This is a genomic window from Gordonia phosphorivorans, from assembly GCF_042432625.1.
Classification (GTDB): Bacteria; Actinomycetota; Actinomycetes; order Mycobacteriales; family Mycobacteriaceae; genus Gordonia; species Gordonia phosphorivorans.
In genome coordinates this window covers 109,386-166,582 of record NZ_JBHLWV010000016.1, presented here as the reverse complement: position 1 = coordinate 166,582, position 57,197 = coordinate 109,386, and the positions used below count along the sequence as shown (strand labels likewise).

52 protein-coding genes and 1 pseudogene (2 of these 53 cut by a window edge) are annotated in these 57,197 nt (G+C 69.7%); 32 read left to right on the top strand and 21 right to left on the bottom strand.

Annotated features, from left to right (window positions below; all coding sequences use genetic code 11):
• From ACFFJD_RS06890 to ACFFJD_RS06860, 7 genes are all read left to right on the top strand, one after another.
• Positions 1-853, top strand: partial view of an acyl-CoA dehydrogenase family protein gene (locus ACFFJD_RS06890; protein ID WP_382362479.1) — the 3' portion only. It extends 293 nt beyond the left edge of the window; 853 of the gene's 1,146 nt are visible here — the last part of the coding sequence; the start codon falls outside the window, past its left edge; the stop codon is at positions 851-853.
• A 106-nt stretch (positions 854-959) separates the two neighbouring features.
• Positions 960-1,703, top strand: a complete 744-nt coding sequence (locus tag ACFFJD_RS06885; RefSeq protein WP_382362477.1) for an SDR family NAD(P)-dependent oxidoreductase — start codon at positions 960-962, stop codon at positions 1,701-1,703.
• Positions 1,704-1,719: 16 nt separating this feature from the next.
• A complete protein-coding gene (locus tag ACFFJD_RS06880; protein WP_382362475.1) occupies positions 1,720-3,333 on the top strand; it encodes an AMP-binding protein in 1,614 nt (537 codons plus the stop codon).
• Positions 3,330-4,109 (top strand): enoyl-CoA hydratase/isomerase family protein, encoded by a 780-nt coding sequence (locus ACFFJD_RS06875; protein ID WP_382362473.1) that lies wholly within the window; start codon positions 3,330-3,332, stop codon positions 4,107-4,109. The genes ACFFJD_RS06880 and ACFFJD_RS06875 overlap by 4 nt, the downstream gene beginning before the upstream one ends.
• Positions 4,106-4,990, top strand: a complete 885-nt coding sequence (locus tag ACFFJD_RS06870) for a 3-hydroxyacyl-CoA dehydrogenase family protein (RefSeq protein ID WP_382362471.1) — start codon at positions 4,106-4,108, stop codon at positions 4,988-4,990. The genes ACFFJD_RS06875 and ACFFJD_RS06870 overlap by 4 nt, the downstream gene beginning before the upstream one ends.
• Entirely contained in the window at positions 4,990-6,144 is a 1,155-nt protein-coding gene (locus ACFFJD_RS06865; RefSeq protein ID WP_382362469.1) for an acyl-CoA dehydrogenase family protein, read from the top strand. Before ACFFJD_RS06870 ends, ACFFJD_RS06865 begins: the two co-directional genes overlap by 1 nt.
• A gap of 13 nt (positions 6,145-6,157) precedes the next feature.
• Positions 6,158-7,339, top strand: coding sequence for an acyl-CoA dehydrogenase family protein (locus tag ACFFJD_RS06860; protein ID WP_382362467.1), 1,182 nt, complete (start codon positions 6,158-6,160; stop codon positions 7,337-7,339).
• On the opposite strand, the gene ACFFJD_RS06855 is transcribed toward ACFFJD_RS06860, so the two are convergent.
• Genes ACFFJD_RS06855 through ACFFJD_RS06845 form a run of 3 tightly spaced genes read right to left on the bottom strand, consistent with a single transcriptional unit; the run spans position 7,330 to position 8,920 of the window.
• Complete coding sequence (locus tag ACFFJD_RS06855) at positions 7,330-7,950, bottom strand: helix-turn-helix transcriptional regulator (RefSeq protein ID WP_382362465.1); 621 nt, start codon at positions 7,948-7,950, stop codon at positions 7,330-7,332. The two genes, ACFFJD_RS06860 and ACFFJD_RS06855, sit on opposite strands and share 10 nt — an antisense overlap.
• A gap of 7 nt (positions 7,951-7,957) precedes the next feature.
• On the bottom strand, positions 7,958-8,305 hold the full coding sequence (gene fdxA, locus ACFFJD_RS06850) for a ferredoxin (RefSeq protein ID WP_382362463.1): 348 nt from the start codon (positions 8,303-8,305) through the stop codon (positions 7,958-7,960).
• Between the two features lie 33 nt (positions 8,306-8,338).
• Positions 8,339-8,920: a DUF2249 domain-containing protein gene (locus tag ACFFJD_RS06845; protein WP_382362461.1), complete on the bottom strand. Its 582-nt coding sequence runs from the start codon at positions 8,918-8,920 to the stop codon at positions 8,339-8,341.
• Between the two features lie 278 nt (positions 8,921-9,198).
• Between ACFFJD_RS06845 and ACFFJD_RS06840 the strand changes: the two genes are divergently transcribed.
• From ACFFJD_RS06840 to cysC, 3 genes are all read left to right on the top strand, one after another.
• Positions 9,199-10,599: an HNH endonuclease signature motif containing protein gene (locus ACFFJD_RS06840; RefSeq protein WP_382362459.1), complete on the top strand. Its 1,401-nt coding sequence runs from the start codon at positions 9,199-9,201 to the stop codon at positions 10,597-10,599.
• 263 nt (positions 10,600-10,862) lie between these two features.
• Positions 10,863-11,777 (top strand): sulfate adenylyltransferase subunit CysD, encoded by a 915-nt coding sequence (gene cysD, locus ACFFJD_RS06835; RefSeq protein ID WP_382362457.1) that lies wholly within the window; start codon positions 10,863-10,865, stop codon positions 11,775-11,777.
• The gene (cysC, locus tag ACFFJD_RS06830; protein ID WP_382362455.1) at positions 11,777-13,615 is read left to right on the top strand and encodes an adenylyl-sulfate kinase; all 1,839 of its coding nucleotides are present in this window, start codon (positions 11,777-11,779) and stop codon (positions 13,613-13,615) included. Before cysD ends, cysC begins: the two co-directional genes overlap by 1 nt.
• A 5-nt stretch (positions 13,616-13,620) precedes the next feature.
• Here cysC and ACFFJD_RS06825 read toward each other — a convergent pair whose 3' ends face one another.
• Positions 13,621-14,340 carry an NrtR DNA-binding winged helix domain-containing protein gene (locus ACFFJD_RS06825; protein ID WP_382362453.1) on the bottom strand — a complete coding sequence of 240 codons (720 nt, stop codon included), beginning with the start codon at positions 14,338-14,340 and terminating at the stop codon, positions 13,621-13,623.
• Between the two features lie 66 nt (positions 14,341-14,406).
• On the opposite strand from ACFFJD_RS06825, the gene ACFFJD_RS06820 reads away from it, so the two are divergent.
• The gene (locus tag ACFFJD_RS06820; protein ID WP_382362451.1) at positions 14,407-15,444 is read left to right on the top strand and encodes an ADP-ribosylglycohydrolase family protein; all 1,038 of its coding nucleotides are present in this window, start codon (positions 14,407-14,409) and stop codon (positions 15,442-15,444) included.
• Between the two features lie 110 nt (positions 15,445-15,554).
• On the opposite strand, the gene eccA is transcribed toward ACFFJD_RS06820, so the two are convergent.
• The gene (gene eccA, locus ACFFJD_RS06815) at positions 15,555-17,282 is read right to left on the bottom strand and encodes a type VII secretion AAA-ATPase EccA (RefSeq protein WP_382362449.1); all 1,728 of its coding nucleotides are present in this window, start codon (positions 17,280-17,282) and stop codon (positions 15,555-15,557) included.
• A 114-nt stretch (positions 17,283-17,396) separates the two neighbouring features.
• On the opposite strand from eccA, the gene purL reads away from it, so the two are divergent.
• The 4 genes and pseudogenes from purL to ACFFJD_RS06795 all read left to right on the top strand — a co-directional run bounded on the left by purL (position 17,397) and on the right by ACFFJD_RS06795 (position 21,336).
• Positions 17,397-19,676, top strand: coding sequence for a phosphoribosylformylglycinamidine synthase subunit PurL (gene purL / locus ACFFJD_RS06810; RefSeq protein WP_382362447.1), 2,280 nt, complete (start codon positions 17,397-17,399; stop codon positions 19,674-19,676).
• A gap of 305 nt (positions 19,677-19,981) precedes the next feature.
• Positions 19,982-20,329: pseudogene (locus tag ACFFJD_RS06805) on the top strand (CD225/dispanin family protein); the annotation flags it as partial.
• A gap of 1 nt (position 20,330) precedes the next feature.
• Complete coding sequence (locus ACFFJD_RS06800) at positions 20,331-20,789, top strand: DUF2752 domain-containing protein (RefSeq protein ID WP_382362445.1); 459 nt, start codon at positions 20,331-20,333, stop codon at positions 20,787-20,789.
• 1 nt (position 20,790) lies between these two features.
• Positions 20,791-21,336 carry a hypothetical protein gene (locus ACFFJD_RS06795; protein WP_382362443.1) on the top strand — a complete coding sequence of 182 codons (546 nt, stop codon included), beginning with the start codon at positions 20,791-20,793 and terminating at the stop codon, positions 21,334-21,336.
• Here the strand turns inward: ACFFJD_RS06795 and ACFFJD_RS06790 are convergent.
• A complete protein-coding gene (locus ACFFJD_RS06790; protein ID WP_382362441.1) occupies positions 21,324-22,193 on the bottom strand; it encodes a glycerophosphodiester phosphodiesterase in 870 nt (289 codons plus the stop codon). The genes ACFFJD_RS06795 and ACFFJD_RS06790 overlap by 13 nt on opposite strands.
• A 69-nt stretch (positions 22,194-22,262) precedes the next feature.
• Between ACFFJD_RS06790 and ACFFJD_RS06785 the strand changes: the two genes are divergently transcribed.
• Positions 22,263-23,339 (top strand): NAD(P)H-dependent amine dehydrogenase family protein, encoded by a 1,077-nt coding sequence (locus tag ACFFJD_RS06785; RefSeq protein WP_382362439.1) that lies wholly within the window; start codon positions 22,263-22,265, stop codon positions 23,337-23,339.
• Between the two features lie 8 nt (positions 23,340-23,347).
• Here ACFFJD_RS06785 and ACFFJD_RS06780 read toward each other — a convergent pair whose 3' ends face one another.
• Positions 23,348-24,859 (bottom strand): glutamate-cysteine ligase family protein, encoded by a 1,512-nt coding sequence (locus ACFFJD_RS06780; RefSeq protein WP_382362437.1) that lies wholly within the window; start codon positions 24,857-24,859, stop codon positions 23,348-23,350.
• A 25-nt stretch (positions 24,860-24,884) separates the two neighbouring features.
• The gene (locus ACFFJD_RS06775) at positions 24,885-25,742 is read right to left on the bottom strand and encodes a PHP domain-containing protein (RefSeq protein ID WP_345312102.1); all 858 of its coding nucleotides are present in this window, start codon (positions 25,740-25,742) and stop codon (positions 24,885-24,887) included.
• A 15-nt stretch (positions 25,743-25,757) separates the two neighbouring features.
• Here ACFFJD_RS06775 and ACFFJD_RS06770 point away from each other — a divergent pair, with 15 nt between their 5' ends.
• The 3 genes from ACFFJD_RS06770 to purM all read left to right on the top strand — a co-directional run bounded on the left by ACFFJD_RS06770 (position 25,758) and on the right by purM (position 28,994).
• Positions 25,758-26,165, top strand: a complete 408-nt coding sequence (locus ACFFJD_RS06770) for a sterol carrier family protein (protein ID WP_382362435.1) — start codon at positions 25,758-25,760, stop codon at positions 26,163-26,165.
• Positions 26,166-26,263: 98 nt separating this feature from the next.
• Positions 26,264-27,832 carry an amidophosphoribosyltransferase gene (gene purF / locus ACFFJD_RS06765; protein ID WP_382362433.1) on the top strand — a complete coding sequence of 523 codons (1,569 nt, stop codon included), beginning with the start codon at positions 26,264-26,266 and terminating at the stop codon, positions 27,830-27,832.
• A 67-nt stretch (positions 27,833-27,899) separates the two neighbouring features.
• Positions 27,900-28,994, top strand: coding sequence for a phosphoribosylformylglycinamidine cyclo-ligase (purM, locus tag ACFFJD_RS06760; RefSeq protein WP_382362431.1), 1,095 nt, complete (start codon positions 27,900-27,902; stop codon positions 28,992-28,994).
• 196 nt (positions 28,995-29,190) lie between these two features.
• Here purM and ACFFJD_RS06755 read toward each other — a convergent pair whose 3' ends face one another.
• Complete coding sequence (locus ACFFJD_RS06755; protein WP_382362429.1) at positions 29,191-29,358, bottom strand: DUF3073 domain-containing protein; 168 nt, start codon at positions 29,356-29,358, stop codon at positions 29,191-29,193.
• Positions 29,359-29,525: 167 nt separating this feature from the next.
• A complete protein-coding gene (gene ygfZ, locus ACFFJD_RS06750) occupies positions 29,526-30,695 on the bottom strand; it encodes a CAF17-like 4Fe-4S cluster assembly/insertion protein YgfZ (RefSeq protein WP_382362427.1) in 1,170 nt (389 codons plus the stop codon).
• 69 nt (positions 30,696-30,764) lie between these two features.
• Between ygfZ and ACFFJD_RS06745 the strand changes: the two genes are divergently transcribed.
• From ACFFJD_RS06745 to cydC, 5 genes are all read left to right on the top strand, one after another.
• Positions 30,765-31,625: an aminodeoxychorismate lyase gene (locus tag ACFFJD_RS06745; RefSeq protein ID WP_382362425.1), complete on the top strand. Its 861-nt coding sequence runs from the start codon at positions 30,765-30,767 to the stop codon at positions 31,623-31,625.
• 203 nt (positions 31,626-31,828) lie between these two features.
• Entirely contained in the window at positions 31,829-33,421 is a 1,593-nt protein-coding gene (locus ACFFJD_RS06740; RefSeq protein ID WP_382362423.1) for a cytochrome ubiquinol oxidase subunit I, read from the top strand.
• Between the two features lie 12 nt (positions 33,422-33,433).
• Positions 33,434-34,531, top strand: coding sequence for a cytochrome d ubiquinol oxidase subunit II (gene cydB, locus ACFFJD_RS06735; protein ID WP_382362421.1), 1,098 nt, complete (start codon positions 33,434-33,436; stop codon positions 34,529-34,531).
• Between the two features lie 9 nt (positions 34,532-34,540).
• On the top strand, positions 34,541-36,268 hold the full coding sequence (gene cydD / locus ACFFJD_RS06730; RefSeq protein WP_382362419.1) for a thiol reductant ABC exporter subunit CydD: 1,728 nt from the start codon (positions 34,541-34,543) through the stop codon (positions 36,266-36,268).
• A complete protein-coding gene (gene cydC, locus ACFFJD_RS06725; protein WP_382362417.1) occupies positions 36,258-37,967 on the top strand; it encodes a thiol reductant ABC exporter subunit CydC in 1,710 nt (569 codons plus the stop codon). Before cydD ends, cydC begins: the two co-directional genes overlap by 11 nt.
• Here the strand turns inward: cydC and ACFFJD_RS06720 are convergent.
• Positions 37,939-39,342: a cytochrome P450 gene (locus tag ACFFJD_RS06720; RefSeq protein WP_382362415.1), complete on the bottom strand. Its 1,404-nt coding sequence runs from the start codon at positions 39,340-39,342 to the stop codon at positions 37,939-37,941. The genes cydC and ACFFJD_RS06720 overlap by 29 nt on opposite strands.
• Before the next feature lie 200 nt (positions 39,343-39,542).
• Between ACFFJD_RS06720 and ACFFJD_RS06715 the strand changes: the two genes are divergently transcribed.
• Entirely contained in the window at positions 39,543-40,511 is a 969-nt protein-coding gene (locus ACFFJD_RS06715; protein ID WP_382362413.1) for an acyl-CoA thioesterase, read from the top strand.
• Positions 40,512-40,521: 10 nt separating this feature from the next.
• On the opposite strand, the gene ACFFJD_RS06710 is transcribed toward ACFFJD_RS06715, so the two are convergent.
• The 4 genes from ACFFJD_RS06710 to ACFFJD_RS06695 form a co-directional block, all read right to left on the bottom strand.
• On the bottom strand, positions 40,522-41,139 hold the full coding sequence (locus tag ACFFJD_RS06710; RefSeq protein WP_382362411.1) for a heme-binding beta-barrel domain-containing protein: 618 nt from the start codon (positions 41,137-41,139) through the stop codon (positions 40,522-40,524).
• A 282-nt stretch (positions 41,140-41,421) separates the two neighbouring features.
• The gene (locus ACFFJD_RS06705; protein WP_382362409.1) at positions 41,422-41,727 is read right to left on the bottom strand and encodes a DUF1416 domain-containing protein; all 306 of its coding nucleotides are present in this window, start codon (positions 41,725-41,727) and stop codon (positions 41,422-41,424) included.
• 17 nt (positions 41,728-41,744) lie between these two features.
• A complete protein-coding gene (locus ACFFJD_RS06700; protein WP_382362407.1) occupies positions 41,745-42,572 on the bottom strand; it encodes a sulfurtransferase in 828 nt (275 codons plus the stop codon).
• A gap of 155 nt (positions 42,573-42,727) precedes the next feature.
• Positions 42,728-43,609: an LmeA family phospholipid-binding protein gene (locus tag ACFFJD_RS06695; protein ID WP_382362405.1), complete on the bottom strand. Its 882-nt coding sequence runs from the start codon at positions 43,607-43,609 to the stop codon at positions 42,728-42,730.
• A gap of 91 nt (positions 43,610-43,700) precedes the next feature.
• On the opposite strand from ACFFJD_RS06695, the gene ACFFJD_RS06690 reads away from it, so the two are divergent.
• From ACFFJD_RS06690 to pstB, 6 genes are all read left to right on the top strand, one after another.
• Positions 43,701-44,417, top strand: a complete 717-nt coding sequence (locus tag ACFFJD_RS06690) for a winged helix-turn-helix domain-containing protein (protein WP_382362965.1) — start codon at positions 43,701-43,703, stop codon at positions 44,415-44,417.
• 24 nt (positions 44,418-44,441) lie between these two features.
• The gene (gene mshD / locus ACFFJD_RS06685; RefSeq protein ID WP_382362403.1) at positions 44,442-45,356 is read left to right on the top strand and encodes a mycothiol synthase; all 915 of its coding nucleotides are present in this window, start codon (positions 44,442-44,444) and stop codon (positions 45,354-45,356) included.
• A 118-nt stretch (positions 45,357-45,474) separates the two neighbouring features.
• Entirely contained in the window at positions 45,475-46,539 is a 1,065-nt protein-coding gene (gene pstS / locus ACFFJD_RS06680) for a phosphate ABC transporter substrate-binding protein PstS (RefSeq protein WP_382362401.1), read from the top strand.
• Between the two features lie 17 nt (positions 46,540-46,556).
• Positions 46,557-47,573, top strand: a complete 1,017-nt coding sequence (pstC, locus tag ACFFJD_RS06675; protein ID WP_382362963.1) for a phosphate ABC transporter permease subunit PstC — start codon at positions 46,557-46,559, stop codon at positions 47,571-47,573.
• 19 nt (positions 47,574-47,592) lie between these two features.
• Positions 47,593-48,504: a phosphate ABC transporter permease PstA gene (pstA, locus tag ACFFJD_RS06670; protein WP_382362399.1), complete on the top strand. Its 912-nt coding sequence runs from the start codon at positions 47,593-47,595 to the stop codon at positions 48,502-48,504.
• Between the two features lie 2 nt (positions 48,505-48,506).
• The gene (pstB, locus tag ACFFJD_RS06665) at positions 48,507-49,283 is read left to right on the top strand and encodes a phosphate ABC transporter ATP-binding protein PstB (protein ID WP_382362397.1); all 777 of its coding nucleotides are present in this window, start codon (positions 48,507-48,509) and stop codon (positions 49,281-49,283) included.
• Positions 49,284-49,422: 139 nt separating this feature from the next.
• Here the strand turns inward: pstB and phoU are convergent, their stop codons facing one another.
• The 5 genes from phoU to ACFFJD_RS06640 form a co-directional block, all read right to left on the bottom strand.
• Complete coding sequence (gene phoU / locus ACFFJD_RS06660; protein ID WP_382362395.1) at positions 49,423-50,085, bottom strand: phosphate signaling complex protein PhoU; 663 nt, start codon at positions 50,083-50,085, stop codon at positions 49,423-49,425.
• A 111-nt stretch (positions 50,086-50,196) separates the two neighbouring features.
• Entirely contained in the window at positions 50,197-52,419 is a 2,223-nt protein-coding gene (locus ACFFJD_RS06655; RefSeq protein ID WP_382362393.1) for an LCP family protein, read from the bottom strand.
• Between the two features lie 72 nt (positions 52,420-52,491).
• The gene (gene dusB, locus ACFFJD_RS06650) at positions 52,492-53,649 is read right to left on the bottom strand and encodes a tRNA dihydrouridine synthase DusB (RefSeq protein WP_382362961.1); all 1,158 of its coding nucleotides are present in this window, start codon (positions 53,647-53,649) and stop codon (positions 52,492-52,494) included.
• 72 nt (positions 53,650-53,721) lie between these two features.
• On the bottom strand, positions 53,722-54,717 hold the full coding sequence (locus tag ACFFJD_RS06645) for an acyl-ACP desaturase (RefSeq protein WP_382362391.1): 996 nt from the start codon (positions 54,715-54,717) through the stop codon (positions 53,722-53,724).
• A gap of 148 nt (positions 54,718-54,865) precedes the next feature.
• Positions 54,866-55,387, bottom strand: a complete 522-nt coding sequence (locus tag ACFFJD_RS06640) for a nuclear transport factor 2 family protein (protein WP_382362389.1) — start codon at positions 55,385-55,387, stop codon at positions 54,866-54,868.
• Between the two features lie 156 nt (positions 55,388-55,543).
• Between ACFFJD_RS06640 and ACFFJD_RS06635 the strand changes: the two genes are divergently transcribed.
• Positions 55,544-57,052 carry a WS/DGAT/MGAT family O-acyltransferase gene (locus ACFFJD_RS06635; RefSeq protein ID WP_382362387.1) on the top strand — a complete coding sequence of 503 codons (1,509 nt, stop codon included), beginning with the start codon at positions 55,544-55,546 and terminating at the stop codon, positions 57,050-57,052.
• Positions 57,053-57,076: 24 nt separating this feature from the next.
• Here the strand turns inward: ACFFJD_RS06635 and ACFFJD_RS06630 are convergent, their stop codons facing one another.
• On the bottom strand, positions 57,077-57,197 hold the final stretch of the coding sequence (locus ACFFJD_RS06630) for an NAD(+) synthase (protein ID WP_382362385.1). The gene runs 1,898 nt beyond the window's last position; the window shows 121 of its 2,019 coding nt (coding positions 1,899-2,019); its start codon lies off the right edge, out of view — the gene reads right to left on this strand; it ends in the stop codon at positions 57,077-57,079.

Here is a 57,197-nt window from a genome sequence, read left to right as displayed (position 1 = left end):
GCGCAACGCCACCGACGCGCAGAAGCATGCGTGGCTGCCCGGCATCGCCTCGGGCGAGACGGTGCCGGCCATCATGATCACCGAGCCGGGGCACGGCACCGACGCCGCCGCCCTCGCGCTGCGGGCCACCGAGACGGCCGACGGCTGGGTGCTCAACGGTGAGAAGACCTCGATCACGCTGGGCATGGCCGCCGACCGTGCCGCCGTGCTGGCCCGCACCGGCGGACCGGGCGCCCGTGGCGTCTCGGCGTTCTGGGTGGACATGTCCAGCCCGGGCATCTCCCGGACCGCGTTCGACGATCTCGGGTCCCGCGCCATCGGCCGCGCCTCGATCTTCTTCGACGACGTCGCGGTGGATCGCGACGCGATGATCGGCGAGCCGGGCGGCGGTTTCGTGTCGGTGATGGAGGGCTTCGACTACTCGCGCGCCATCATCGGCCTGCTCTGCCTGGGCGCCGCTCAGCAGTCCCTCGACGAGGCCATGCAGTGGGCCCGCGATCGGGAGGCCTTCGGCCAGCCGATCGGCAAGTTCCAGGGTGTCTCGTTCCCGCTCGCCGAGTCCGCGACGTACGTCGCCGGCGCCCGGCACGTCTGCTACGAGGCGCTGTGGCGCAAGGACAACGACCTCGACCATTCGGCGCAGGCGGCGATGGCCAAGTTCTGGGCCCCCAAGCTCTCGGTCGACGTGATCCACCAGTGTCTGCTGACCCTCGGCCACGTCGGGTACTCCACCGAGCACAAGGTCGGGCAGCGGATGCGTGACGTCATCGGTCTGGAGATCGGCGACGGCACCGCGCAGGTCTCCAAGCTCGTCATCTCCCGGAACCTGCTGGGCCGCAGCTACGCGCCCTGACCCGACTCCCCTTCTCTCCGATTTCCACTTCTCTCCGACTTCCACTTCTCTCCGACTTCCACTTCTCTCCGACTTCCACTTCTCTCCGATTTCAAGGAGCACTTCCATGACCACACGACTCGACGACCGGATCGCCTTCGTCACCGGCGCCGGCCAGGGCATCGGTGCCGGCATCGCGCGCCGCCTGGCCGACGACGGCGCCACGGTGATCGTCACCGACCTCAACGCCGAGACCGCCGCCGCCACCGCCGCCGAACTCGGCAACGGCTCGATCGGCCTGCAGGTCGACGTCACCGACCGCGACAGCGTCAATGCCGCCGTCGACCAGGTGATCGAGCGGTTCGGCCGCATCGACGTCCTGGTGAACAACGCCGGCTGGGACAAGGGCGAGCCCTTCGTCGACTCCGAGCCGCAGACCTGGGACCGCATCGTGAGCATCAACCTCTACGGCGTGCTCAACACCTGCAAGAAGATCGTGCCCCTGATGATCGAACGGGGCTCGGGCAAGGTGGTCAATCTCGGTTCCGACGCGGGCCGCGTCGGCTCGTCCGGGGAGGCCGTCTACGCCGCAGCCAAGGGCGGCGTCATCGCCTTCACCAAGTCGCTGGCCCGCGAGACCGCGCGCAACTCGGTGAACGTCAACTGCGTCTGCCCCGGCCCCACCGACACCGCGCTGTTCGCCTCGATGGGCGGGGAGAAGCTGCGCGAAGCACTCAAGAAGGCCATTCCGATGCGCCGCCTCGGCCAGCCCGAGGACCTTGCCAACGCGGTCGCCTTCCTGGCCTCCGACGATTCCGCCTTCATCACCGGCCAGACCGTCAGCGTCAGCGGCGGCCTCACCATGAACTGACCGGAGCAGCCCCACCATGGAGACTCTCCTGACCCCCGAGCTGTCGGCGAAGTATCGCGACGGCGGGTATTGGATCGACCGCACGATCACCGACTACCTCGACGAGTTCGCCGCCGCGACACCCGACACGGTGGCCTTCATCGACCATCGACGCCAGATCACCTACGGCCAGTTGCGCGCCGAGGTGGACCGCTGCGCGCTCGGACTGCTCGAGCTCGGCGTCCGGCCGGGCGACGTGGTGTCGTTCCAGTTGCCGAACTGGATCGAGTGGATCGTCGTGCACTACGCGGCCACCCGGATCGGCGCGATCAGCAACCCGCTGGTCCCGATCTTCCGGGAGCGGGAGGCGGCCCTCATGATCCGGCTCGCCGAGACCAAGGTCCTGGTGATTCCGGAGTCGTTCCGCGACTTCGACTACCCGGCCATGTACGCGGGCTTGGAGGGGGCGCTGCCTTCGCTGGAGCACACCCTCGTGGTCGGCGGAAGCTACGACGAGTTCATGGCGACGCCGTGGGAGACCCGCCGCGATCGGTCCGAGCTCGACGCGCTGCGGCCGTCCGGCGACGACGTCGCGCTGCTGATCTTCACCTCCGGCACCACCGGGGAACCCAAGGGTGTGATGCACAGCCACAACACGCTGATCGCGGCCAACCTGCCGCTGCTGGCCCGGCTGGGCATCACCGCCGACACCGTCTTCCACATCGCCTCCACCCTCGCGCACCTGACGGGCTTCCTCTACGGAGCCCGGCTCAACGTGCAGAACGGCGCCACCTGCGTGCTGCAGGACGTGTGGAACCGCGAGGAGTTCGTGCGCCTGGTCAGCCAGCACCGCATCAGTTACACGTCGGGGGCCACGCCGTTCCTGCACGACTTCATCGCCGCGGAGAACCTGGCTTCCGCCGACGTCAGCAGCCTGAAGCTGTTCTGCTGCATGGGGGCGCCGATCCCGCGGGCCATCGTGGACCAGGCGCGCGACGCCGTGCCGGAGATGGTGGTCCTCGGCGGCTGGGGGCAGACCGAGAACGCACTGGTGACCCTCGGCGTCCCCGGATCGCCGATCGACAAGATCGTCGGCACCGACGGCTTCCCGTGGCCGGGCATGGAGATCCGCACGGTCGACGCCGACGGCGCCGTGGTGCCGGCCGGGCAGCAGGGACGACTGCAGGTCCGCGGACCGTCGCTGTTCCTCGGCTACCTCCACCGGTTGGACGAGGCCCGCGCCTATTTCGACGGCGACTGGTTCGACACCGGCGATCTCGGTGTGATCGATGCCGACGGGTACCTGAAGATCGCCGGACGCACCAAGGACATCATCATCCGCGGCGGGGAGAACATCCCGGTGGCCTTCGTGGAGAACGTCTTCTACGAGCACCCGAAGATCGAGTCGGTGGCGGTGATCGGCCTGCCGGATCCGCGACTACAGGAACGGGCTTGCGCCTGCGTGGTGCTCAAGGCCGACGCCGACGGCTTCACCTTCGACGAGATGCGCGAATACCTGGCGAGCAAGGGACTGGCCAAGCAGTACTGGCCCGAGCGGCTCGAGGTGCTGCAGGCGCTGCCCACCACCCCGAGCGGCAAGATTCAGAAGTTCCATCTCCGCGCCGAACTGACCGGGGGTGAGCGGGCATGACCGAATATCAGACCCTCACCGTCGAGGTGAGCGACGGCCTGGCCGTGCTCACCCTGAACCGGCCGCAGGTGCGTAACGCGATCAACGCTCAGGTGCAGACCGACGTGGCCGCGGCGCTGGGCGCGCTGCGCGAGGACGACACCGTCGGCGCGCTGATCTTCACCGGTGCCGGCGATCGGGCGTTCGCGGCCGGCGCCGACATCGGCCAGCTGGCGAACTACGACCTGCACACCGGCCTGACGTCGAGCATGCAGCGGCTCTACGACGCGATCGAGAGCTACGAGAAGCCGACGATCGCCGCGGTCAACGGTTACGCGCTCGGCGGCGGGTGCGAACTCGCGATGGCTTGCGACATCCGGATCGCCGCGGCCTCGGCGCGGTTCGGGCTGCCGGAGACCACGCTGTCGGTGCTGCCCGGTGCCGGCGGCACCCAGCGGCTGGCACGGCTGATCGGTGTGGGCCGGGCGATCGAGGCGATCCTCACCGGCCGACTGTTCAGCGCCGACGAGGCGCTGGCCGCCGGACTGGTCACCGAGGTGGCGCCCGACGGCGCCGTGGTGGAGGCCGCCCGCGCGACGGCGGCGAAGATCCTGGACAAGGGGCCGGTCGCGGTGCGCCTGGCCAAGCTCGTCATCCGCACCGGCATGGATGCCGACCAGCGGACCGGACAGGTGGTGGAGCGGCTGGCGCAGGCGCTGCTCTACACCACCGCCGACAAGGCCGAGGGCGCCGCCGCCTTCCTCGGCAAGCGCAGCCCGGAATGGACGGGCCGATGACCGGGCGGATCGATCACGTCGTCGTGATCGGGGCCGGAGCGATGGGCTCGCAGATCGCGATGGTCTGCGCCCTGGCCGGGCACCGCGTGACGCTCACCGATGCGGACCCCGCGGCACTGGAGCGCGCGACGGCACAGCTTCGGCAACGCACCGATGCCATGGTGGCCAAGGGTCGCCGCAGTGCGCAGGAGGTGGACGCGGCCTGGAATCGGTGGGCGACCGCCGCCGTGCCGCCGGCCGACGCCGACCTGGTGATCGAGGCCATCGTCGAGAAGCTGGACGCCAAGCGTGCGCTGTTCGCCGAGTTGGACGCCCGGTGCGGACCGGACACCGTCTTCGCCAGCAACTCGTCGAGCTTCGTGCCGTCGTCGATGGCCTCGGCCACCGGACGCGCCGACCGCTTCGTGAATCTGCACTTCTTCAATCCGGCGCTGGTGATGACGTGTGTGGAGGTGGTCCGTGGACCGGACACCGCCGACGACGTGGCCGCCGAGGCCGTCGAGTTCGTGACCGGTCTCGGCAAGGTGCCGGTGGTGCTGGAGCGGGAGATCCCCGGCTTCGTGGCCAACCGGCTCCTGGGTGCGGTGCGCGACGAGGCGCTGGCCCTGTACGAGGGCGGCTACGCCGACATCGAGGCCATCGACACCGCCGCCCGCACCGCCCTGGGCTACCCGATGGGGCCCTTCGAGTTGATGGACCTGACCGGTATCGACATCGGCTACCTGACCAAGAAGGCCCGCTTCGCCGAGACCGGCGACCCCGCCGACCAGCCGTCGGACACCGTCGCCGCGCTGGTGGCCGACGGGCACCTCGGCCGCAAGAGCGGCCGTGGCTTCTACCTCTACGACCAGGCGGGCCAACGCCTCGGAAAGGCACTCTGATGGATTTCACCCTCACCGAGGAACAGCGCGCGTTCCAGAGCACCGCCCGCGACTTCCTGAACAAGGAGGTGGTGCCGTTCCGCGCAGAATGGGACCGCCGGGAGGCCGTCGACACGGCGCTCATCCCGAAGCTGGGCGAGCTCGGCTTCTTCGGCCTGACCATCCCCGAGGAGTACGGCGGGCTCGGCGGCGACTACATCACCTACTGCCTCGGCATGGAGGAGCTGGGCCGCGCCGACTCGGCGGTGCGCGGCATCGTCTCGGTGTCGATGGGCCTGTTCGGCAAGATCGTGCTGGCGCACGGCACCGAGGAGCAGAAGCAGCGCTGGCTGCCGGGCATCGCCGACGGCAGCCTGCTCGGCTGTTTCGGTCTCACCGAGCCGGACAGCGGCTCCGATCCGGGGTCGCTGCGCACCCGTGCGGTCCGCGAGGGCACCGACTGGGTGCTCAGCGGCACCAAGATCTTCATCACCAACGGCACGTGGGCCGACGTGTGCGTGGTGTTCGCTCGCACCGGCGGTCCCGGACCCAAGGGCGTCTCGGCATTCCTCGTGCCCACCGATCTGCCGGGTTTCGAGACCACCGAGATCCACGGCAAGCTCGGGCTGCGAGGTCAGGCGACCGCCGAGATCCGGTTGGACGGGGTGCGGGTGCCCGCCGACGCGATGGTCGGCGAGGAGGGGCAGGGCTTCGCCATCGCCATGGGTTCGCTGGACAAGGGGCGGGTGTCGGTGGGCGCAGGCTGCACCGGCATCATCGCCGGCTGCCTGGACGCGGCCGTCGAGTACACCACCGAGCGCACCCAGTTCGGCCGGCCGATCGCGAGCTTCCAGCTGATCCAGGACATGATCGCCGAGATGTCGGTCGACGTCGACTGCGCCCGGCTGCTCACGTGGCGGGCCGCGGAGATGATCGAGCGGGACGACCCCGAGCTGGCGGTGGCCGCCTCCAAGGCCAAGCTGTTCGCCTCCGAGGCCGCGGTCAAGGCGGCCAATCTCGCGGTGCAGGCGCTCGGCGGTTACGGCTACGTCGACGAGTATCCCGTCCAGAAGTACCTGCGCGATGCGCGGGTGATGACCCTCTACGAGGGCACCAGTCAGATTCAGAAACTACTCATCGGGCGCGCCGAGACCGGCGTCTCGGCCTTCGTGTGAACAGGAGAAAACCATGACCACCACCCTGAACGAATTGTTCGCCGTCGACCGGCTCTTCGACGAGGACGAGCTCGCCATCGCCGGCACCGTCCGCGACTACGTGAAGCGGGACATCGCGCCGTCGCTCGCGCAGTGGTACGAGGAGGGCCAGATCCCGGCGCGGGAACTGGCCCGCGGCCTGGGCGAGCTCGGTGTGCTCGGCATGCACCTGGACGGCTACGGCTGCGCCGGAACCAGTGCCAAGGCGTACGGCCTGGCCTGCCTGGAGCTGGAGGCCGCCGACTCGGGGCTGCGTTCGCTGGTCTCGGTGCAGGGTTCGCTGGCCATGTTCGCCATCTGGCGGTGGGGCAGTGAGGAGCAGAAGCAGGAGTGGTTGCCGCGGATGGCCGCCGGCGAGGCGATCGGCTGCTTCGGGCTGACCGAGCCGGACTACGGCTCCAACCCGGGCGGCATGCGCACCCGGGCACGCCGCGACGGGGACGACTGGATCCTCACCGGCAACAAGATGTGGATCACCAACGGTTCGGTGGCCGACGTGGCGGTGGTCTGGGCGCAGACCGGTGAGCAGGGCGACGGCAGCGGGGTGCGCGGTTTCGTGGTGCCCACCGATACGCCGGGCTTCTCGGCGCCGGCGATCAAGCACAAGATGTCCCTGCGGGCGTCGGTGACCAGCGAGTTGGTGCTCGACGGCGTGCGGCTGCCCGCCTCGGCGATGCTGCCCGAGGCGCAGGGGCTGCGCGGCCCGCTCAGCTGTCTGAACGAGGCGCGCTTCGGCATCGTCTTCGGTGCCATGGGGGCCGCGCGCGACTGCCTGGAGACGGCGATCGCGTACGCCGGCGACCGCGACATCTTCGATCGCCCGCTGTCGTCGTTCCAGCTCACGCAGGCCAAGTTCGCCGATATGGCGCTGGAGTACGGCAAGGGCGTGCTCCTGGCGGCGCAGCTCGGCGGCCTGAAGGACGCCGGGGCGTTGGCGCCGGAGCAGGTGAGCCTGGGCAAGCTGAACAACGTGCGCGAGGCCATCAAGATCGCCCGCAACTGCCGGACCGTGCTGGGCGCGGCGGGCATCACGCTGGAGTTCCCGCTCATGCGGCACGCCAACAACCTCGAATCGGTGCTGACCTATGAGGGCACCAGCGAGGTGCACCAGCTGATCATCGGTCAGGCGCTCACCGGGCAGGCCGCCTACCGCTGACCACCGGCGGTGCCGATCGTCGCCAGGCACTGATCGCCGTCGACGAACGCCTCCAGCGCGGTCACCTGCCGGGCGGGGGCGTCGCCGGTGCGCGGCGCGTCGAGCACGCCCTGCATCAGCCCGCGGTGGACCGAGCAGGTGATCGCCGGCTGAGCGCGGGCGGCTTCCAGGAACGGGCAGCGGCACAGGCGGATCCGGTCGGCCTCGGCCACGGGTGCGAACCCGGCGTCGGTCAGGACGTCGACCAGATCGTCGAGCGGCTCGGCGTCGGGGTTCGCCCGCGCCGAGCCCAGCGCGACCCCGGCGGCCAGGGCTCGGCCCGGGCCGTCCGGGTGATCGGCCAGCGCCTCGGCGAGGGCCCCGGCCAGCAGGCGGTACTCGCTGCCGTCGTCGCGGTCGGCAGAGGCGCGGCGCGCGGTGTAGCCCAGTCGCGGCCGCCCGGGGCCGGCCTGTCCCACCGGACGCGCGGCGACCGCGCCGTCGCGCTGGAGCCGGTCGAGGTGGAAGCGCACCGTCGTCGGCGGGCGGCCCACCGCGGCGGCGAGGTGTCGCACGGTGAGCGGTTCGTCGGCGTCCCGCAGCACCGCGAGAAGTTCCTGACGCAGACTCATCGGGACGCTACGCAGACGCTTGCGGCGGGAGCGAGGCCACGAGGGGTGCGTCGCTGCCGGTGGCGCCGACCTTCGCCGCCCCGCCCGGCGAGCCGAGCGGCGCGTCCTGACCGCCGAGCGTCTCGGTGAAGAAGTCGGCGTTGTCGGTCAGGTACGGCAGCCACTCGTCGGGCAGATCGTCCTCGTAGAAGATGGCGTCCACCGGGCACACCGGCTCGCAGGCGCCGCAGTCGACACACTCGTCGGGATGGATGTACAGGGAACGGCCGCCCTCGTAAATGCAGTCCACCGGGCATTCTTCGACGCACGCGCGATCCATGACGTCGACGCACGGCTGGGCGATCACGTAGGTCATGGCGGGAGACCTCCTATTCCTCGGTGTGGGTCATCAGCGCGGAGTGATGGTGAGCGTCGGCTCCCGGTGGGTGTGCACCGTCAGGTAGGAGAGGCCGGCCTCACCGGCGGCGAAGGACCGACGTGAGCGTTTGGGCAGCCAGAGCAGGTCGCCAGCGGTCACCGGGACCGGCCCCGTCTGGGTGCCGACGGTGCCGGTGCCGTCGAGAACGTGGACAAGCACGTCCACCTCGCCGCCGACGTGCTCGCCGATGCCGCCGCCCGGAGCGAGGGTGATGATGTTGGCGTCCAGGGCGCGGTCGTTCATGTCGAGCTTCCACGCGACGCCGGCCTCGCCGCCGGCGACCGCGTCGGCGCTGTTGCCGAGAATGCGTGGTACCGGCGCATCCAGGACCTTGCTGATGCGGATGCGGAAGTCGCCGGGCTCGCGCACCAGATACTCCCAGGCGAAACCGCCGGGACGGTGATCGGCGAACTGGGCGTGCAGGGGTTGCGGATCGTGATCGTTCACCAGGATCACGGCGTCGCCGACGGCGAGCTCGTCGAACGCCCCGAAGATCTTGGGGTGCCGCTGTGGCTTGGGGATCTCCCGCACATCGATGGTCACGTCGGACACTGCTGCCTCCCGAATTAATACGACTATTAATCGTAAAAACTACCCGCTATCGGCGCACCCGACAACCGCCGTCGCTCGTCGCGGGGTGCCGACGGCGGGTTATCAACAGGTCATCTCGCACGGGTGTGCCTGTCGTAGGTGAGGAGTAACATAGACGTAGTCGAGATGGGGATCAATGATTCCGAACTCGCGGAACATGAGTGGCTACGAGGCTGATCGTCACGGGCTCGACCGGTTCCAACGCTATTGGGCTTCTCGCGACCCGAGGAGTGTGTGTCATGGACGCATCGACTCTCACCGCCTTCGCCGACTTGATGAGCGATGACCTCACTATCCCCGTCGGTACCGACATCGATACGCCGGCGAATCTCGGGCAGTTCCTGGCTCGGGCGCGGGCGGTGGACGATGACCGGGAACTTCTGGCGGTCGCCGCGGCGGTTCTGCGGTTGCGCAATGTGGCCGATTTCTCGGTGGCCGTGACGTGCGCGGCGATCGATCGTGTGGGCCTGCCCGCACGGAAGCATGTGCGGTCCGCCGCGGCGATCCTCGCCGAACTCGGGGCGGCGCCGGCCGTCGCCTACCGCGCCGCGCGGCTCGGGCAGGCGATGTCCGACGAGAACCTGGTCGCAGTAGTTCGGGGTTTGCGTGATGGTGCGGTGTCGGCGGAACACGGCGACGCCGTGGCTTCTGGCCTCGGACACGTGGCAGGCCGCGTGGATCTGTCCGACGACGATCGCCGGAAGATCGTGCATTCGTTGATGGTGCAGACCTCGCCGGCGCAGGTGCGGGAGAAGGCCCGGGCCTGGGCGATCAAGCTGGCACCGGAGGTTCCGGCGGACGGGGAGGTTTCGGTCGCTGAGCGTGACGACTTGAACGAGATGACGCTGAATCGGACCGATGACGGCCGGGTGGCGGTGACGATCGATTTCGACATCGTGGCCGCCGAGGAACTGAGCGCGGCGTTGGATCCGCTCACGCGGCCGGTGCCCGAGCCGGACGGTTCGTCCGATCGGCGGTCGGCCAAGCGGTGGCGTGCGGATGCGATGGCTCAGGTGATCCGCACGTATCTGGCGCATTCGGAGCGTCCAGAGTCCGGCGGAGTGCTGCCGCATGTGACGTTGTCGGTGCCCGCGGCGGTGGTGATGAACGGGCAGGTGCTCGATTCTGGTGCGGGACCTGGTGCGCGGCAGGCGATTTCGATCCCTGCCGGCGAGGACGACACCGCAGTGCCGTGGCTCGGGTTCGGCGGACCGATCTCGGCGCGCACGGCGGAGCTGATCATGTGCGAGGCTGCGGTGGCTCTGGCGCTGCTGGACGACCACGGTGTGCCGCTGAATGTGGGCCGCGAGAAGCGACTGTTCACCCCGGGAATCCGTAAAGCCCTGGTGCTTCGGGACCGCGGTTGCGCCTTCCCCGGTTGCGGGGTGCCGCCGTCGTGGTGCGACGGGCACCACGTGGAGCATTGGGAGCACGGCGGCGTGACGAGCTTGGACAACGGTGTCCTGCTCTGCCGCCGGCGCCACACCGTGATTCACCACGGTGGGTGGGAGGTGTTCATCGGTCATGATCGGCAGCCGTGGTTCATCCCGCCGGCCGATCCCGACCATCCGAAGCGTCGACGCGAACCTGTTCGGTCGAATGCGCGACGAACCTTGACCTTGTCAGCCAGCGCCGCGTGAGGCGCGTGAAACCAGTGCCGGGAGCGGTTCCCGACGCGATGTGTTGTTTGAAAATTTCATAGTGTGCCTGCCATGGGGCGGGCCCGGGCGGTCACGGGGACCGCTCGGGCCCCGCCGGGGGCGACCGCACCGAGGATCGGGATGGGGGTGACCATCCGGTGGCCTCGCGACACGTGCACCCGGTCCGGCCTTCGAGTGCGCGCGGTATCGAGCCGCCCACTACGCTCGTATCGGAATGCCGCGCGAGCGGGGAAGGGAGCGGGATGGACAAGCAGGGCTACGAGTTGTCGGACCTGGAGGAGTTGGAGGCCGAATCGGTTCACATCTTCCGGGAGGTCGCGGCCACCTTCGAGCGGCCCGGCATGCTGTTCTCCGGCGGCAAGGACTCGGTGGTGATGTTCCACCTGGCCCGGAAGGCCTTCTGGCCCGCGCCGATGCCGTTCCCGCTGATGCACGTCGACACCGGACACAACTTCGACGAGGTGATCGAGTACCGCGATCGAGTGGTGGCCGAGACCGGTGTCCGGTTGCTGGTCTCGCACGTCCAGGACGACATCGACGCCGGCCGCGTGGTGGAGCAGACCGGCGTCGGCGCCTCCCGCAACCGGCTGCAGACCGCGGCGCTGCTGCGCGGTATCACCGAGAACCGGTTCGACGCGGTGTTCGGCGGTGCCCGGCGCGACGAGGAGAAGGCGCGCGCCAAGGAGCGGGTGTTCAGCTTCCGCGACTCGTTCGGGAGTTGGGACCCGCGCAATCAGCGACCCGAACTGTGGAACCTGTACAACGGTCGCCATCATCGGGGCGAGCACATCCGGGTCTTTCCGCTCAGCAACTGGACCGAACTGGACATTTGGCGCTACATCGAGGCCGAGGAGATCGACCTGCCGCCGATCTACTACGCCCACGAGCGGGAAGTGGTCCCGCGCGACGGCATGCTACTGGCCAAGACTCGTTTCCTGGAGGTGGCACCGGGGGAGACCAGCCACGTGGCGCGCGTGCGTTTCCGCACCGTCGGCGATGCGACCTGCACCGGCTGCGTGGAAAGTGATGCGGCGACGCCGGAAGCGGTGATCGAGGAGGTCTCGTCGACCCGTGTCACCGAGCGCGGCGCGACTCGCGCCGACGACCGGATCTCTGAGGCCGGCATGGAAGACCGCAAGAAGGAAGGCTACTTCTGATGGCTGGGGAACTGTTGCGGATCGCCACCGCGGGCAGCGTCGACGACGGCAAGTCCACCCTGATCGGGCGGCTGCTCTACGACTCGAAGTCGATCTTCACCGATCAACTGGAGGCCATCGAGCGCACCAGCGCCAGCCGCGGTGACGAGTTCGCCGACCTGTCGCTGCTGACCGACGGTCTGCGCGCCGAGCGTGAGCAGGGCATCACGATCGACGTCGCCTACCGCTACTTCTCCACGCCCGAGCGCAAGTTCATCATCGCGGACTCGCCGGGCCATGTGCAGTACACGCGCAACATGGTGACCGGAGCGTCGACGGCCGACCTGGCGATCATCCTGATCGACGCGCGCAAGGGCGTCCTGGAGCAGACGCGTCGGCACGCCTTCCTGTCGTCGTTGCTGGGGATCCCGCACCTGACCATCTGCGTCAACAAGATGGATCTGGTCGACTTCTCGCAGGAGCGCTTCGAAGAGATCCGCGACGAGTTCGTCGCCTTCTCGGCCAAGTTGGCGGTCGGCGACCTGACGTTCATTCCGATCTCGGCCCTGCAGGGCGACAACGTGGTCACGCGCAGCGAGGCGATGGACTGGTACGAGGGACGGCCGCTGCTGGGGCACCTGGAGAACGTCTACATCTCGTCGGACCGCAACCTGATCGACGCCCGCTTCGGTGTGCAGTACGTGATCCGGCCGCAGCGCAGCGATGGACTGGATCATCGCGGCTACGCGGGCACGGTGGGCGGCGGCGCCTTCTCGGTGGGCGACAAGGTGGTCGCGTTGCCGAGCGGTTTCGGCACCACGATCAAACGCCTGTGGGGCCCCGGTGGCCGTGAACTCACCGAAGCCTTTGCGCCCATGGCGATTTCGATGGAGCTCTCCGACGAGATCGACATCGTGCGCGGAGACATGATCGTGCGCCCCAACAACCGTCCGTACGTCGATCGCGACGTGGACGCGATGGTGTGCTGGTTCTCCGAGAGCAGCACGCTGACGCCCGGGGCGTCGTACTCGATCCTGTGCGGCACCCGCCAGGCACGCGTCACGGTGTCCGGGCTCAAGTACCGACTCGACGTGAACACGCTGCATCGCGATGAGCAGGCCACGTCGTTGCAGCTCAACGAGATCGGTCGCCTCACCCTGCACGCGCAGCAACCGTTGCTGTTCGACGAGTACCGGCGGAACCGGCATACCGGCAGCTTCATCCTGATCGACGAGGCCACCAACGCCACCGTCGCCGCGGGCATGATCACCGGGCCGGTCGCGCACGACACCAATGTGGTCTGGCAGGACACCAAGGTCACGCGCGAGCAGCGCGCGTACCGGGGCGCCACCATCTGGATGACCGGCCTTTCCGGCTCGGGCAAGTCGTCGTTGGCGATCGAACTCGAACGCAGGCTCGTGGCGTCCGGCCAGCCGGCGTACCTGCTCGACGGCGACAACCTGCGGCACGGGCTCAACGCCGACCTCGGTTTCAGCGACGACGATCGACGCGAGAACATCAGGCGCACAGCGGAAGTGGCGGCACTGTTCGCCGATTCCGGTGCGGTGGTGCTGGTTTCGCTGATCTCACCGTTCGAGCAGGAGCGGCAGCGGGCACGGGAGATCCACGAAGCCAAGGGCCTGCCCTTCCACGAGGTCTTCCTCGATACGCCGCTGGCCGAGTGCGAGGCGCGCGATGCCAAGGGGCTCTACGCCAAGGCCCGCGCCGGCGAGATCACGCAGTTCACCGGTATCGACTCCCCGTACGAGCGTCCGGAGAACGCCGACATCGTGGTGACCCCGGCCGACGGCACCCCCGCCGACACCGCCGCGGCGATCCTGCGCAACCTGGGCCTGTAGCCGCGTCAATCGGGACGACGATCGGTGTCGCCGCGGGCGTGGCGATAGAGGGCGGCGGGGCGGCCGCGCAGGCTCTCGGCGAGGACTGGATCGCCGTCGCGCAGCAACGGTGCGAGGAACGGCTTCATGCGGCGGTTGAAGTTGTCCTTGTGCAGAGGGTCGCCGATCACGGCTTCGTGGACCTTACGCAACTGGTGCAGGGTGAACGGCTCCGGGAGGAAACGGTCGGGGTCGGGCAGGGTATCGGCGTAGCGATGACGGAACTCGTAGCGTGTGCGGAGCGAATCGACTGCGGCACTGACGATTTCGTCGTGGTCGAACAACAGCGGCGCCTCGAGGGCGAGACTTCCGTCGGCTTCGATCGGGAGCAGTTCGCCGCGCGCTCCGGACAGCGCGCGTTCCGGAATCGAGACGCTGTGGGCCACCGAGATGGCCCAGGTGCGGTCGTCCCGACCGGGATCGTCGAAGAGTCGTAGCAGGCGTATCGGCGACTCCGGGGCGGGAGCGACGCCCACCTTGCGGTGGAAGACGTCGTCGACCGTCTGCGCGACGGTCCACCGCTCCCGCATGAAGCCGCCGGGGAGGGCCCGGCCGACTGGCTCGGTGCGCTCTTGGATCAGCACGCGTAGGACGGGGTCGGGTGAGGCCGCGCCGGTCACCGTGAGCACGGCGAGGTCGACGGTCACCCCCGGTCGGGGGAAGGATTCCAGCGCGGTAGTGGCCACCCGTTCACATTAGCGCACCCGACGTGCTAATAATTAGAGACGATAACGAGCTAAAGAGGAGTGGCGATGGGCGAACGTGGTGAACGGAACAACGACGCGGAGCTGTGGGCGGCGGGAGGGAGGACTAAGTCGGCCCCGTCATCGGCTCGACTCGATCGTGCATGCGGGGCCGTGCTCGGTTCGGCGGTCGGCGATGCGCTCGGCGCGCCCTATGAATTCGGTTGTGCCGCAGTCGGGGTGGACGGTCCGCAGATGATCGGCGGCGGCTTGGGGGACTTCGCGCCGGGCGAGTGGACCGACGATACGACGATGGCGTGGTGCATCCTCGAGGTGGCCGCCACCGGCGCCGATCTCCGCTCGCCGGAGGCGCTGACCGCGATCGGCCGCCACTTCCGGACCTGGTACGAGTCGAATCCGCCGGATATCGGGGTGCAGACGCGGAGCCTCCTCGGTGAAGTCGGCACCGCCCCGACCGGCGACGTGATGACGGCCGCCGCGCAGGACCTGCACCGCCGGACCGGCCGGACGGCCGGCAACGGCTCGCTCATGCGGACCGCCGCCGTCGCGCTGCCGTACCTGGACGATCCCGGCGCGGTGGTGTCCGCGGCTCGGGCCATCAGTGCGTTGACCCACTACGACCCGCGCGCACAGGAGGCGTGCGTGCTCTGGTCGCTGGCGATCCGGCGCGCGGTGCTCGACGCGGAGTTCGATCTGCGCGCCGGCCTGGCGTACCTGGATGCCGACGGCGTCGAGTATTGGACTGCCCGGATCGACGAGGCGGAGACATGGGATCCGTCGCGCTTCAGCCCGAACGGCTGGGTGGTGGCGGCGCTGCAGGCGGCGTGGGCCTCGATCGTCTCGACGCCGGTCCCCGACACTGATCCGTGCCTGCACTTCGGCGCCGCTCTGGACACCGCGATCCGCATCGGCGACGACACGGACACCGTCGCCGCGATTGCGGGAGCACTACTCGGCGCTCGGTGGGGTGCGTCGGGCGTGCCTGCGCGCTGGCGGCGGATCCTGCACGGCTATCCGGGGATCACGGGTGAGGAACTGGTCGGGCTCGCGCAGCGCGCGGCTGGGCTCGGCACTGCGGGCGGCTGACGAACGCCGGAGGTCTCGTGGTGGCCTCCCTTCCCGAATGTCGACTCTGTTCCCGAGTGTCTTCTGAACGTGAGCGGGAACGGAAACGACAATCGGGAACACGCAGGGGGTCAGGGGGTGCGGACGAGTGGCCGGCCGACGCGGCGCAGGGCGGCGCGGACGTCGGCGGCCTCGATTCTCATGAGGTCGGTCTCGGTGAGTGCGGACAGGTCGGCGGCGGTGGCGAGGCGGTGCTCGCGCTCCTCCTCGGCGGCCTCGAGCAGGTTGCGGGCGTAGCGGCCGTTGCCCGCGGCGTCGGTGCCGCGGCGCGGACCGGCGGCGGTGTGCTCCACGGCCTCGTGCAGTGCGGTGAACGCCTCGTGCAGGGTGGCCGCGGCGGCGGGGGTGAGGCGGGCGTCGCGGCGGTCGGCGAGTACCTCGGCGATGCGGGTCAGCTCGTCCGGACTGTACGACGGAAACCGAATCCTGCGGGCGAAACGGGAGGCCAGGCCCTCGTTGGCGGCCAGCAGGCGGTCGATCTCGTCGTCGTAGCCGGCGATGATCACCACCAGGCGGTCGCGGTCGGCTTCCATGCGCGCCAGCAGGGTGTCGAGGGCTTCGCGGCCGAAGGCGTCGCCACCGGACAGGCCCTCCTGGATCAGGGTGTACGCCTCGTCGATGAACAGCACGCCGTCGAGGGCGGAGTCGATCAGCCGGGCGGTCTTCGGCGCGGTGGCACCGAGATGTTCCCCCACCAGGTCGCGCCGGGAGGCCTCCACCACCCGGTCGGAGGCCAGCAGTCCCAGCGCGCAATACAGCTTCGCGACGATCCGGGCGATGGTGGTCTTGCCGGTTCCGGGCGGCCCGGTGAACGCCAAGTGCAGGCTGCGGTCCCCGGTGCGCAGCCCGCGCTCGGCACGTAGCGCGGCCAGGGTGGCGGTGGACCGCAGGCGGGCCACCTCGTGCTTCACCGTGGACAGGCCCACCTGATCGTCGAGTTCGCGCTCGAGATCGGCGAGGCGCCGTTCGGCAGCAGTCGGTGCGGCCGGTGCGGGGGAGTCGGCGTCCGCAGCCGCGACCACCAGGCGGTAGGCGGGGTCGGCCAGTGCGGTCGCAGCCTCGCGCAGGTCCGGATCCAGCGCGTACGCCTCCTGCAGCAGGGCGCGGGCCGCGCTCTCGTCGCCCTGGCTGCGCCGCGCCATTCCGATGGTGAACACCGCCTGCGCTCGGCAGTTGGTCAGCGGACCCCGCCGCGCCTGCTCCAGGCGGCGGATCCCCTCGTCGAACAGCCCCAGGTGCACGCACGCGGTGCCCGCCATCAGCATGCCCGCGGCCGCCAGCGTCTCGTCGGTCCAGGAGTCCAGTCGGGTCAGCGCGGTGAGCGCCTCGGCCCACTCCCGGGAACGCAGATGTGCTGCGGCCCAGGAGAATTCGACGATGGGCAGCGTCGGATCCAGCGGCGCGAGGACGCGGCGCGCACCCTCGGCGTCGTCGCCGATCAGCAGGGAGGCGGCGTAGGCCAGGGCGGCCTGGGTGGCATCGGCCACCGGATAGTCGACGTACATGCCGGTCGGTGCCCGCCCGCACAGCGTCCCGACCGGCAGCCCGACGCGCCGCTGCTGCACGCCGATCTCCGCGCGCGCCGAGTACAACCCGAACAGCGTCGCGCCGCTGGTGTCGCCGGCCGCGAGTCGGCCCAGCCACGCGTCGCCCATCGCGGGATCGGCTTCGGTGGCGCGGGTGAAGGCCAGCAGGGCCTCGTCGGGCCGTGGCGCCCGGTCCGGGCCGTCGCACAGGAGCGGAAGCCGGGCCAACCCGGCGTCGAACAGGTCGCGAGCGATGCGTCGTCGATCAGTCATGGTCCCCCCGAACCTCGCGGCCGGACGACCCCGAACCGCTCGATTTCGACTGTAGCGGCGAGCGGGGATCCGCCGCGGGCGAAGCACCCTTCGCGCTGACATAGACTGTCTGCTGTGAGCGCCCAGGTAGATACTGTTTCCCACGCCGTCGACACCCCGGACCTTCCGCAGCCGTTCGCTGAACTCGGCATGAAGGACGACGAGTACGCGCGGGTGCGCGAGATTCTCGGCCGCCGGCCCACCGACGCCGAGCTGGCCATGTACTCGGTGATGTGGTCCGAGCACTGCAGCTACAAGTCGTCGAAGGTACACCTGCGCTACTTCGGCGAGACCACCACCGACGAGATGCGGGCGGGCATGCTCGCCGGTATCGGTGAGAACGCCGGCGTGGTGGACGTCGGCGACGGCTGGGCGGTCACCTTCAAGGTGGAATCGCACAACAGCCCCAGCTACATCGAGCCCTACCAGGGTGCGGCCACCGGTGTCGGCGGCATCGTGCGCGACATCATGGCCATGGGCGCACGCCCGATCGCGGTGATGGACCAGCTGCGCTTCGGCGCGGTGGACCACCCGGACACCCGGCGCGTGCTCGACGGCGCGGTGCGCGGCATCGGTGGCTACGGCAACTCCCTCGGCCTGCCCAATATCGGCGGCGAAACCGTCTTCGACCCCAGCTACCAGGGCAACCCGCTGGTCAACGCGCTGTGCGCGGGCCTGCTGCGCGCCGAGGACCTGCACCTGGCGTTCGCCTCCGGTGCGGGCAACAAGATCATCCTGTTCGGCGCGCGGACCGGACTGGACGGCATCGGCGGCGTGTCGGTGCTGGCCTCGGAGACCTTCGAAGACGACGGTGGCCCCAGCCGCAAGAAGCTGCCGAGCGTCCAGGTGGGCGACCCGTTCACCGAGAAGGTCCTGATCGAGGCCTGCCTGGAGCTCTACCAGAACGAACTGGTGGTGGGCATTCAGGACCTCGGCGGAGCCGGACTGGCGTGCGCCACGTCCGAGTTGGCTGCGGCCGGTGACGGCGGCATGGCGATTCAGCTCGAGAAGGTGCCCACGCGCGCCGAGGGCATGTCCCCGGCCGAGGTGCTCTCCAGCGAATCGCAGGAGCGCATGTGCGCGGTGGTCAAGCCCGAAGACGTGGACGCCTTCATGGACGTCTGCCGCAAGTGGGATGTCCTGGCGACCGTGATCGGCGAGGTGACCGACGGCGAGCGCCTGGAGATCACCTGGCACGGCGAGACCGTCGTCGACGTGCCGCCGCGCACCGTGGCCCACGACGGCCCCGTGTACGAGCGCCCCGTGGTGCGTCCGGACACCCAGGACGCGGTGGTCGCCTCGACCACCGCGGGCCTGCAGCGCCCGGTGACCGGCGACGAACTCCGCGCCACCTTCCTCAAGCTGCTGGCCAGCCCGGCCCTGTGCAGCCGGAAGTTCATCACCGAGCAGTACGACCGCTACGTCCGCGGCAACACCGTGCTGGCCGAGCACGCCGACTCCGGCGTGATCCGGATCGACGAGGAGACCCGCCGCGGCATCGCCCTGGCCACCGACGCCTCCGGCCGCTACACCTTCCTGGACCCGTACCGCGGCGCGCAGCTGGCCTTGGCCGAGGCCTACCGCAACGTGTCGGCGTCCGGTTCGACGCCGCTGGCCGTGAGCAACTGCCTCAACTTCGGTTCGCCGGAGGACCCGGGCGTGATGTGGCAGTTCAGCCAGGCCGTCCGCGGCCTCGCCGACGGCTGCGCGCAGCTGGGCATCCCGGTGACCGGCGGCAACGTCAGCTTCTACAACCAGACCGGCAGCACCGCCATCCTGCCGACCCCGGTGGTCGCGGTGCTCGGTGTGATCGACGACGTGGACCGTCGTCTGCCGACCGGCTTCGGTACCGAACCCGGCGAGTCGCTGATCCTGATCGGCGACACCCGTGACGAGTTCGACGGCTCGATCTGGGCGCAGGTGGAGCACGATCACCTCGGCGGCGTGCCGCCGCAGGTGGACCTCGAGCGCGAGCGCATCCTCGGCGAGGTGCTGGTGGCCGGATCGCGCGACGGCATGATCTCGGCCGCGCACGACCTGTCCGAGGGCGGCCTCATCCAGGCCGTGACCGAGTCGGCACTGGCCGGTGAGACCGGTTGCCGACTGGTCCTGCCCGAGGGCGCCGACCCGTTCGTCACCCTGTTCTCCGAGTCCGCCGGCCGCGTGCTGGTGGCCGTACCGCGCACCGAGGAGTCGCGGTTCACCGCGATGCTCGGCGCCCGCGAGTTGCCGTGGGTGCGGATCGGCGTGGTGGATCAGGGCAGCGACAGCGTCGAGGTGCAGGGGCAGTTCTCGGTGACCCTCGACGACCTCCGTGAGGTGCACGAGGGCACGCTGCCGCGCCACTTCGGCTGAGTCGCCGGTGAGCGGAGTCACTTGCGTTCGATACGATCTGCATTCCATGAAGGCCAAGAGGACGGACTCCTGTGACGAACCCGAATGACAATCCCGGTGGCGCTGCCGACCAGGGTGGCGAGCAGCCGTCCGGGCCGCACGACCAGGCCAATCCGTACGACCAGCCGACCCAGTTCGGGCAGTCCCCGTACGAGCAGCCGACGCAGTTCGGGCCCGCGCCGCAGTTCGGACAGACGCCGGACTACGGGCAGGCCCCGCAGCCCGGGCAGACTCCCCAGTACGGGCAGCCGAACTACGGTCAGGCACCCCAGTACGGTCAGGCACCCCAGTACGGGCAGCCCCAATACGGTCAGGCCCAGTACGGGGCGTCCGGGTACGGGGCCGCTCCGGGGATCGAACCGGACAACAACCTGGTCTGGGCCATCCTGAGCACCGTGATGTGCTGCCTGCCGCTGGGCGTGGTGTCGATCATCAAGTCGACGTCGGTGAGCAAGCTGTGGGCCATGGGCGATTACGCCGGCGCCCAGCAGGCCGCCGACGACGCGAAGAAGTTCGCCATGTGGTCGGCCATCGCTTCCGTGGCCTCCTGGGTGATCTTCGCGATCATCTACTTCGTGTTCATCGCGGTCGCGGTGAGCAACAGCACGTACTGAGATGACGACCGGCGTGGGGACCGGGGACCGGGTCGTCGGCGCCGTGCAAGCGGTGGCCCGGCACCGGATCGCCGGTCCCGCGGTGCTCGCCGCGGGTGCGGCCGCGGTGGGCGTGCTGGTGTGGTTCGCCGATCCCACCACCCCCGGCGGCCTCATCCCGCCCTGCCCGACGAATGCACTGCTGCACGTCAACTGCCCGGGGTGCGGTACCTCGCGCATGCTGTACTCCCTGATGCACGGCGACCTAGGGGCGGCAGCCGGCTACAACGCGTTCGGGCTCGTCGCCCTGGTGCTGCTGGCCGCCGGATTCGTCACGTACACGCTGGGGCTCTGGAAGGGGCGGCGAGTGCGGGGATGGCAGCATCTGCGGTACGCGCCGATGGTGCTGCTGGTGGCCACGCTCGTGTGGTTCGTCGTCAGGAATCTCCCGTTCGCCCCGTTCGACAGTCTGAAAGTGTGAGATGAGCAGTCCCGGCGACCCGCAGTGGTCCGACCCCACCGTGCCCGCGAACAACGCGCCGGAGTGGGCGGCGTACGACCAGACGCAGGCGGCCTATCCGCCCGCCCAGCCCCCGTATGTCCAGCCCCCGTATGCGCACGCCCCGTACCCGCCCGTCGCGTATCCGGCGGCCGCGTATCCGCCCTCCCCGCAGTCGGTGTTCTCCGTCCAGGGGCCGGCGCCGGCGACCGCGCAGGCCTCGTCGATCGGTGCCATCGTCGTCGGAGCGACCTTCCTGCTGAGCTGCTTCGGGAGCGTGGCGGGGATCGCGCCGCTGATCCTGGGCATCCTCGGCTTCAACAAGGCCAACTCGGTGAACCGGTTGTGGCTGGCCGGCGACCAGGCCGCGGCGACGGCGGCGGCCGACTCGTCCAAGAAGCTCGCGCTGTGGGCGTGGATCAGTCTCGGCATCGGAATCGTGCTGACCGTGCTGGCGGTGGTGCTCTTGGTGGTGTGGACGTACAACGTGGAGCCGAACCGCGTCACGCCCGGAACCTACGGCACCTGATCCGCGCGGGTACCGGTCGCAGCGGTCATCAGGGCCAGCACACCGGCCGGATCGTCGACGGTGAGCTGGTCGACGCCCAGCGCGAGCAGACGCGACACGATCGGCGTCATGCCGGTGTTCGCCGGTCCGCCCAGGGTGTACGCATCCACCTGCGCGCCGTGTGCGTGGAAGGCGGCGACCAGGTCGATGCCGTCGTCGGCGGCACCGAGGATCAGGGGAATCTCCAGGTAGATCATCGGCGCCCGCGGTGACGCGAGGCGGGCGCGCTCGACGAAACCGGCGTAGTCCTTCGACGACAGGGCGGCCGCCGCGGCTCCGCGGTGGCACGGGTCGTAACCGACCGCGATCCCGGGCGCCGCGTCGGTGAGGACGGTGACGGCGGCCGCATCGCCGCAGGAGAGGATCAGGTGCGCGGCGATGGGTTCCACCGCGGCGGCGAAGGCCGCGACGCTGCGGGCATCCAGCGCCCGCGCATCCTGCTTGAAGTCCAGTTGCAGCATCGCCGACGACCCGAGCGCGGGCCCGGCGAGCAGCTCGGCGAGATCGTCGAGCAGCAAGACCGGGTGCCTGCTGTCGCGGCGGGTCTCGTCGCGGAGCGTGAGGGTGCGCAGACCCGCGGCGGTGGTGGTCGAGACCCGGCCGCGGCCCGTGGTGGCCCCGGCGAGGTCGTCGTCGTGCAGGATCGCGAAGCCGTGATCGGCGTGAATCCGCAGATCCACCTCGACGCTGGCGCCGGCGCGCAGACCCTCGACGATCCGTTCCGCCGTGAACGGCGCGTCGGCGGCGGTGCGTCGCGCGCGATGCCACTTGAGCAGGGTGGTGCCCCGCGCATGCGTGAGAGCGACCGGCGGAACCACGGTTGCGAGACTACCGGCGACTGTTGTCAACCGGCGACCAACCGCGACGCGCGCCTCTAGGGTCGAGAAATGACTCTGCGCGTTGTGGAATGGTCCACGGGCACCGTCGGCCGGCACGCCATCGCCGGCATCGACGCCCACCCCGAACTGGAGCTGGTGGGAGTCTGGGTCTCCGATCCGGCCAAGGTGGGCCGCGACGCCGGGCAGCTGGCCGGCCTCGGCCGGGACCTGGGGGTGCTCGCCACCGACGACGCCCAGGCGCTGCTCGCGCTGGCGCCGGACGCCATCGTGCACACCGCGATGACCGACGACCGCGTGATGGAGTCCATCGGCGACCTCCAGGACTTCCTCCGCGCCGGGATCAACGTGGTCTCCTCCGGGCCGGTGATCCTGCAGTTCCCGTACGGCGTGCTGCCGGACTCGATCATCGACGCAGTGGCCGAGGCGGCGCGCGCCGGCGGCGCCAGCCTGCACGTCAACGGGATCGACCCGGGCTTCGCGAACGACGTGCTGCCGCTGTCGATGACCAGCCTGTCGCAGTCCATCGACGAGCTGCGGTGCATGGAGATCGCCGACTACTCCACGTACTACCAGCCGGTGGCGATGACCCAGCTGTTCGGCTTCGGGCAGCCGATGGACTTCGCGTCGGTGCTGTCCTCGCCGGGCGTGCTGTCGCTGGCCTGGGGGTCGGTGGTGCGGCAGTTGGCCGCCGGGCTCGGTATCACGCTCGACGAGCCGCTGATCGAGCGCACCGAGCGGGTGCCCGCCGAGCGCAACTACACCACCGTCTCGACCGAGATTCCGGCCGGCACGCTGGCCGCGTTGCGCTTCGAGATCGTCGGACAGGTCGACGGCGTCGATCGGGTGGTGCTCGAACACGTCACCCGCACGCACCCCGACCAGTGCCCGCAGTGGCCGCGGCCCGACCGCGGCGACGGCTGCTATCGCATCGTGGTGCGCGGCGAACCGGAGATGACCGTCGAGTTCGGCCATCACGGGCGCGACGGCGACCACAACGTCTCCGGCATGATCGTCACCGCGATGCGTCTGGTGAACTCGGTGCCCGCCGTGGTCGCGGCCGCGCCCGGGATCGTGACGGCGCTGGATCTGCCCCTGGTGACCGGGCGCGGGCTGGTCACCCGCTGATTCGGGGATCAGGGCACCGGCCAGGTGTGGACGGGCTCGCCCTCGTGCATGAGCACGGTGTAGTCGGTCAGCATGCCGTGCAGGGCCTGCGCGCGTGAATCGCCGGCGCGCTCGCGGGCGGCCACCGCCCGGCGCTGCCACACCGATCCGGTCTGCTGGGTCAGGCACCGGCCGCGGATCACCTCCAGGTACCGGCGACGGGTCTTCTCGGAGACGCCGAACGAGGTGAGACCGCGCTCGGCGATGGGGAGCAGTTTGCGCAGCGTCAGCTCGTCCGGCCGCACCCAGCCGATGTCGGGCCAGTACAGCTGCGCCCGCATGCCCCAGTGCGCGCCGGCCGCCAGGTTCTCCCGCGCGGCGTCGAACGACATCTGCGACCAGACCGGCTGCTCGGATTCGACGAGCCCGCGCACCACCCCGTAGTAGAAGGCGGCGTTGGCCATGATGTCGATCACGGTGGGCCCGGCGGGCAGCACCCGGTTCTCCACGCGCAGATGCGCCCGCCCGTCCACCACGTCGTACACCGGGCGGTTCCAGCGGTACACGGTCCCGTTGTGCAGCCGCAGCTCGTCGAGCTCGGGGATGCCGCCGGCGTCCAGGACGGCCAGCGGATCGACGTCGGTGGAGACCGGCAGCAGGGCGGGGAAGTAGCGGGTGTTCTCCTCGAACAGGTCGAAGATGGTGTTGATCCAGCGTTCGCCGAACCAGACGCGCGGCCGCACCCCCTGATTCTTCAACTCCAGCGGACGTGTGTCGGTGGCCTGCTCGAACACCGGGATCCGGGTCTCGTGCCAGAGCGCCTTCCCGGCCAGGAACGGAGAGTTCCCGGCGATCGCGACCTGCACGCCGGAGACCGCCTGCGCCGCATTCCAGTGCGCGGCGAAGTCTTCCGGCGCCACCCGCAGGTGCAGTTGCAGCGAGGTGCAGGCCGCTTCGGGGAGGATCGAATCGGTGGTGATTTGCAGGTGTTCGCGGTCGCGGTCGTCGGCCAGTTCGACGCCGGTGATGTCCAGTTCCAGATCCTCGCCGCGGGCGGCGAAGATCTGCTCGTTGAGCAGGTCGTAGCGTGGATTGGCCGAGATCCAGTGGTGGCGGAAGTGCTCGTCGCGCAGGGTCGGCAGCATGCCGATCATCACCAGGTGGTTCCCGGTGGTCGCGGCCGCCGCCTCGGCCCGATTGAGCGAACCCCGCAGCGCCTGCTCCAGACCGATGGTGTCGGCGCCGACGAACGGCCGCGGCGCCACGTTGATCTCGACGTTGAACTGGCCCAGTTCGGTCTGATAATCCGGATCGGCGATCACGTCCAGCACGGCGGCGTTGGCCATGGCCGGATTGCCCGCGGCGTCGATCAGGTTCAGCTCCACCTCCATGCCCAGCAGCGGTTCCGGCGGCCGACCGTGATCGGTGAACAGGCCCTCGACCAGCATGCGCGCGATGGCCTCGGTGCCGCGCGAGACCTGCGATCGGAAGCGCACGCGATCGGCGCCGGTGAACTGCTGACGGCTGACGTCTTCGCCCATGCACCCCATGGTGCCGGACTGGGACTCAGGCGAACGGCGTTTGGGCCCCGAGCTCGATGATCTGCTCGACGACCTCGTCGGCGGTCCGCTCCTGGCCGATCCGGATCGGCTTGTTGTCGCCGTGGTAGTCGCTGGAGCCGGTGGCCAGCAGACCGAGATCGGCGGCGACGCCGCGCAGCTCGGTGCGGGCGGCCTCGTCGTGGTCCGGGTGATCGACCTCCAGGCCGCGCAGCCCCAGCGGAACCAGGGTGGCCAGGACGTCGGGGGTCAGGACGGCCGCGGCCGCGCGCGCCCGGGGGTGGGCGAGGACCGGGACACCGCCGGCCGCGGTGACCAACTCGATCGCCTCGGTGAGCTCGAGGGCGCGCAACGCGGCATAGTACGGGCTGTGATCGTCCAGTAGATCGGCGAAGGCGTCGCTGACCGAGGCCACCACGCCGGCCTCCATCAGAGCGCGCGCGATGTGCGGACGGCTGATGGCGCTGTGCCCGGCGATCTCCCTTACCCGTTCGAGGGAGATGGGGAAGCCCGCGGCGATGAGGTTCTCCACGATCCGACCGCCCCGCCCGGCTCGTTCGGCGCGCATCCGGTCCCACTCGGCGACGATCGCCGCGTTCTCGCGGTCGAACAGGTAACCGAGCAGGTGCACCGACACCAGCGTGCCGTCGGGCGCGGGATGCTTGGTGGAGAACTCGGTGCCCGGCAGCACGCGCAGACCCGCCGGACGAAGATCGCGGGCCTGATCCCAGTGGTTCGCGGTGTCGTGATCGGTGATGCCGAGCGTGGTCAGACCGGCCGACTGCGCGGCGGCGAAGAGTTCGGCCACCGAATCGGTGCCGTCGGACCAGCTGGTGTGCACGTGCAGATCGGCGGAGTGGCTCACGGACTCAGGCTACGCTTGAGCGCCGTGCCTCCCGCCAAGAAGGTTGACCCCGCCGAACTGCGCGCCGCGATGCTCGCGGTGACCGACTGGCTCCGCGACGAGACCCTTCCGACGCCGCCGCGCGCGGCACTGGCCGCCGCCGTGCGGCTGTCGGCGCGGGCGCTGGCCCAGGACGCGCCGGGCAACGCGGTGGAGGTGCGCGTGCCGCCGTTCGTGGCGGTCCAGTGCCTGGAAGGCGTGCGGCACACGCGGGGCACCCCGCCGAATGTGGTCGAGACGTCGCCGCGGACCTGGCTGCTGCTGGCGACCGGCCTGGACCGGCTCGACGCGGCGATCGACGACCATCGGGTGAGTGCCTCCGGGCACCGCGCCGCCGACATCGCGGACCTGCTGCCCATCGTTCGCGTCACACCTTCCAACTGAAACTGTGCTCAGCGCGAGCGGCCACGTAAACTCTGCATTACGTACGCCCGTCCCAGCCCTTCCTGAAACACAGCCCTCCCCGAAATCGGAGCGTCCAGGTGTCTGATCCTGCTGTCCCCTCGTCCGACCTGAGCACGCCTGTGGTCCCCGACCTCGACGAACCGGAGAACGAACCGCGCGAAGAATGCGGTGTCTTCGGTGTCTGGGCGCCCGGCGAGGACGTCGCCAAACTGACCTATTACGGTCTGTACGCGCTGCAGCATCGCGGGCAGGAGGCCGCAGGCATCTCCGTGGGCGACGGCTCGCAGGTCATCGTCTTCAAGGACCTGGGCCTGGTGAGCCAGGTGTTCGACGAACAGACCCTGGCCTCCATGCACGGCCACATCGCGGTGGGGCACTGTCGCTACTCCACCACCGGCTCCACCAGCTGGGAGAACTCGCAGCCGATCTTCCGCCACACCGCGGCGGGCAACGGCGTCGCGCTGGGGCACAACGGCAACCTGGTCAACACCGCCGAACTGGCCGAGCGGGCCCGGGAACTGGGCATCTACGGCCGCAACGAGGGCGCCACCTCGGACTCGGACGTGGTGGGCGCCCTGCTCGCGCACGGGGCCGCGGACAAGACCCTGGAGCAGGCCGCGCTCGACCTGCTGCCGACCCTGCGGGGTGCGTTCTGCCTGACCTTCCAGGACGAGAACACGCTGTACGCCGCGCGCGATCCGTACGGGATCCGGCCGCTGTGCCTGGGCCGCCTGGACCGCGGCTGGGTGGTGGCCTCGGAGACCGCGGCGCTCGACATCGTCGGCGCCTCGTTCGTGCGCGATATCGAGCCCGGCGAACTGCTCGCGATCGACGCCGACGGTGTCCGCAGCAGCCGGTTCGCCGAGCCCACCCCGAAGGGCTGCATCTTCGAATACGTCTACCTCGCCCGTCCGGACAGCGTGATCAACGGCCGTTCGGTGCATTCGGCGCGCGTGGACATCGGTCGCCGACTGGCCCGGGAGGCCCCCGCCGACGGCGACCTGGTGATCCCGGTCCCCGAATCGGGCACGCCCGCCGCCGTCGGCTACGCCCAGGAATCGGGCATCCCCTACGGCCAGGGCCTGATGAAGAACGCCTACGTGGGCCGCACGTTCATTCAGCCCAGCCAGACCATTCGCCAGCTGGGTATCCGGCTCAAGCTCAACCCGCTCAAAGAGGTGATCCGCGGCAGGAAGCTGGTGGTGGTCGACGACTCCATCGTCCGCGGCAACACCCAGCGCGCGCTGATCCGGATGCTCCGGGAGGCCGGCGCGGCCGAGGTCCACGTGCGGATCGCCTCGGCGCCCGTGCGGTGGCCCTGCTTCTACGGCATCGACTTCGCCTCGCCCGCCGAGCTGATCGCCAACGGCATGGAGTCCGAGGAAGCGATGGTCGACGGCGTGCGCCAGGCCATCGGCGCCGATTCGCTGGCCTACCTCGGCGTCGACGAGATGGTCGCGGCCACCCAGCAATCCGCTGAGGCACTGTGCGCGGCATGCTTCGACGGGCACTACCCGATCGAGCTCCCCAAGGAGACCTCGATGGGCAAGGCGGTCCTCGAGACGATGCGTAAGAACGCGTCGGGTGACGTGCTCGATCCGCTTGTCGCCGAGAACGACAATGTCAGCGCGGTCATGCGGCCGTGAGCGCCGCCGGGCCGCTCCGGTAGCCTGATCTCCGCATGAACTTCACCGACCCAGGAGTGCTTGGACCATGAACGACGGCCCCGCCAACCCCCTCGACAGCGGAGCCGCAGCGTCGTACGCGGCCGCCGGTGTGGACATCGATGCCGGTGAACGCGCCATCGAGTTGTTCGCTCCGCACGCCAAGCGCGCCACGCGGCCCGAGGTCGTCGGCGGGCTCGGCGGCTTCGCCGGGCTCTTCGCGCTCAAGGGCGACTACCGCGAGCCGATCCTGGCCGCCTCCAGCGACGGCGTGGGCACCAAGCTGGCCGTCGCCCAGGCGATGGACATCCACCACACGGTGGGTCGCGACCTGGTCGCGATGGTGGTGGACGACCTCGTGGTCTGCGGCGCCGAGCCGCTGTTCCTGCAGGACTACATCGCCATCGGCAAGGTGATCCCGGAGAAGGTCGCCGACATCGTCCGCGGCATCGCCGACGGCTGCTTCGACGCCGGCTGTGCACTGCTGGGCGGCGAGACCGCCGAGCACCCCGGCCTGATGGAGGACGGTCACTACGACATCTCCGCGACCGGCGTCGGCGTGGTCGAGGCGGAGAACGTCCTGGGCCCGGACCGCGTGCGTCCCGGCGACGTGGTGATCGCGATGGGTTCGTCCGGTCTGCATTCGAACGGCTACTCGCTGGCCCGCAAGGTTCTGCTGGAGTGGGGTCGGATGGACCTGCACGGCCACGTGGAGGAGTTCGGCCGCTCGCTCGGCGAGGAGATGCTCGAGCCCACCCGCATCTACGCGAAGGACTGCCTGGCACTTGCCGCGGAGACCGAGGTGCGCACCTTCGCGCACGTGACCGGTGGCGGCCTGGCCGAGAACCTGGCACGCGTGCTGCCGACCGGCCTGAGCGCGGAACTGGCCCGCGACACGTGGACCCCGGCGCCGATCTTCTCGATGATCGCGCAGCGCGGACGCGTCGAGCGCGCCGAGATGGAGCGCACCTTCAACATGGGCGTCGGCATGGTCGCCATCGTCGCGCCGGAAGACACCGACCGGGCGCAGGCCATCCTGACCGCCCGCCACGTGGACAACTGGGTCCTGGGCTCGGTGAGCCGCGGCGACGAGGCCGGTGCGCCGGGCAGCGCCCAGCTGGTGGGGGATTACTCCCGCTTCTGATCGGGTAGCCGCAGAGCTGAGCCGGAGGCCGGCGTCGGAGAATCATCCGACGTCGGCCTTCGGTCTTTCGGTACGTCGGGGGAGAGGAACGACGACCTCGGGACGACAGCGGGTCCCGTTCAGCGGGTAGCAGAAAACCCTGCATCACGCGGATCCGCGGTGATGCAGGGTTCGTCTGCTTGGTGGAGCAGGCGCGTCAGGCGCGCCGCCACTCCTCTTCGGACCAGTCGTCTACTGGGTTGCGGGACTGACCTTGGTGGCCCGACAGCTCGCGTTGCAGGCTGTCTAGGTCTGTGTTCGGAGTCGAGTACTTCAGCTGACGAGCGACCTTCGTCTGCTTTGCTTTTGCCCGGCCACGGCCCATTAGGGACCCCCTCGCACAATGACGGGGCGGCCACTTTGTGGCGGCCCCGTTCTTCTCGTTAGTTGTATTCCTGCTGCACAGTCTACCCCGCTTCTGGCGAATGTGTAGTCGGGCCACTGTGATGCGCGCGCCGGGGGGGCGTGACCTGCGGTTTTCCCTCGCGGGTGTCAGTCGCGTCCGCGCAGGCGGTTCACCGCGGCGCGGCCGGCGGGCACCGAGTCGTCCGAGGTGTAGTAATCGGCCTCGATACGGGCGGCCGTGCCGTCGCCCACGGTGAGCTCGGCGTCGACGGGCACCGCCCGGCGCACCAGTGCCAGCGCGACGGGGCCCAACTCGTAGTGGTCGACCACGGTCCCGACCCGACCCACGGCGCGCCCGTCCGCGTGGACCGGATCGCCGGTGGCCGGGCGGGTGTCGGCGCTGCCGTCCAGGTGCAGAAGCACGAGGCGGCGCGGCGGCCGGCCCAGGTTGTGCACCCGGGCCACCGTCTCCTGGCCGCGGTAGCAGCCCTTGTCCAGATGGACCGCGCCGAACTCGGCGGGGCCGCCGATCCAGTCGGCCTCGTGCGCGATGGTGCGGTCGTCGGTGTCGGCGCCCAGGCGGGGCCGCAGGGCGGCCACGCGCAGCGCCTCGGCGGTCCACATGCCGGCTTCGGTGGCCCCGGCCGCGGTCAACGCGGTCCACCACTGGGTCAGTTCGCTCTCGGGGACCACCACGTCGACCACCGGCAGGGTGCGACCTTCGCCGGTCGGCGGCATGATCCGCCAGAAGCCGAGCGGTTCGTCCTCGTGGTGTCGTTCGGGCAGGTCTCCGGCGGTGTACACGGCGGCGTCGGCCGGGATCTCGAGCAGCTCGGCGAGTGCGCCGGTGCGGGCGGCCGGGCCGATGAGCGTCAGGACCGCCATGTCGGGGCGGGGGGTGACGGTCACGTCGGACCGGAACACCATCCGCGTCAGGTAGGTGGTCAGGGCCTCGCCGCGCGCGTGCTCGGTGTCGAGCCAGGTCACCAGGTCCAGATCGGCGAGCACGAAGTGGTCTTCGACGCGTCCGTTGCCGTCCAGGGACAGGCTCTCGGCGCCGGTGCGGTCGGGGAGCCCGGCCACGTCCTGGGTGACGATGGTGTGCAGCCACGTCAGGCGGTCGGGGCCGGCCAGTTCCAGCACCGCGCGATCGCTGCGGTCGACCACCACGACGCCGCGCTCGGCGGCACGTTGCTCGCCCAGCGGATCGCCGTAGTGCCAGGCGACGCCCGGGCTGAGATCGTCGTCCGGGGTCGGGACCGCGGAGGGGTGGCTCAGGAGGATCGGAGAACGGGCGACACTGCCAGCACTAGCCATGCCTGCAGTCTACGAGGAAGGCCCGATGTCCGGTACGGGCCCGCGGCGCGATGGCCTAGTCTCGGTCGGATGAGCGTGCTGGTGAACGGTGACGGACGGGTGTTGGATCCGGACCGTCCGTTGCTGTTCGCCGACGACTTGGCCGCGCTGCGCGGGGACGGCGTCTTCGAGACGCTGCTGGTGCGCGCGGGTCGCGCCCGGCTGATCGACGCGCACCTGGACCGGCTGGTCGACGGTGCCGCCGCCCTCGCGCTGCCGGAGCCCGATCGGGCGGGTCTGCGCCGGTCCGTCGAGGTGGCCGCGGGGGAATGGGCCGCGCGGGAGGGCCGGGCCGAGGGGCTGCTGCGGATCAGTTATTCGCGGGGCCGCGAGTCGCGGCCAGCGGCGGGCCCCACCTGCTACCTGACGGTGGGGCCGGTGGCCGAGCGGGTCGCGGCCGCGCGGCGCGACGGGGTCGCCGTGCTCACCCTCGAACGCGGGTGGGGAGCACGGGCGCAGGAGTCGCCGTGGCTGCTGGCCGGCACCAAGGCCTTGGCGTACGCGGGCAACATGGCGGCGCTGCGGTACGCCGCCGACCGCGGCGCCGACGACGCCGTCTTCACCGGGCCCGACGGCCGCGTGTGGGAGGGGCCGCGCTCGACCGTGGTGATCGAGGTCGGCGGTGAGCTCCGGACGCCGCCCCGGTCGGGACCGATCCTGCCGGGGACCACGCAGGCGGCGCTGTTCGAGTTCGCGCGCACCCGGGGGATCGTCGCCCGGGAGGTCGAGATGACCGTCGACGATCTGCACGGCGCCGGGGGAGTCTGGCTGCTGTCGTCGATCACGCTGGCCGCGCGCGTGCACACCTTGGACGGGCGGACGCTGCCCGCTGCCGCGTCGGACGGACTGCCGGTCGCCGAATTGGTCGACGCAGCCGTTTCCGCGGATTAGTAATCGATTGCCCAAAACTCCTGCGCAGCATGGGTTCCGAGGTGATGATGTGAGGACCTGTGAATCGCCCCACACGCCTGGGACCTAGGTCCCGTTGCTGTTGGCCCGCCCGCTCAGGTGGCCGTAACCTGGCCTCGATGTACTACCGCAGGTAGTACGACGGACGGCAGTCCCGTCCGCAGACGTTGAAGGGAGAGCCGCGCGTGGACGTGGTCGACATATCACGGTGGCAGTTCGGTATCACCACCGTGTACCACTTCATCCTGGTGCCGCTGACCATCGGTCTCGCACCGATGATCGCCATCATGCAGACGGTCTGGCTCAAGACCGGCAACGAGGCATGGCTGCGCGCGACGAAGTTCTTCGGGAAGCTGTTCCTGATCAACTTCGCCCTCGGCGTCGCGACCGGCATCGTGCAGGAATTCCAGTTCGGCATGAACTGGAGCCAGTACAGCCGCTTCGTCGCGGACGTCTTCGGCGCCCCGCTGGCGCTGGAGGGTCTGGTCGCGTTCTTCCTCGAATCGACCTTCCTGGGCCTGTGGTTCTTCGGTTGGGGCCGCCTGAGCAAGGGCGTGCACCTGGCCTGCATCTGGCTGGTCGCCATCGGCGTGACCGCCTCGGGCTACTTCATCATCGCCGCCAACTCGTTCATGCAGCATCCGGTGGGTGTCGAGTGGAACGAGCAGCTGCAGCGTCCGCAGATGAACGACTTCTGGGCGGTGATGACCAACAACACGACGTTGCTGGCCTTCCCGCACGTCATCATCGGTGCGTGGCTCACCGCCGCCACCGTGGTCGCGATCATCTGCCTGTACTGGATGGCTCGCAACACCGTTCGCGCCAAGAAGCTCACCGCAGGCACCGCCCCGGTGACCACCGCACCGAGTCAGCTGGGCGCCACCAGCGAGGAACTGCTCACCGAGAATCGGACGCTGTGGCGGCCGGTGGCCCTGTTCGCCCTGTGGTTGACGATCGCCTCCGGTATCGGACTGTTCCTCACCGGCGACGCGCAGGCGCAGCTGATGTTCAAGCAGCAGCCGATGAAGATGGCCGCGGCCGAGTCGCTGTGCCAGACCGAGGAGGGCGCCGGCTTCTCGGTGCTCAGTATCGGCACGCAGAACAACTGCGACCACATCAACCACGTCATCGTGATCCCGAACATGCTCTCGTTCCTGTCCGATCACACCTTCGACAGCACCGTTCAGGGTGTGGAGGACCTGCAGAAGCAGTACACCGAGGCCTTCCAGAAGGCCCGTGACGAAGGCAAGCTGCCGCGGTCGGTGACCGAGAACAGCAACTTCCCCGAGGGACAGAACTTCGCACCCAACCTGTTCATCACCTACTGGAGCTTCCGCGCCATGATCACCTGGGCGCTGGGCTCGGTGGTGGTCGCGTTCGGCGGCCTGTGGCTGCTGCGGCGCAAGCGCTTCGAGGTGCCGCAGAAGTTCGGTCGTCTCGCCCTGTGGATGCTCCCGACGCCGTTCCTGGCGAACGCCTCGGGCTGGATCTTCACGGAGATGGGTCGTCAGCCGTGGGTCGTCGTGCCGAACTGGGCCAACCCCGAGGACGCCGATCCGTTCAAGGTGATGATGACCGTCCAAGACGGTGTCTCGTTCAACTCGGCGGGCATGGTGCTGAGCTCGCTCATCATCTTCACGCTGCTCTACGGCGCGCTGGGTGTGGTCTGGTTCTACCTCCAACGCCGATACGTGCTGGAAGGGCCGACGGCACCCGTCGACCCGGACGCCCCGACCGAGGACGAAGAGAGCGAAGACAAGCTCTCCTTCGTGTACTAAGGAGAAGTCCGAATGAGTTTGGAAGCATTCTGGTTCTGCGTCATCGCGGTCCTGTTCGTCGGCTACTTCGTCCTTGAAGGATTCGACTTCGGTGTGGGCATGCTGATGCCCTTCCTGGGTCGGCACTCCACCGGCGACCTCACGCCCGAGCAGGCTCGCGCCGAGGGCGACAAGCGTCGCCGTCTGATCATCAACACCATCGGCCCGGTGTGGGACGGCAACGAGGTGTGGCTGCTCACCGCCGGCGGCGCGCTGTTCGCCGCGTTCGGCGGCTGGTACGCCACCATGTTCTCGGGCTTCTACATCCCGCTGTTCCTGATCCTGCTGGCGCTGATCGTCCGCGTGTGCGCCATCGAGTGGCGTCCCAAGATCAACGACGTGAAGTGGCGTCGCTGGTGCGATGTCGGCATCGGGATCGGCTCGTGGGTGCCCGCACTGCTGTGGGGGGTGGCCTTCGCCAACCTGCTGCGCGGTGTGCCGGTGGAGTTCCGCGACCCCAACCACGTGTACACCGGCGGGTTCTGGAACCTGCTCAACCCGTACTCGCTGGTCGGCGGTCTGACCACCCTGTCCATCTTCCTGACGCACGGCGCCATCTTCATCGCGCTCAAGACCAAGGGACAGATGCGCGAGGACGCGACCAAGATGGCCGCCGCGTTGGCGATCGCCACGCTGGTCATCGGCGGCACCTTCCTGGTGTGGACGCAGCTGTCCTACGGCAAGGACTGGACCTGGGCGCTGGTCGTCGTCGCCGCGCTGGGCGTGCTGGTGGCCGTGATCGCGACGCAACTGCGCCGCGAGGGCATCGCGTTCCTGGGTACCGCGATCGGTATCGCGGGCACGGTGGCGCTGCTGTTCAGCTGCCTGTTCCCGAACGTGATGATCTCCACGCTGGGCGGGGAGAACACGCTGACCATCTACAACACGTCGTCGAGCCATTACACCCTGGTGGTGATGACCTGGGCGGCTGTGTTCATGACGCCGGTCGTGATCGGATACCAGGCATGGAGCTACTGGGTCTTCCGCAAGCGGATGGCGATCGAGGACGTGCCCGAGCAGGCGGCGGGTCTGTCGATCTCGCCGGAGACCGTCTCGGCCGAGCGCAAGTGACGGCCCGGCGTGGCTGACCTTCCAGCGGCGCCGGACCCGATCGATCCAGCGGAGGTGCGACGCCCTCCGCTGGATCCACGCCTGCTGAAGTACTCGCCGTCGGCGCGGTGGTACGTGATCTTCACCGCCGTCTTCCAGGCGGCGACCGTGATCGCCATGCTGGTGGCGGCGGTGGCGCTGGCCGGTCTGCTCGCGGAACTGATCACCGACCCCGCCAAACGCACCTTCGGCGCGCAGGCCACGCACCTGTGGGTGCTGGCGGTGGCGCTCGCCGCCCGGGTGGCGCTGGACTATCTGGCCGGGCGCTACGCCCACCGCGCGGCGTTGAGCACCATCGCCGAGCTGCGCCTGCAGGCCGTGGATCGGCTCACCGACCCGGTGCACACCTCGCCGCGCACCCTGCTGAACGTGCGCGAGCGGGCGGTGACCGTCGCGCTTCGCGGTCTGGACAGTCTCGTCGACTACTTCGCCGGGTACCTGCCCGCACTGCTGGCGACGATCATCATCACGCCGGTGGTGGTCGTGGTGATCGCGTGGGTCGACTTCACCTCCGCGGTGATCATCTTCATCACCATCCCGCTGATCCCGGTGTTCATGGTGCTCATCGGTTTGGTGACCCGCGACCGTACCGAACGCAAACTCGAATCGATGAGCGCGCTCACCGCGCAGCTCATGGACCTGCTCACCGGTCTGCCCACCCTGCGTGCGCTGGGGCGTGCGCATTCGCCGGCCGCCCGGGTGGACAAGCTCGGGCAGAACCTGCGCAAGAGCACCATGAGTTCACTGCGGGTGGCCTTCCTGTCCGGCACCGCGCTGGAGCTGATCGCCACGCTCAGCGTCGCGCTGGTGGCCGTCAGCATCGGTCTGCGGCTGGTCTTCGGCGACATGAGCCTGTACGCGGGTGTGCTCGCGCTGATCCTGGCGCCGGAGGCGTACCTGCCGCTGCGCCGGGTGGGCGCCCAGTTCCACAACTCCGAGGACGGCATGACGGCCTCCCGGGAGATCCTGGCCTTCATCGAGGCGCCGGACGACGCCGCCGCACAGCGCAGCGACGGCCGGGGCACGGCGGCCGTCGCATTGGCGGGCGCGGAGATCGCGGTGACCGGGATCGGCGTGCACGACCGGGACGGGTGGGCCCCGCACGATCTCACCGCCGTGCTGCAGCCGGGCCAGGTCAACGTCCTGACCGGACCCAACGGCAGCGGCAAGTCGTCGGTGATCGCGGTGCTGCTGGGTCTGTTGCGGCCGGACACCGGGTCGGTGACGGTGGCCGGTGTTCCCCTCGACGACCTGGACCTGGACGCGTATCGGTCGCAGATCGCGTGGCTGCCGCAGCAGCCGGTGGTGGTGCCCGGCACGGTGCGCGCCAACCTGGAACTGTTCGGATCGGCCGACCCGGCCGACCTGGCGGCGGCCTGCCGGGCCAGCGGCTTCGACGCCGTCCTGGCCGAGATGCCCGACGGCTACGACACCCCGCTCGGTGCCGGCGGCGTCGGCATGTCGGCCGGTCAGCGTCAGCGGTTGGCGTTGGCCCGCGTGCTGGCCGCGCCGGCACCGCTGCTGCTGCTCGACGAGCCGACCGCCCACCTCGACGCGGACAGCGAGGACGCGGTGCTCGCGGCCATCGCCGCGCGGGCCCGGGCGGGCGCCACCGTGGTGATGGTGGCCCACCATGCGGTGGCCGTCGGCGGGGCCGATGTGATCGTGGAATTGGAAGGAGTCGCCGGTGTCGCGTGATCCGCTGGTGCGGGCACTTCGGTTCGTGGGCCTGGGAACCCGGCCGCTCGCGGTCTCGGTGTTCTTCGGGGTGGCCGGGGCCCTGTCGGCCCTCGGCCTGGCCGCGCTGTCGGCGTGGTTGATCACCCGGGCCTGGCAGATGCCGCCGGTGCTGTACCTCTCGGTGGCGGTCACCGGGGTGCGGGCCCTGGGCATCTCCCGCGCCCTGTTCCGCTACCTGGAGCGGCTCGCCACCCACGACACCGCCCTGGGCGCCATGGCCTCGGCGCGGACCAAGATCTATCGCGCGCTGGCTGGCGGCGCACCGGCGTATTCGGTGAGCCTGCGGCAGTCGCAGCTGTTGGCCCGGACCGCCGACGACGTCGACGACATCGGCAACGCCCTGATCCGAGGCCTGATCCCGATGGCCGTCGGAGCGGTCACCTCGGTGGCCGCCGTCGTGATCATGGCGATGGTCTCGCCGCTGGCCGCGCTGATCCTGGCGATCGCACTGCTGATCAGCGGCGGTCTGGCGCCGTGGCTGGCCGCCCGCGGTGCGGCGCTGGTCCTCGATCGCAGTGCCCGAGCGCGCGAGGAGGTGGCCGCCGAATCGACCACCCTGCTCTGGCACGGTCCGGAACTGACGGTCGCCGGACGCCGCCGGGCGATCCTCGACGACCTGCGGGCCGCCGATGTGCGCGCAGCCAAGGCCACCGACTCCGGCGCGGCCTGGCAGGTGGCCGGCACCTCGGCGACGCCGCTGGCGCTGGGCGCGAGCGTGGTCGCGGCGGCGTTGATCGCCGTGGACCTGGCCACCGGCGTGAGCGGTTCGCTGATGAACGTGTCCTCGCAGGACACCCGCTTCACCCCGATGCTGTTCGGCATCCTGGTGCTGCTGCCGCTGTCGTCGTTCGAGATGACCGGTCCGCTCACCGAGGCCGGCATCGCCTGGCAGCGCGGTCGACAGGCCGCTCGCCGGGTGATGGGCCTGGTCGACGGCGCCGCCACCGCGGGGACCGACGAAACCGTGGACCCGGTGATCGATCCGACGCCCACCGGGCTGCGGCTGCGGGAACTGCAGTGGGGCTGGGAGCGCCCGCTGGGTCCGCCCGGCGGCCTGACGCTGGAGTTGAATCCGGGCGACCGCCTGGTGGTGGTGGGGCCGAGCGGCGTCGGCAAGTCGTCGTTGCTGCTGACGCTGGCCGGGCTGCTCGAGCCGCTCGGCGGCCAGGCGCGGGCGGTGCACGCCGACGGCCCGTCGGCCGGATTGCGCGAGAGCGCCTGCTACTTCGCGGAGGAGGCGCACCTGTTTTCCACGTCGGTGCGCGAGAATCTGCTGGTGGCCCGCGGTGATGCCACCGAGGAGCAGGTGCGGGCGGCGCTGGAGGACGTGGGCCTGTCCGAGTGGGTGCAGGGGCTGCCGGAGGGGTTGGACACCGACTTGACCGGTGGCGGTTCGGCGCTGTCGGGCGGGCAACGCCGCCGCCTGCTGCTGGCGCGGGCGCTGCTGCACCCGGCGCCGGTGGTGCTGCTCGACGAGCCCGCCGAACACCTGGACATCGAGGACGCGCGGGTCATGGTGGAGCGCATCTGCGCCTCCGGCGAGGGCGCGCTGTTCGGTCCGGACCGGCTCGTGATCCTGGTGACACACCAGCACGCCGTCGCCGCCGGTACGGCCGGGGCGCGGCTGCTCAGCCTGTCGGCGGCGTCGGCACGCTAGCCCCCGGGCGCGGGGCGATCGCCACCGAGAACGGTGCCGGTCGCAGGGTGCCGCGTTCGCGCATCACCGGTTCGTCGCCCACCTCGTCGACGTGGTCGAGGACGAAGGCGTCGCAGATCTTCGAGATCAGCAGCGCCGACTCCTGCATGGCGAAGGCGCGCCCGATGCACGAGCGCGGACCGGTCCCGAACGGGGTGAAGTACCGGTCGGGATATCGGCGCAGCGCCTTGGCGTCCCAGCGGTCCGGATCGAAGCGGTCGGCGGTCGGCCCCCAGACCTGCGCGTCGCGCTGAGCCGCCAAGGTCAGCACGAACACCGCGTGCCCGGCGGGGATGTCGTAGCCGCCGAGCTGCTGATCGGTGCGTGCGACGCGGAACATGCCGGGCACCGGAGGCCACAGCCGCAGGGACTCGTTCAGGACGTTCCGGGTGGTGCGCATGCCGGCGACCCCCGAGTAGTCGAAGCCGCGGGAACGCCCCTCGTCGACCACCCGCTGGGCCAGGTCCGGGCGCGCCGCGAGATACCAGAGGGTCACCTCCAGCAGGGCCGCGGTGGTCTCGTGCCCGGCCACCAGGAACGTGAGCACCTGGTCGCGGACGTTGTCCAGCGGGAGCTTCGCACCGGTCTCGGGGTCGACGGTGTCGAGCATCAGACCCAGCAGGTCGTCCCCGCCGACCTCCGCGCCGCTGACTCGGTCGGCGACGATGGCGTCGATGTAGGCGCGGGTCTGCGCCAGGTTCGCGGCGAACGCGCGCTGCTGCAGAAAGCCGCGGACCTGCCCGACGACGGGCAGGTCGTTGGAGGATTCCGACGCCCACGACAGCACCTGGTCGAGCGCGGTCAGCATGGTCTGCACCTGCGGGTCGGCCCCGCCGTCGGTGAACAGGCCCAGGTTGCGGGAGAAACCGGCCCGGGCGATCACCTCCAGCGTCGCGTTGGTCATGGCCTCGTGCACGTCCACCCGCTCGCGCCCGTCCCAGTGCGCGATCAGGTCGTCGGCCACCGACTGCATGGCCGCGTGGTAGAGCCGCAGCGCCGACTGGGCGAACCCGGGATCGAGGATGCGGCGGGCCTGCCCCCACAGCGGATCGGAGGTCTTGGCGGTGAACAGCCCGGCCCCAACGATGCCGCGGAACTTCAGGGTGGGCCCGGCCAGGGCGCGCGCCCACCGGTCCTCGTCGTTGCACTGCCCGGCCAGCTCGCCGCCGGCCACCAACACCAGGTGCGTGTCGAGGAGTTTGCGTTCGAAGATCGGGCCGAGTTCGGCGGCCAGCGCCATCTCGTGCTGCGTCGGGCGATCGCGGTCGGCGCCGAAGACGTCGCCGAGGATCGGAACCCGGGGGCCCGGATGCGGCAGGCGGGTATCCAGTTTCACGCTTCGAGTCTGGCACAGACGACATCGGTACCCGAGGGTGCGTCGGCGACCGGCGTGCGTCGCGGGCGGACGGTCGGGGCGATTACCGCGACGTGTCCACCGGTTTCCGGACGATCACCGAGTGCGCACGCCCGGGAGCCGCCGCGCTGTGCGATCGCGGTGCAGGTCAGCATGGGTGCAGCCGATCAGGAGGAACTCCCGTGCCCATCACCGACCGACACATCACCCTGCGTTTTCTGGCCGCACCCACCGACGTCGCCTCCCTCGGCGGCGGCGTCCGCGGCGGCCGCATCCTCGAGTGGGTCGACAAGGCGGCCTACGCCTGCGCGGCCGCCTGGTCCGGCGGCTACAGCGTCACGGCCTACGTGGGCAACATCAGCTTCGGCCGCGACATCTCCTCGGGCGACCTGGTGGAGGTCACCGCCACCCTGATCCACACCGGCCGCAGCTCCATGCACATCGAGTGCACCGTCGCCTCCGCCGACCCCCGGGTGGGCACCTTCCACCCGGCCAGTTCGTGTCTGCTGGTCTTCGTCGCCGTCGACGCCGAGGGGGCGCCGACACCGGTGCGGCAGTGGCAGCCGGTACGAGCCGACGACGTCGCGCGCAGCGAGTACGCGCAGCAGCGGTCCCAGGTGCGCGCCCGGATCGCGGCGGCGATGGAGACGGCCGACTACTCGGCGCCGACCGCGGCCCTGGAGGTGGACACGCGCTTCCTGGCCGCACCCACCGACGTGAACTGGGGCGGCAAGGCGCACGGCGGCCGCGTGATGAACTGGATCGACGACGCGGCCTACCTGTGCGGCGTCCGCTGGTGCTCGGGGGAAGTGGCCGCCGCCTACATGGGCGGGGTGCGGTTCTATCGGCCGATCCACATCGGTCAGGTGGTCGAGATCTCCGCGCGCCTGATCCACACGGGCCGGCAGACGATGCATGTCGCGGTGGACGTGCGGGCCTACTGGCCGCGGGAGGGGCGGGAGACCGCGCGGCCGGCCGCGCACAGCCTCGCGGTGCTGGCCGCGCTGGACGCGCACGGCGATGCCACCGCGGTGCGGGCGTGGGTGCCCCAGCTGCCCGGTGATGTGGCGCTCGAGCGGCACGCGCGCGAACTGATCGCGATCCGTGGTCGACGCGCACCGGCGCGGACCCATCGGATGGTCGCGATCTGAGGGGAGTGGGTCAGCCGATGACGCGGGCGAGTTTGGCCGACAGGCGGGGAGTCAGGTCGCCCTCGCCGTCGAGACGTTCCTCCACGTAGGCCAGGTCGCCGTCGGGCACCAGGCCGTACAGGCGCTTGGCGGCTCCGGTGTGGGTGCCGGTCTCGGTGCGAATGGTGACGTCGGTGGTGAGGTTCCACGACGTCTGGTTGAGCGGGCGGCCGTAGTAGAGCTCGATGGAGCCCTCGGCATGGGTCAGCATGAGTTCGATGGTGTCGTCCTCGCCGATCCGCCAGAAGCCGGATTCGCGCAGATCCGGGCGCACGTACGCGCCCTCGTCGTCGATCACCCAGGACCGCGACTGCCAGCACAGGTAGTTGCCGCCGTCGTGGCTGACGATGATCTGCTGCCCGAAACGATAGTCGTCGTGGGTCAGCGGGTGATGGCCCTCGCCCTCACCTTCCCAGACGCCCACCAGCGGGAGCAGGCCGAGCAGTCCGGGGTGCAGGTCGGGACCGAGTCGTAGATTCGCGGTGTCGACCGGCAACGGCAAGTCGCCGACGACCGGGACGTTCTTGTCCGCGGTCTCGGCGGCGCGCTGCTCGGCGTCGGCGATCGCCTCGTTGCCCGAGCGAGTCATGACTCGTCGGTGACCAGACGGTAGATCACATAGACCGCGAACCACACGATCAGCACCGACGCGAGCCACAAGAGAACTTCGAAGAAGGTAACCACGCGCCCATGATACCTCCCGGGCGTGGATCAACCGACCCGACCGGGTGCGCTATGGCGCACACCACGTCGGCCGCGCGTGCGCTCGGCGCCGGTGCCGAGCGGCGGCCCTGGATGCACCGAATCCCGCCTGCACGAGGCAGACGGGATCCGGGTTCGGCCACCGCTCAGCGAGCGGGAGATCAGGGGGTCACCGGGCGACGGCGACGTCCTGGCTGTGAATGCCGGGGGCGCCGGGGGCGATGGTCACATCGCCGTTGCCCTGCGCGCTGAGCGCGCGGAGCGTCCAGGTGCCGGGGGCGGCGAAGAACCGGAAGTCGCCGGTGGCCGAGGCCACCACTTCGGCGGTGAACTCGCCGGTCGAGTCGAGCAGCCGGACGAAGGCGCCGGCCACCGGGGTGCCGCCGCCGTCGACGACCTGTCCGGTCAGGACGGTCTCCTTCTCGACGTCGACGCCGGCCGGGATGTTCTGGCCCTGCTTGGGTGCTGCGCACATATCGTTACTTCCTTCGCTCAGATCTCAACCGGGACGCCGACGAGAGAGCCGTACTCGACCCAGCTGCCGTCGTAGTTCTTGACGTTCTTCTTGCCCAGCAGTTCCTGCAGCACGAACCAGGTGTGGCTGGAACGCTCGCCGATACGGCAGTAGGCGATGGTCTCCTTGGCGTCGTCGAAGCCCTTGGCCGCGTACAGGGCGGTCAGCTCGTCGTCGCTCTTGAAGGTGCCGTCTTCGTTGGCGGTGGTCGACCACGGGATGTTGATGGCGCCGGGGACGTGGCCGCGCTGCTGCGCCTGCTCCTGCGGCAGGTGCGCCGGGGCGGCGATCTTGCCGCTGAACTCGTCCGGGCTGCGGACGTCGACGAGGTTCTTGACGCCGATCGAGTCGACCACCTCGTCGCGGAAGGCGCGGATCGAGGTGTCGGCCGGCCGGGCGACGTAGGTGGTGGCGGTGCGGGTCACGCTCTCGCCGTCGAGCGGACGGCCGTCCAGCTCCCACTTCTTGCGGCCGCCGTCGAGCAGACGGACGTCCTTGTGGCCGTAGATCTTGAAGTACCAGTAGGCGTAGGCGGCGAACCAGTTGTTGTTGCCGCCGTAGAGCACCACGATGTCGTCGTTGCCGATACCGCGCTCGCCGAGCAGCTTGCCGAAGGCGTCCGCGTCGAGGAAGTCGCGGCGCACCGGATCCTGCAGATCCTTGCGCCAGTCCAGGCGCACGGCCCCGGGAATGTGGTTGGTGTCGTAGATCGAGGTGTCCTCGTCTACCTCGACGAAAACGACGTCGGGATCGGCCAGGTTCTCCTGCGCCCAATCGGCGCTGACCAGCACATCTGAGCGTGCCATGGTTCACATTCCTTTCGGTATTCCTGCGGTATTCGGGTACGACGAAGTACCCGTCAGGTGAGGGGGGAGAAGCTCAGGGAAGCGGTGGTGTTCACGGCTCGCTGTGCATGTTTTCGAAACTACAACAGCTCGGGCGTTCCGCCCGGTGAGCGCGGTCAGAAGCCGCGGGGCTCGACGGTCCCGGCCGGGCGCTCACCGAACAGAATCAGGTCGCTGCCGCGGGAGAACGCCCTGGTCGGCGCGGTGTCCCAGGCGAGCGGCAGAATCGGCAGGGTCGCCGAGAAGAATTTAAGTACGTGTGAGCGAAACTCGGCCGGAACGTCGGCGGCGAAGTGTTCTTCGGGTCCGGTGTAGAAGTCGGTGGCCTCGATCCGGACGCGCCCGTCGACCACGTCCACGCGCGCGGACACGCTCACCTTGACCTTGGGGAAGCGGTACTCGACGGCCGACGGCGGGTACTTCCCGTCCCGCGCGGGCGATCCGGGCAGGGGCACCGTTCCACTGAGCAGTAGACCGCTGGTGCGTTCGGCGAGCGGGCCGCCGGGACTGCCGCCGCCGACCTCGCCCTCGGCGGCCGGGGTGTTCAGGTACAGGTCGACGATGTTCATCAGCCGGCCCAGGTTCACCGAGTCGACGCGGGTCTGCGCCGTCAGGCGGGCGAAGGTCAACGGGGTGGAGTCGGTGAGCTTCCAGACGTCGCCCAGGACGGCGTCGTGCAGCTCCGCGTCGAGCGTGGCCGTGCACCGGCCGCGGTCGCCGCAGCCGTCGACGGCGGCGCCGCCGGCACTGATGTGCACCAGGGAGAACTCGCCGCTGGACGCGGACGGCAGGAACGGGAAGCCGCTGAACATCACGTTCGGCTCGTAGGTGAGGGTCGGCGCGGCCAGCAGGGCCCGGGCCAGTCGGTGCTCGGCGCGGGAGGCCGCGAACAGGTCGCCGACAGCGGCGATCACCAGTGCGGACACGAGAACGACCACCGTCCACGCCACGGTGCGCCGGGCGCGGCCGGTACCGGGGATGCGTGAGGAGGAGGCCATTGCCGCTATTGTGTCATTCTAAGAACCGGGTGCTGCGGCCAGCGTCGATCGACAGCCCACAATGAAAACCACCTCGCCGATCGGAGTGGTCGTGGATTTGTTGTTGCTGACCTTCGAGGCCACCGCCGAAGCGGTGCTGCCCTCCCTTTCTCTGCTCCCCCACCGGGTGCGCACGCTCCCCGCCGACACCACGTCGTTGGTCGACGTCGGTGACGCCGAGGTGGTGCTCGTGGATGCGCGGCGCGACCTGGCGGCCGCCCGCGGTCTCTGTCGCCTGCTGCGCGGCGGACCCTCCCTGCTGGGCGCCGTGGTCACCGAGGGCGGTCTCGTCGCGGTGACCGCTGAATGGGGGATCGACGATTTCCTGCTCCCGGAGACCGGGCCCGCCGAACTCGACGCCCGACTGCGGCTGCTGGCCGCGCGGGCCGGCGCCGGCGGGGAACAGGACGACCTGGTGACGCTGGGCGAGTTGGTGATCGACGAGGCCACCTACACCGCGCGGCTGCGCGGCAAACCGATCGATCTGACCTACAAGGAGTTCGAGCTCCTGAAGTATCTGGCGCAGAACGCCGGTCGGGTGTTCACCCGCGCGCAACTGTTGCACGAGGTGTGGGGTTACGACTTCTTCGGCGGCACCCGCACCGTCGACGTGCACGTCCGACGACTCCGCGCGAAGCTCGGCAGTGACCATGAGGCCCTCATCGGCACGGTCCGCAACGTCGGGTACAAGGCGGTGCGTCCGGCGCGCAGCCGCGACGGCGAGGCGGACGCCGACGACCACGCCGATGCCGTCGAACCGTCGGGATAGGCGCCTCGGGGTTACGGTGGGACGGTGACCGAGATCGCTTCGCCCCGTATCCACCGCGGCGCACTGAGCGCCGCCGACCGCACCGCCGTCGACCAGCTGTTGCAGCGCGCCGCCGCCCACGACGAGGTGGCCGCGCTGTCGGAACAGTTCCGGCTGGCGCTGGACTCCGACGACGCGCTGCATGTGCTGTCGGCGCACGGCTACGCCGGCATCGTGGTGCCGCCCGCGGGCGGCGCGAGCGCGGTCGAAGCCGTGGTGGACCCGGACTTCCGCGGCAATGGTGAGGGCGCGCTGCTGGTGGCCGCGGCCCTCGGGGAGGCTCGGCACGCCGGCGGCGGCGCCGCACCCGCGCTGTGGGCGCACGGCGATCTGCCCGCCGCGGCCGGGCTGGCGCGCAACCTCGGTCTGGAGCGGGTGCGGGAACTGCTGCAGCTGCGTCGGGCCGTACCGCCCGGCGACCCGGCGGCGGTGCCGCTGCCGCCCGTGCCCGAGCGGACCGACCTCACGGTGCGCACCTACGCCGGACCCGCCGACGACGCCGAACTGCTGCGCGTGAACAATGCCGCCTTCAGCTGGCATCCGGAGCAGGGCGGCTGGGGGCAGCAGCAGATCGACGATCGGACGTCGGCGGACTGGTTCGATCCGGCCGGGCTGTTCCTGGCCTTCGACGCCGACCACCCGGACCGCCTGCTGGGCTTCCACTGGACCAAGATCGCCGGCGCCGGGGGCGACCTGGGCGAGGTGTACGTGGTGGGCGTCGACCCAGATCAGCAGGGCCGCGGCCTGGGTTCGCTGCTCACCCTGGTGGGTCTGCATCACCTCGCTGGCCGCGGGGTGGCCGAGGTGGAGCTGTACGTCGAAGGCGACAACGTCGCCGCGCTGACCACCTATCGGCGGTTGGGTTTCCGGTCGTATGCGATCGATGTCGCCTACCGCTAGCGGGTTCGCCTGCCCGGTGTCAGCTGTTTGGATGCGCTTCACCTTCGCGACGGCTCGATCTCACCGAGCGTCGATAGCTTCGCCTTGTTGACGAAGCAATCGAAAGGTCTGCCCTCGCATGTCTGCGAACTTTAAGCCCGCCGCTCGTACCACCGCTGCCGTGTCCGCGGCCCTGGCCGCCGGCCTGGTGCTGTCCGCCTGCGGCGGCTCCGACTCCACCACCATCACCGGAGAGGGTTCCACTGCGCAGCAGAAGGCGATGACCCACTTCTCCGACGTTCTCACCGACGAAGGCGGGGCCGTCCTGGACTACACCGGTTCCGGTTCCGGCGCCGGTGTGAAGAAGTTCCTCGCCGGCGACGTCGACTTCGCCGGCACCGATTCGCCGCTGAAGGACGACGAGGTCACACAGGCCCGGGAGCGCTGCGGCGGCAACGACGCCTGGCACCTGCCGATCGTCGTCGGACCGGTCGCCGTCGCCTACAACCTGCCCGGCGTGGACAAGCTGAACCTGAACGCACCGGTGCTCGCGCAGATCTTCGACTCGAAGATCGCCAAGTGGAACGACCCGAGGATCGCCGTGCTCAATCCGGGCGTCGCGCTGCCGGATCTGGCCATCGTGCCGGTGCACCGCTCGGACAGCTCGGGCACCACCGACAACTTCACCCGCTACCTGCAGGACGCGGCCCCGCAGGACTGGCCGTACGAGCACTCCAAGGAGTGGGCGGGCCAGGGCGGTTCCGGTGCGGCCAAGTCGACCGGTGTCGGCGACACGGTCAAGAAGACCGCGGGCAGCGTGACCTACGTCGAGTGGGGCTTCGCCACCGAGAACGAGCTGGGTGTGGCGAGCATCGACTTCGGCGCCGGACCCACCGAGCTCACCGCCCGCTCGGCGGCCAGCGCGCTGGAAGGGGTCACCTTCGCCAACCCGGGCAGCAAGGACCTCGTGGTCAACACGGACGCGCTGTACTCGCTGTCCAAGGAAGGCGCCTACCCGCTGCTGCTGACCCCGTACTCGGTGGTCTGCTCGGCCGGATACGACAACGCCGACCTGGCTCCGGCCATCAAGGCGGCCTTCACCACCATCCTGGACAAGGGGCAGAGCGGCCTTGAGGAACTGGGCTTCGTGCCCCTGCCGCAGGCCTATTCCGACACGCTGCGCGGCACGATCGACGCGCTGTGACCACCCCGGAGACCACCATGAGCCCGCCGGTGACCACCGCGACGATCGGTGGGCGGCCCGAGCCGTCGCCCCCGCGGCACCGGCCGCAGTCCTCGTCCGGTGCGTTGACCACGGTGTCCCGGTTCGGCGACCGGATCATGTCGACCCTGGCGACCGGCTCCGGTCTGCTGGTGTCGGCGGCGATCGGCCTGATCGCCCTGTTCCTGCTGCTGCAGGCAGTGCCGGCGTTGGCGAAGAACACCGAGAACTTCTTCACCTACACCGGGCCGTGGGTGGTCTCCGGCAGTGAACTGAAATTCGGTATCGCGCCGCAGTTCTACGCCACCGTGCTGGTCTCGGTGATCGCCCTGGCGATCGCCATGCCGGTGGCGCTGGGCATCGCGATCTTCGTCACCGAGTACGCGCCGCGGCGGATCGCCGGGCCGGTGGCCTACGTCGTCGATCTGCTGGCCGCGGTGCCGTCGATCGTGTACGGCCTGTGGGGCATTCTGGTCCTCGGACCGGCGATGGTCGGCCCCAATCAGTGGTTGGTGGACAACCTCGGCTTCCTGCCGTTCTTCGCCGAGCCGTCGAACGCGGCCAACATGTCCACCGGCGGCACCATGCTGACCGCGGGCATCGTGCTGGCGGTGATGATCCTGCCGGTGATCACGGCGGTGACCCGCGAAGTCTTCGTGCAGACCCCGCGGACGCACCGGGAGGCGGCGCTGGCTCTCGGCGCCACCAAGTGGGAGGTGGTCCGCACCGCGGTGCTGCCCTTCGGCTTCTCCGGCTACCTGTCCGGCTCCATGCTCGGTCTGGGCCGTGCGCTCGGCGAGACGATGGCCCTGATGCTCATCATCTCGACGGTCTCGCCGATCAATTTCAACCTGCTCGAGAGCGGACAGACCTTCGCCACGACGATCGCCAACAACGCGGCCGAATTCGACTCCCCGGTCAAGACCGGTGCGTTCATCTCGGCCGGTCTGGTGCTCTTCGTGCTGACCTTCATCGTGAACGCCGCCGCGCGCAGCGTCATCACCCGGAAGTCCTGACATGACCGGAAGTCCTGATATGACTCGTGGCAAATCCTCGGCCGTGCTCGACGCCCCCGACGGCCCGACCGACCTCCGACTCACCCGCACCTCGCGGCGCCGCACGGTGACCGACGTGGTGGCCCGCGTCGCGGTGACCCTTGCGGTGGTGCTGGCCGTGCTGCCGCTCGGGTGGCTGGTGTACACACTCGTCTCACGTGGGATCGGACCGATCCTCGACCCGGACTGGTGGCTGAAGTCCGAACGCTACGGCGGCGCGGCCAACGCCATCGTGGGCACCCTGATGCAGACCGCGCTGGCCGCGGTCATCGCCATCCCGCTCGGCATCCTGGTGGCCATCTACCTGGTGGAATACGCCAACGAGGGTGGACGCCTGGTGAAGGTGACCACCTTCATGGTCGACGTCCTGGCCGGCGTGCCGTCGATCGTGGCCGCCCTGTTCGTCTACGCGGTCTGGCGCACCACACTGGATCTGCCGCGGTCCGGCTTCGTCGTGGCCCTCGCCCTCGTCTTGCTGATGATCCCGCTGGTGGTGCGAGCCACCGAGGAGATGCTCAAGATCGTGCCGCGGGAGCTGCGCGAGGCGTCCTACGCGCTGGGCGTGCCCAAGTGGAAGACCATCCTGCGGGTGGTGCTGCCGACCGCGATGAGCGGCATCATCACCGGCGTCATGCTGGCGGTGGCCCGCGTCATGGGCGAGTCGGCCCCGGTGCTGATCCTCGTCGGCGCCACCCGCGCGATGAACGTCAACCCGTTCGACGGAAACCAGCAGTCGCTGCCCCTGCAGATGCTGCAGGAGTACAACAGCGGGCCGAGCGGTTACGAAACCGTGTGGGGCTCGGCACTCACCCTCGTCATCGCCGTCGCGATCGTTTACGTGATGGCGCGTCTGCTGGCCGCATTCACCGGCCCGCGCACAGAAAGAAGCTGACCATGGCCAAGAGCCTCACCCTGGAAGACCTGAACATCTACTACGGCGACTTCCACGCCGTCAAGGACGTCTCGCTGACGATCGCGCCGAAGTCGGTGACGGCGTTCATCGGCCCGTCCGGCTGCGGTAAGTCGACGGTGCTGCGGACCCTCAACCGCATGCACGAGGTGACCCCGCGCGCCTACGCCACCGGATCGGTGCTGCTCGACGACCTCGACCTGTACGGCAAGGACGTCGACCCGGTCGGGGTGCGCACCACGGTCGGCATGGTCTTTCAGCGCGCCAACCCGTTCCCCACGATGTCGATCCGCGACAACGTGGTGGCCGGGCTGAAGCTGGCCGGTGTGCGCGATCGTAAGCGTCTGGACGAGGTGGCCGAGCAGAGTCTGCGCGGCGCCAACCTCTGGAACGAGGTCAAGGACCGCCTCAACAAGCCGGGCGGCGCGCTGTCCGGCGGCCAGCAGCAGCGGCTGTGCATCGCGCGGGCGATCGCGGTGTCCCCGCAGGTGCTCCTGATGGACGAGCCGTGCTCGGCGTTGGACCCGATCTCCACCCTGGCCATCGAGGATCTCATCGCCGAACTGAAGAAGGACTACACGATCGTCATCGTGACCCACAACATGCAGCAGGCGGCGCGGGTGAGCGATCAGACGGCCTTCTTCAACCTGGCCGACGTGGGGCAGCCCGGCCAGCTGGTGGAGGTCGGTGCCACCTCCGGCATCTTCTCCAATCCCACGCGCACGGAGACCGAGGACTACATCTCCGGCCGTTTCGGCTGAACCGACCAACAAGAAGGGCCCCGGCGGAAATCCGCCGGGGCCCTTTCGCTTGTCCCTACCCGGACGTATGCGGTGCGGCCTCGAGCTAGAGGCGTTCCGCCGCGCTATACGTCACGGTAGGGGCAACGTCGGATCAGGCTCAGCTGGCCTCTTGCAACTGTTCGGGGGTCTTGCCGGTGGCCTGGAAGACCACGCGGCGGGCGATGGAGACGGCGTGGTCGGCGAAGCGCTCGTAGTAGCGGCCGAGCAGCGTGACGTCCACCGCGGAGGCGACGCCGTGCTCCCAGTCGCGGTCCATCATCACCGTGAACAGGTGCCGGTGCAGATCGTCCATCGCGTCGTCGTCCTCCATGAGGGCCAACGCGTCCTGATAGTTCTGGCTCTGCAGCACGTTGTGCGCGCTGTGCGCCAGCTCGACGGCCAGCCGGCCCATCTCCACGAAGTAGCCGGCCACCTCCTCGGGCAGCACCCGCGACGGGTGGCGGCGACGGGCCACCTTGGCCACGTGCAGCGCCAGCGCTCCCATCCGGTCGATCTCGGCGACGAGTTGGAAGCCGCCGACGATGCTGCGCAGGTCGCCGGCCACCGGCGCCTGCCGGGCGAGCAGTTCGAACGCCATCTCCTCGGCCTCGGCCGAGCGCGCCGTCAGGCTGTCGTGGTCGCTGATCACCTGCTCGGCTCGCTCCAAGTCGGCGTCGAGGAGAGCTTGCGTCGCGCGCTCCATCTCGCGGCCGACGGTGTCACACATCTCGCCGAGCAGCGCGTTGAGCGCAACCATCTGCTCCTGATAGGCATCCCGCATGCGGTCAATCGTACGTCTGCTGCCGGACCGGACGCGGACGCGACGGTGAAGGCGGCGTGAACTCCGTGCCGACACCGCGCATCCCCCGGCTCGGGCCGGATCGGGGAGGGGTCAGGAGCAGGTGGTGTCGCCGGCGTTGGTGATCGACAGGTCATTGGGCAGATCCGACTTGGCGTCGGTCTCCGGGAGCTGACCGGACGAGATGGTGCTGCCCGGCGTCGGCGCGTCGAGCATCGTCGTGGTGCCCTCGAAGTCCTCGCCCAAGATGATCTCGACGCCCACCTTGACGTTGTCGTCCTCTTGAATGCGGGCGCCCGGGAACATCTGCGCGATGGTGACCGCCGAATCGCGTTCGCCGGCGCCGTAGCGCACCACGGTGTCCGAGCGGTTGCTGGACGCGTCGGCCACACCGGGAACGTTGAAACCCTCGGAGATCAGCAGGTTCATCACCGCGGTGGCCACGCCGGCCTGGCCGGAGCCGTTGAGCACGCGCACCGAGACGTTGGTCGGGTACTGGGCGGTGGCCTGGGCCGGTGCGCTGGTGCTCGGCGCCTTCGGTGCCGCCGACGGTGCGGCGGAGGAGGACTTGGGCGCCTGCGTCTGCTTCTTCTCGCCCGGCAGCGGCTTGTCGTCGATGATCGCGTTGAAGATCGCATCGATGTCCTCGATGCGCGGGATCTCGTTGTTCTCGCCGTCTTCGCTGGTGCCCGACGTCGGGATGGTCAGGAAGGTGACCCGCCCGGCTTCCACGCCCTGCATGGAGTCGGCGAGCTGGATCAGCGAGTCGGTGTCGACGCCGTCGACCGTGGAGTACTCGATGAAGGTCTTGACGATTTTGTTCAGCTTGCTCGGATTGGACAGCACGTCCGAGGACAGCGTCGACCGCAGCAGGGACGACATGAACAGCTGTTGGCGCTTGATCCGCCCGTAGTCGCCGTTGCCCTCGGCCGAGATGTTGCGGGCGCGCACGTAGTTCAGTGCGCGGCGACCGGTGAGCTTCTTGGTGCCGGCCTTGCGCAGGATGTAGCCGAGTTCGTAGTCGTACAGCGGCACCGTGGAGCACACGTTGACCCCGCCGATCACGTTGACGACCTTCTCGAAACCCTCGAAGTCCATCGCGATGAAGTGGTTGATGTGCAGGCCGCTCATCTGGGTCAGCGTCTTGACCAGGCACGACGGTCCGCCATCGGCGTACACGCCGTTCAGCTTCACGCCGTTGGCCGGGTACAGGTCGCCGGAGTATTCGCCCGTGGCCGCGTCCCAGGTCTGGCATTCGGGGCGGTCCACCTGCAGGTCGCGCGGCCAGGACACGGCCACCACGCGGCTGCGGTCGGCGGGGATGTTCACCAGCAGGATGGTGTCGGCGCGGCTTCCCTCGATGGTGGTGGTGTCACCGCCGCCGAGCTTGGCGTTCTTTCCCGCGCGCGAATCGGTGCCGACGATCAGGTAGGTCTCGTCGCCGTACTGGGCGGTCTTGTCCCGGATGTTCGGGTCGTTGCCGTCGACCGCGGCGACGTTGTTCCAACTGCCGTTCCAGCCGCGCTTGAGGTTCCACATGTAGCCGGTGCCGACCAGCGTGAGCACGCAGACCAGGGCGACCAGGACGCGTCCGCCGTTGTGGGCGATCTTGCGCCGGTCCACCGGCGCCTTCGCCGGCGCACGGGAGGTGCGACGCCGGGTACGCAGCCGCCGCAGCATGTCGGTGAGATCCGGGGTCGGTTCCAGCGGGCGGCGGGTGCCGGAGGCGGCGGCCTCGGCGGCCGGGCTCTCGTCGCGGTCGGCGGCGGCCTCACGCGGGACGGCCGACTCACTCGGGGCGGCGACCTCACGGGGGACGGCGGGGGCGCCGGCCGGCTCGACGTCGACCGACGGGACCGGGCGCGGCGCCGGGGGAGCGGGCGGGGCAGGCGGAACAGGGGGGACGGGCGTGCCCTGAGCGCGGGATTCGGCCTGGGACCGTTCGGCGGTCGCCGTCTCGGACAGATCCACTGGCCGGTACGGGCGCGGGAAGGTGGGCAGCGCCTGGGTGATGTCGTCGGGGGCGCCGGGCGCGGGGCGATCGGGGGCGGGGCGATCGGGGGCTGCGGGGGGCGGACCCTGCACCCCCATCTCGTCCATCAGCTGGCGGACGGTGAGTCGTCCCCGTCCAGGGATCGAGCGGTCCCGACGGCTCGGTTCGCGCAGGCCCTCGCCGTCCTGCCCGGCGGTGCCCGAAGCATCGCCGAACCGGCTGGTGAATTCGTACGACTGCGACGTTCGACCGGCACGCCGGGAGCGCCGCGCAGGCCCGGAGGGGCGCTCCGGCGGCGTGCCGGGTGGTTCGTTCGAAGTCACGGGGGGTCCTTAGTCGGGGGCTGGGCACATCGTAATGGCCGCAACTGAGAGAAAACTGTAGGCCGGGCTCGCTCAGCCGCCGGAGTGCATGATCTCGGCGCCCTCGGGAACGATGTCTTCCTCCGGGTCGTCGAGCCAGCCCTCGGGAAGGTGGACGCTGGCCGGGGTGCCCTGGCGGCCGCGCGGGCCGTGGCCGTCCTCCGGGAAGGGGGCGTCGGCGTCCAGGCCGTCGATCAGACGTCGCAGGTCAGCCAGGCTGGTGACCAGCGACAGCTGGGAGCGGATGTCCGAGCCTGCGGGGAATCCGCGCAGATACCAGGCGATGTGCTTGCGGATCTCCCGCATGCCCTTGTCTTCGCCGTGGTGCGCGCTGAGGAGTTCGCCGTGGCGGTACATGATCTGGCCCACTTCACCCAGATTCGGCGCCGCCGGGGCGGGTTCGCCGCGCAACCGGGCCGACAGTTCGGCGAACAGCCACGGACGCCCCAGGCAGCCGCGCCCGATGACGACGCCGTCGCAGCCGGTCTGTTCCATCATCCGCACGGCGTCGTCGGGCTCGAAGATGTCGCCGTTGCCGAGCACCGGCACCGACGTCACGTGCTCCTTGAGTCGCGCGATCTCCGCCCACTGCGCGGTGCCCGAATAGCGCTGCGCGGCGGTGCGGGCGTGCAGGGCCACCGCGGCCGCACCCTCCTGCTCGGCGATCCGGCCGGCGTCGAGGTGGGTGTGGTGGTCGTCGTCGATTCCGATGCGGAACTTGACCGTGACCGGGATGTCGGTGCCCTCGGTGGCCTTGACCGCCGCGGCGACGATCCGGCCGAACAGGCGACGCTTGTACGGGATGGCCGACCCGCCGCCCCGCTTGGTGACCTTGGGGACCGGGCAGCCGAAGTTCATGTCGATGTGGTCGGCCAGCCCCTCGTCGACGATCATCTTGGCGGCGCGGTAGGTGTACTCCGGATCGACCGTGTACAGCTGCATCGACCGCGGCGTCTCGGACGGATCGAACGTGGTCATGTGCATGGTGACCGGGTGGCGCTCGTACAGGGCGCGGGCGGTCACCATCTCGCAGACGTACAGGCCCGACACGGTGCCGGTGCGCGCCAGTTCCAGCTCGCGGCACAGCATGCGGAAGGCGACGTTGGTGACGCCGGCCATGGGTGCCAGCACCACCGGACTGCTCAGCTCGATCGAGCCGATGCGGAGCGGGGTCGGGGCTACGGGATGCAGGGAACCGGCGCCCTCGATGATCGAGGGCGCCGGTGCCAGGGTGTCGCTACTGATGGGTTCGCTTCCGTCGGATCAGGAAGCGGCCTTGGCGGCCTTGGCCGCTTCGCGGGCGAGGGAGCGATCACGCATCTCCTCGAAGCGGGTGGCATCGGCTTCCAGCTGCTCCAGGAATGCCGCCAGTTCGTCGCGGGTCTTCTCGCCCTCGGCGCCGAAGTCGTTGCGCTCGAAGACGTTCCACTTGCGCAGGACCGGCATGATGACCTCTTCGAGGTGCTGACGCAGGTCGTAGATGCCGTGCTTGGCCATCAGGACGCCGTGGCGACGGAAGTTCGGCATGCCGGCGCCGGGCATCTGGAAGTTGGTGACGATGTCGGTCACCGCGCGCAGCGTCTGGTCCGGCGACAGGTCCATGCCCGCGCCGCAGATGTTGCGGTAGAAGATCATGTGCAGGTTCTCGTCGGCGGCCACGCGCTGCAGCATGCGGTCGGCGATCGGATCGTTGCACGCCTTGCCGGTGTTGCGGTGGCTCACGCGGGTGGCGAGCTCCTGGAAGGTCACGTAGGCGACCGAGTGGAGCAGGCCGACGCCGTCGATGTCCTGGCCTTCGAGCTCTTCGGTGCGGCCGGCGGCGGCGAGCATCGGGTCGTAGCCGTTGGTCATGTGGATCATCCGGGCCTCTTCCAGGGCCACGGGATCGACGCCGCGGGTCACCACGAGGTAGTCGCGCATCACGATGGAGTGGCGGTTCTCCTCGGCGGTCCATCGACCCACCCAGTGGCCCCACGCGGAGTCCATGGAGAAGTTGTCGGCGATCACCCGGTGGTACGAGGGCAGATTGTCCTCGGTCAGCAGGTTGGTGATCATGGCCGCCTTGGCGACCTCGTCGAGCTGCGAGTTCTCCGGGTCGTAGTCGCTGCCGCCGAGAGCGGCGAAGTCCGCGCCGTCCGACCACGGCACGTAGTCGTGCGGGTTCCAGTCCCGGGCCACCTTGAGGTGCCGGTTGACGTTGTCTTCGGCCGTCGACTCCAGCTCCCGGAGAAGCTCGAGTTGCGTGAGTTCACGTGCCATCGGTGATTCCTCTTAGATCGGGGGTGTTCGGCATCGACAAACGTACTGTCGACGAGGCGTGCTCTCTTCAGGCTACGTCAACGCCGGGGTCGTCCCAAGTCTGTCGGCGGTGTGCGGCGCAGATCGGGACCGAGCACCCGGGTCGCCGTCAGGCTTTCCGGCGCGGGGCGAAGGCGGCGCCGTAGGTGTCCATCCATCGGCGGGCGGGTTCGTCGAGGGTGCCGCAGGCCGCGGCACGCTCGCACCAGTTGTAGGTCATCTGCCCGAACTCCATCGGGTTGTAGACGTCCTCCTCACCGCTCCACAGGCCGTCGCCGGCGTAGGTGAGGATGGTGATGTTGGTGGCGCCCCACACGCTGCCGTCGCCCGGATCGCGCATCGGGTTGTCGATCTCGCAGATCACCCGGCCGGTGGCGGGGTCGCTGACGTGCCAGAGCGACGGATACTCGGTCATGTGGCTGCCCGGGAACGACGTCATGGTCTTGGTGACCCAGGCGCGAATGGCCTCGCGGCCGTGGAACGTTCCGTACGCGTGTTCCACGTAGTGCGCGTCCTCGGTGAACTGTTCGGCCCAGCGATCCCAGTCCCGGCTGACGGCCACCTCGGCGACGGTCTGTTGGAAGACGGCGAACGCCGCGTCGAGCTCGGCGGCGGAGAATCTGTCGGTCACGAGAAGAACTGTAACGTGTTCTAATAGTGAATGTGGGGTAGTGCCGCGGCCTACTCTCCGGCCGGCTCGCCGGGACCCTCGCGGGTCTACTGTGGACCTCAGGTCCGTCCTCGGGCCGGTGCCGACGATTCTTCGACGAGCAGGGGGCAACCTGTTATGGAACGGCTCAGTGGTCTGGACGCATCCTTTCTCTACCTGGAGACCCCGTCCCAGGTGATGAGCGTGGCGGCGATTCTGCAGATCGATCCGTCGACCATTCCCGGGGGCTACTCCTTCGAGAAGATGCGCGCCGAGATGGCCCGGCGGGTCAAGGGACTGCCGATCTTCCGCCGCAAGCTCGCCGACTCGTTGACCAACATCGACCATCCGGTGTGGGTGGAGGACGAGGACTTCGACATCGACCGCCACGTGGTGCGGATCGCGATTCCGTCGCCGGGCCGGGTCCGCGAGGTGGCGCAGATGTGCAGCCACCTGGTCGGCCAGGAACTCGACCGTAAGAAGCCGCTCTGGGACCTCTGGGTGATGGAGGGCATGGAGAACAATCGCATCGCGTTGCTGCTGCGCATGCACCACGCCTCCGTCGACGGCGCCACCGTGGCCGACATCCTCGGTCAGCTGGCCACCGTGTCGCCCGATCCGCCCGAGCTCGATCCTCAGCAGGTGGCCGTCACCGCCGGCGATGCGCCGCGCGCCGAACTGGCCCTCGGCGGTGCGCTCAACTACTTCCTGTCGCGGCCGATCGCGGCGATGAAGCTGATTCCCAAGACGCTGCCGGTGCCGGTGGAGTGGATCAAGCGTGTGCGCTCCGGCGACGGCATGCCCGCCCCGTTCCTGGCCCCGCGGACGCGCTTCAACGCGCCGCTGACCCCGCGTCGCTCCATCGCGCTGACGCAGCTGCCGATGGACGAGGTCAAGCGCATCAAGGACCACTTCGGGGTCAAGGTGAACGACGTGGTGCTGGCCATGACCGGCGGCGCCCTGCGCGAATACCTCGCCGACCGGGAGGAACTGCCCGACGATCCGCTGGTCGGCCTGGTACCGGTGTCGGTGCGCGGGGCCGAGGAGAAGGACCTGGTGGTGGCCGGCACCAACAAGGTGACCGGCATGTTCACCCGGCTGCCCACCACGGTCGCCGACCCCGTCGAACGCCTGCGGGTGGCCGGGATCTACGCCAACCAGGCCAAGGCGCACCACAGCGACGTGGACCCGAACATGCTGCGCGCCTTCGCCGAGTTCGCGCCGGGCAACACCCTCGGCGCGTTCATGCGGCTCTACGCCGACCGGCGCCTGTCGGCCCTGCACCCGCCGATCTTCAACACGGTGATCTCCAATGTCGCGGGCCCGCCCTTCGACATGTACCTGCTGGGCGGCCGCGTGGAGTCGGTCTACCCGCTGGCCCCGATCTTCCACGGCCTGGGCTTGAACATCACCGTGTTCTCCGCCGGGGGCGTGCTCAATATCGGGCTGCTGACCTGCGCCGACATCACCCCGGACATCTGGGATCTGTGCGGCAACTTCGAGAGCCAGCTGGCCGAGCTGAGCGCCGCGGTCGACGCCGACGTGGCGGCCACCGAGGTGGCCGAGGCGCTGGACGCCGACGTGCGGGCGGCCGCCGAGGCGGCGGTGATCGAAGAGATCAAGGTGCTGCACGTCGAGGGCGAATAGCCCCGGCCGCGGCGGCCCCGACCGTCAGTCCAGACCGTCGAGCCAGACGGTGGCCGGTGCGTCCGAGGGGGCACGCCAGTCCCCGCGCGGGGACAGCGAGCCGCCCGAGCCGATCTTCGGCCCGTTCGGCATGGCCGTGCGCTTG

Coding starts and splice junctions, on each gene's coding strand:
- ACFFJD_RS06885 (WP_382362477.1), top strand. CDS start 960: ATGACCACACGACTCGACGACCGGATCGCCTTCGTCACCGGCGCCGGC.
- ACFFJD_RS06880 (WP_382362475.1), top strand. CDS start 1,720: ATGGAGACTCTCCTGACCCCCGAGCTGTCGGCGAAGTATCGCGACGGC.
- ACFFJD_RS06875 (WP_382362473.1), top strand. CDS start 3,330: ATGACCGAATATCAGACCCTCACCGTCGAGGTGAGCGACGGCCTGGCC.
- ACFFJD_RS06870 (WP_382362471.1), top strand. CDS start 4,106: ATGACCGGGCGGATCGATCACGTCGTCGTGATCGGGGCCGGAGCGATG.
- ACFFJD_RS06865 (WP_382362469.1), top strand. CDS start 4,990: ATGGATTTCACCCTCACCGAGGAACAGCGCGCGTTCCAGAGCACCGCC.
- ACFFJD_RS06860 (WP_382362467.1), top strand. CDS start 6,158: ATGACCACCACCCTGAACGAATTGTTCGCCGTCGACCGGCTCTTCGAC.
- ACFFJD_RS06855 (WP_382362465.1), bottom strand. CDS start 7,950: ATGAGTCTGCGTCAGGAACTTCTCGCGGTGCTGCGGGACGCCGACGAA.
- fdxA (WP_382362463.1), bottom strand. CDS start 8,305: ATGACCTACGTGATCGCCCAGCCGTGCGTCGACGTCATGGATCGCGCG.
- ACFFJD_RS06840 (WP_382362459.1), top strand. CDS start 9,199: ATGGACGCATCGACTCTCACCGCCTTCGCCGACTTGATGAGCGATGAC.
- cysD (WP_382362457.1), top strand. CDS start 10,863: ATGGACAAGCAGGGCTACGAGTTGTCGGACCTGGAGGAGTTGGAGGCC.
- cysC (WP_382362455.1), top strand. CDS start 11,777: ATGGCTGGGGAACTGTTGCGGATCGCCACCGCGGGCAGCGTCGACGAC.
- ACFFJD_RS06820 (WP_382362451.1), top strand. CDS start 14,407: ATGGGCGAACGTGGTGAACGGAACAACGACGCGGAGCTGTGGGCGGCG.
- eccA (WP_382362449.1), bottom strand. CDS start 17,282: ATGACTGATCGACGACGCATCGCTCGCGACCTGTTCGACGCCGGGTTG.
- ACFFJD_RS06800 (WP_382362445.1), top strand. CDS start 20,331: ATGACGACCGGCGTGGGGACCGGGGACCGGGTCGTCGGCGCCGTGCAA.
- ACFFJD_RS06795 (WP_382362443.1), top strand. CDS start 20,791: ATGAGCAGTCCCGGCGACCCGCAGTGGTCCGACCCCACCGTGCCCGCG.
- ACFFJD_RS06785 (WP_382362439.1), top strand. CDS start 22,263: ATGACTCTGCGCGTTGTGGAATGGTCCACGGGCACCGTCGGCCGGCAC.
- ACFFJD_RS06780 (WP_382362437.1), bottom strand. CDS start 24,859: ATGGGCGAAGACGTCAGCCGTCAGCAGTTCACCGGCGCCGATCGCGTG.
- purM (WP_382362431.1), top strand. CDS start 27,900: ATGAACGACGGCCCCGCCAACCCCCTCGACAGCGGAGCCGCAGCGTCG.
- ACFFJD_RS06755 (WP_382362429.1), bottom strand. CDS start 29,358: ATGGGCCGTGGCCGGGCAAAAGCAAAGCAGACGAAGGTCGCTCGTCAG.
- ygfZ (WP_382362427.1), bottom strand. CDS start 30,695: ATGGCTAGTGCTGGCAGTGTCGCCCGTTCTCCGATCCTCCTGAGCCAC.
- ACFFJD_RS06745 (WP_382362425.1), top strand. CDS start 30,765: ATGAGCGTGCTGGTGAACGGTGACGGACGGGTGTTGGATCCGGACCGT.
- cydB (WP_382362421.1), top strand. CDS start 33,434: ATGAGTTTGGAAGCATTCTGGTTCTGCGTCATCGCGGTCCTGTTCGTC.
- ACFFJD_RS06710 (WP_382362411.1), bottom strand. CDS start 41,139: ATGACTCGCTCGGGCAACGAGGCGATCGCCGACGCCGAGCAGCGCGCC.
- ACFFJD_RS06705 (WP_382362409.1), bottom strand. CDS start 41,727: ATGTGCGCAGCACCCAAGCAGGGCCAGAACATCCCGGCCGGCGTCGAC.
- ACFFJD_RS06700 (WP_382362407.1), bottom strand. CDS start 42,572: ATGGCACGCTCAGATGTGCTGGTCAGCGCCGATTGGGCGCAGGAGAAC.
- ACFFJD_RS06695 (WP_382362405.1), bottom strand. CDS start 43,609: ATGGCCTCCTCCTCACGCATCCCCGGTACCGGCCGCGCCCGGCGCACC.
- pstS (WP_382362401.1), top strand. CDS start 45,475: ATGTCTGCGAACTTTAAGCCCGCCGCTCGTACCACCGCTGCCGTGTCC.
- pstC (WP_382362963.1), top strand. CDS start 46,557: ATGAGCCCGCCGGTGACCACCGCGACGATCGGTGGGCGGCCCGAGCCG.
- pstA (WP_382362399.1), top strand. CDS start 47,593: ATGACTCGTGGCAAATCCTCGGCCGTGCTCGACGCCCCCGACGGCCCG.
- pstB (WP_382362397.1), top strand. CDS start 48,507: ATGGCCAAGAGCCTCACCCTGGAAGACCTGAACATCTACTACGGCGAC.
- phoU (WP_382362395.1), bottom strand. CDS start 50,085: ATGCGGGATGCCTATCAGGAGCAGATGGTTGCGCTCAACGCGCTGCTC.
- ACFFJD_RS06645 (WP_382362391.1), bottom strand. CDS start 54,717: ATGGCACGTGAACTCACGCAACTCGAGCTTCTCCGGGAGCTGGAGTCG.
- ACFFJD_RS06635 (WP_382362387.1), top strand. CDS start 55,544: ATGGAACGGCTCAGTGGTCTGGACGCATCCTTTCTCTACCTGGAGACC.